Source organism: Thalassospira indica (genome assembly GCF_003403095.1).
Lineage (GTDB): Bacteria > Pseudomonadota > Alphaproteobacteria > Rhodospirillales > Thalassospiraceae > Thalassospira > Thalassospira indica.
This window is the reverse complement of record NZ_CP031555.1, coordinates 1,090,673-1,148,343: the sequence shown is the minus strand read 5'-3', so window position 1 is coordinate 1,148,343 and position 57,671 is coordinate 1,090,673. Positions and strand designations below refer to the sequence as shown.

At 54.5% G+C, this 57,671-nt stretch carries 54 protein-coding genes (2 of these 54 running past the window's edge); 24 read left to right on the top strand and 30 right to left on the bottom strand.

Going from position 1 to position 57,671, the window contains the following annotated elements; all coding sequences use genetic code 11:
• Positions 1–1,602, top strand: partial view of a M48 family metallopeptidase gene (locus DY252_RS05470; protein WP_082923321.1) — the 3' portion only. It extends 168 nt beyond the left edge of the window; only the last 1,602 of its 1,770 coding nucleotides appear in the window; its start codon lies off the left edge, out of view; it ends in the stop codon at positions 1,600–1,602.
• A 76-nt stretch (positions 1,603–1,678) separates the two neighbouring features.
• Here the strand turns inward: DY252_RS05470 and DY252_RS05465 are convergent, their stop codons facing one another.
• Positions 1,679–2,164 carry an Lrp/AsnC family transcriptional regulator gene (locus DY252_RS05465; protein ID WP_008889517.1) on the bottom strand — a complete coding sequence of 162 codons (486 nt, stop codon included), beginning with the start codon at positions 2,162–2,164 and terminating at the stop codon, positions 1,679–1,681.
• Positions 2,165–2,509: 345 nt separating this feature from the next.
• Between DY252_RS05465 and trxB the strand changes: the two genes are divergently transcribed.
• The 4 genes from trxB to DY252_RS05445 all read left to right on the top strand — a co-directional run bounded on the left by trxB (position 2,510) and on the right by DY252_RS05445 (position 8,374).
• Positions 2,510–3,460: a thioredoxin-disulfide reductase gene (gene trxB, locus DY252_RS05460; protein WP_064787342.1), complete on the top strand. Its 951-nt coding sequence runs from the start codon at positions 2,510–2,512 to the stop codon at positions 3,458–3,460.
• A 312-nt stretch (positions 3,461–3,772) separates the two neighbouring features.
• Positions 3,773–4,705, top strand: a complete 933-nt coding sequence (locus DY252_RS05455; protein ID WP_064787343.1) for a LysR family transcriptional regulator — start codon at positions 3,773–3,775, stop codon at positions 4,703–4,705.
• A gap of 922 nt (positions 4,706–5,627) precedes the next feature.
• The gene (locus DY252_RS05450) at positions 5,628–7,016 is read left to right on the top strand and encodes an adenylate/guanylate cyclase domain-containing protein (RefSeq protein ID WP_064787344.1); all 1,389 of its coding nucleotides are present in this window, start codon (positions 5,628–5,630) and stop codon (positions 7,014–7,016) included.
• An 887-nt stretch (positions 7,017–7,903) separates the two neighbouring features.
• A complete protein-coding gene (locus DY252_RS05445; protein ID WP_008889506.1) occupies positions 7,904–8,374 on the top strand; it encodes a Dps family protein in 471 nt (156 codons plus the stop codon).
• A gap of 148 nt (positions 8,375–8,522) precedes the next feature.
• Here DY252_RS05445 and DY252_RS05440 read toward each other — a convergent pair whose 3' ends face one another.
• Positions 8,523–9,557 carry a TRAP transporter substrate-binding protein gene (locus tag DY252_RS05440; RefSeq protein ID WP_064787345.1) on the bottom strand — a complete coding sequence of 345 codons (1,035 nt, stop codon included), beginning with the start codon at positions 9,555–9,557 and terminating at the stop codon, positions 8,523–8,525.
• A 151-nt stretch (positions 9,558–9,708) separates the two neighbouring features.
• Positions 9,709–10,689 carry an aromatic ring-hydroxylating dioxygenase subunit alpha gene (locus DY252_RS05435; RefSeq protein ID WP_231959608.1) on the bottom strand — a complete coding sequence of 327 codons (981 nt, stop codon included), beginning with the start codon at positions 10,687–10,689 and terminating at the stop codon, positions 9,709–9,711.
• A 211-nt stretch (positions 10,690–10,900) separates the two neighbouring features.
• On the opposite strand from DY252_RS05435, the gene DY252_RS05430 reads away from it, so the two are divergent.
• On the top strand, positions 10,901–11,623 hold the full coding sequence (locus DY252_RS05430; RefSeq protein ID WP_064788217.1) for a GntR family transcriptional regulator: 723 nt from the start codon (positions 10,901–10,903) through the stop codon (positions 11,621–11,623).
• Positions 11,624–11,756: 133 nt separating this feature from the next.
• Complete coding sequence (locus tag DY252_RS05425) at positions 11,757–12,722, top strand: PDR/VanB family oxidoreductase (protein ID WP_064787346.1); 966 nt, start codon at positions 11,757–11,759, stop codon at positions 12,720–12,722.
• Between the two features lie 50 nt (positions 12,723–12,772).
• Here the strand turns inward: DY252_RS05425 and DY252_RS05420 are convergent, their stop codons facing one another.
• The 7 genes from DY252_RS05420 to DY252_RS05390 all read right to left on the bottom strand — a co-directional run bounded on the left by DY252_RS05420 (position 12,773) and on the right by DY252_RS05390 (position 19,681).
• Positions 12,773–14,047 carry an amidase gene (locus DY252_RS05420; protein ID WP_064787347.1) on the bottom strand — a complete coding sequence of 425 codons (1,275 nt, stop codon included), beginning with the start codon at positions 14,045–14,047 and terminating at the stop codon, positions 12,773–12,775.
• A gap of 46 nt (positions 14,048–14,093) precedes the next feature.
• Positions 14,094–14,777: a DUF2848 domain-containing protein gene (locus DY252_RS05415; protein WP_064787348.1), complete on the bottom strand. Its 684-nt coding sequence runs from the start codon at positions 14,775–14,777 to the stop codon at positions 14,094–14,096.
• A gap of 127 nt (positions 14,778–14,904) precedes the next feature.
• Entirely contained in the window at positions 14,905–16,185 is a 1,281-nt protein-coding gene (locus DY252_RS05410; RefSeq protein WP_064787349.1) for a TRAP transporter large permease, read from the bottom strand.
• A complete protein-coding gene (locus DY252_RS05405; RefSeq protein WP_008889498.1) occupies positions 16,182–16,730 on the bottom strand; it encodes a TRAP transporter small permease subunit in 549 nt (182 codons plus the stop codon). The genes DY252_RS05410 and DY252_RS05405 overlap by 4 nt, the downstream gene beginning before the upstream one ends.
• Before the next feature lie 28 nt (positions 16,731–16,758).
• Positions 16,759–17,811, bottom strand: coding sequence for a TRAP transporter substrate-binding protein (locus DY252_RS05400; RefSeq protein ID WP_064787350.1), 1,053 nt, complete (start codon positions 17,809–17,811; stop codon positions 16,759–16,761).
• Between the two features lie 17 nt (positions 17,812–17,828).
• Positions 17,829–18,698, bottom strand: coding sequence for a putative hydro-lyase (locus DY252_RS05395; RefSeq protein WP_082923323.1), 870 nt, complete (start codon positions 18,696–18,698; stop codon positions 17,829–17,831).
• An 89-nt stretch (positions 18,699–18,787) separates the two neighbouring features.
• Positions 18,788–19,681, bottom strand: a complete 894-nt coding sequence (locus DY252_RS05390; protein WP_064788219.1) for a LysR family transcriptional regulator — start codon at positions 19,679–19,681, stop codon at positions 18,788–18,790.
• A gap of 224 nt (positions 19,682–19,905) precedes the next feature.
• Between DY252_RS05390 and msrP the strand changes: the two genes are divergently transcribed.
• Positions 19,906–20,874: a protein-methionine-sulfoxide reductase catalytic subunit MsrP gene (msrP, locus tag DY252_RS05385; protein ID WP_064787351.1), complete on the top strand. Its 969-nt coding sequence runs from the start codon at positions 19,906–19,908 to the stop codon at positions 20,872–20,874.
• A 79-nt stretch (positions 20,875–20,953) separates the two neighbouring features.
• Here the strand turns inward: msrP and uvrB are convergent, their stop codons facing one another.
• The gene (gene uvrB, locus DY252_RS05380) at positions 20,954–23,089 is read right to left on the bottom strand and encodes an excinuclease ABC subunit UvrB (protein ID WP_064787352.1); all 2,136 of its coding nucleotides are present in this window, start codon (positions 23,087–23,089) and stop codon (positions 20,954–20,956) included.
• 316 nt (positions 23,090–23,405) lie between these two features.
• Here uvrB and DY252_RS05375 point away from each other — a divergent pair, with 316 nt between their 5' ends.
• Both DY252_RS05375 and DY252_RS05370 read left to right on the top strand, forming a co-directional pair.
• On the top strand, positions 23,406–24,608 hold the full coding sequence (locus tag DY252_RS05375) for an aspartate transaminase (RefSeq protein ID WP_064787353.1): 1,203 nt from the start codon (positions 23,406–23,408) through the stop codon (positions 24,606–24,608).
• Positions 24,609–24,762: 154 nt separating this feature from the next.
• A complete protein-coding gene (locus DY252_RS05370; RefSeq protein ID WP_064787354.1) occupies positions 24,763–25,569 on the top strand; it encodes an alpha/beta fold hydrolase in 807 nt (268 codons plus the stop codon).
• A gap of 39 nt (positions 25,570–25,608) precedes the next feature.
• Here the strand turns inward: DY252_RS05370 and DY252_RS05365 are convergent, their stop codons facing one another.
• The 3 genes from DY252_RS05365 to DY252_RS05355 are packed head-to-tail and all read right to left on the bottom strand — an operon-like array spanning position 25,609 to position 28,746.
• A complete protein-coding gene (locus tag DY252_RS05365; protein ID WP_064787355.1) occupies positions 25,609–26,691 on the bottom strand; it encodes an ABC transporter substrate-binding protein in 1,083 nt (360 codons plus the stop codon).
• Positions 26,688–28,031 (bottom strand): sensor histidine kinase, encoded by a 1,344-nt coding sequence (locus DY252_RS05360; RefSeq protein ID WP_165374897.1) that lies wholly within the window; start codon positions 28,029–28,031, stop codon positions 26,688–26,690. The genes DY252_RS05365 and DY252_RS05360 overlap by 4 nt, the downstream gene beginning before the upstream one ends.
• Positions 28,032–28,074: 43 nt before the next feature.
• Positions 28,075–28,746, bottom strand: a complete 672-nt coding sequence (locus DY252_RS05355; protein WP_064787357.1) for a response regulator transcription factor — start codon at positions 28,744–28,746, stop codon at positions 28,075–28,077.
• A 184-nt stretch (positions 28,747–28,930) separates the two neighbouring features.
• On the opposite strand from DY252_RS05355, the gene DY252_RS05350 reads away from it, so the two are divergent.
• The 3 genes from DY252_RS05350 to DY252_RS05340 all read left to right on the top strand — a co-directional run bounded on the left by DY252_RS05350 (position 28,931) and on the right by DY252_RS05340 (position 31,928).
• Positions 28,931–29,896 (top strand): Bug family tripartite tricarboxylate transporter substrate binding protein, encoded by a 966-nt coding sequence (locus tag DY252_RS05350; RefSeq protein WP_064787358.1) that lies wholly within the window; start codon positions 28,931–28,933, stop codon positions 29,894–29,896.
• 78 nt (positions 29,897–29,974) lie between these two features.
• On the top strand, positions 29,975–30,415 hold the full coding sequence (locus tag DY252_RS05345) for a tripartite tricarboxylate transporter TctB family protein (RefSeq protein ID WP_064787359.1): 441 nt from the start codon (positions 29,975–29,977) through the stop codon (positions 30,413–30,415).
• 10 nt (positions 30,416–30,425) lie between these two features.
• Complete coding sequence (locus tag DY252_RS05340; protein WP_064787360.1) at positions 30,426–31,928, top strand: tripartite tricarboxylate transporter permease; 1,503 nt, start codon at positions 30,426–30,428, stop codon at positions 31,926–31,928.
• Between the two features lie 82 nt (positions 31,929–32,010).
• Here DY252_RS05340 and ahpD read toward each other — a convergent pair whose 3' ends face one another.
• Both ahpD and DY252_RS05330 read right to left on the bottom strand, forming a co-directional pair.
• A complete protein-coding gene (ahpD, locus tag DY252_RS05335) occupies positions 32,011–32,547 on the bottom strand; it encodes an alkylhydroperoxidase, AhpD family (RefSeq protein ID WP_064787361.1) in 537 nt (178 codons plus the stop codon).
• 182 nt (positions 32,548–32,729) lie between these two features.
• Complete coding sequence (locus DY252_RS05330; RefSeq protein WP_064787362.1) at positions 32,730–33,257, bottom strand: peroxiredoxin; 528 nt, start codon at positions 33,255–33,257, stop codon at positions 32,730–32,732.
• 165 nt (positions 33,258–33,422) lie between these two features.
• Between DY252_RS05330 and DY252_RS05325 the strand changes: the two genes are divergently transcribed.
• Genes DY252_RS05325 through DY252_RS05310 form a run of 4 tightly spaced genes read left to right on the top strand, consistent with a single transcriptional unit; the run spans position 33,423 to position 36,959 of the window.
• Entirely contained in the window at positions 33,423–34,346 is a 924-nt protein-coding gene (locus DY252_RS05325) for a LysR substrate-binding domain-containing protein (protein WP_064787363.1), read from the top strand.
• 54 nt (positions 34,347–34,400) lie between these two features.
• A complete protein-coding gene (locus tag DY252_RS05320) occupies positions 34,401–35,366 on the top strand; it encodes a rhomboid family intramembrane serine protease (protein ID WP_064787364.1) in 966 nt (321 codons plus the stop codon).
• Between the two features lie 36 nt (positions 35,367–35,402).
• The gene (locus DY252_RS05315; protein WP_064787365.1) at positions 35,403–36,443 is read left to right on the top strand and encodes a zinc-dependent alcohol dehydrogenase family protein; all 1,041 of its coding nucleotides are present in this window, start codon (positions 35,403–35,405) and stop codon (positions 36,441–36,443) included.
• Between the two features lie 3 nt (positions 36,444–36,446).
• Positions 36,447–36,959, top strand: coding sequence for a DUF2478 domain-containing protein (locus tag DY252_RS05310; protein ID WP_064787366.1), 513 nt, complete (start codon positions 36,447–36,449; stop codon positions 36,957–36,959).
• A 9-nt stretch (positions 36,960–36,968) separates the two neighbouring features.
• Here the strand turns inward: DY252_RS05310 and DY252_RS05305 are convergent, their stop codons facing one another.
• From DY252_RS05305 to rfaD, 10 genes are all read right to left on the bottom strand, one after another.
• On the bottom strand, positions 36,969–37,706 hold the full coding sequence (locus DY252_RS05305; protein ID WP_064788220.1) for a glutamine amidotransferase-related protein: 738 nt from the start codon (positions 37,704–37,706) through the stop codon (positions 36,969–36,971).
• Between the two features lie 143 nt (positions 37,707–37,849).
• On the bottom strand, positions 37,850–38,953 hold the full coding sequence (gene ychF, locus DY252_RS05300; RefSeq protein WP_063088725.1) for a redox-regulated ATPase YchF: 1,104 nt from the start codon (positions 38,951–38,953) through the stop codon (positions 37,850–37,852).
• 64 nt (positions 38,954–39,017) lie between these two features.
• Positions 39,018–39,821 (bottom strand): aminoacyl-tRNA hydrolase, encoded by an 804-nt coding sequence (gene pth, locus DY252_RS05295; RefSeq protein WP_064787367.1) that lies wholly within the window; start codon positions 39,819–39,821, stop codon positions 39,018–39,020.
• A 15-nt stretch (positions 39,822–39,836) separates the two neighbouring features.
• On the bottom strand, positions 39,837–40,466 hold the full coding sequence (locus DY252_RS05290) for a 50S ribosomal protein L25/general stress protein Ctc (protein ID WP_064787368.1): 630 nt from the start codon (positions 40,464–40,466) through the stop codon (positions 39,837–39,839).
• Between the two features lie 123 nt (positions 40,467–40,589).
• Positions 40,590–41,522: a ribose-phosphate pyrophosphokinase gene (locus DY252_RS05285; RefSeq protein WP_063088722.1), complete on the bottom strand. Its 933-nt coding sequence runs from the start codon at positions 41,520–41,522 to the stop codon at positions 40,590–40,592.
• Positions 41,523–41,837: 315 nt separating this feature from the next.
• Positions 41,838–42,851 (bottom strand): hypothetical protein, encoded by a 1,014-nt coding sequence (locus tag DY252_RS05280; RefSeq protein ID WP_064787369.1) that lies wholly within the window; start codon positions 42,849–42,851, stop codon positions 41,838–41,840.
• Positions 42,852–43,243: 392 nt separating this feature from the next.
• Positions 43,244–44,074, bottom strand: coding sequence for a peptidoglycan editing factor PgeF (pgeF, locus tag DY252_RS05275; protein ID WP_082923325.1), 831 nt, complete (start codon positions 44,072–44,074; stop codon positions 43,244–43,246).
• 43 nt (positions 44,075–44,117) lie between these two features.
• Entirely contained in the window at positions 44,118–45,245 is a 1,128-nt protein-coding gene (locus tag DY252_RS05270) for a class I SAM-dependent methyltransferase (RefSeq protein WP_064787370.1), read from the bottom strand.
• A gap of 2 nt (positions 45,246–45,247) precedes the next feature.
• Positions 45,248–46,081, bottom strand: a complete 834-nt coding sequence (lgt, locus tag DY252_RS05265) for a prolipoprotein diacylglyceryl transferase (protein WP_174713872.1) — start codon at positions 46,079–46,081, stop codon at positions 45,248–45,250.
• Positions 46,082–46,195: 114 nt separating this feature from the next.
• Positions 46,196–47,182, bottom strand: coding sequence for an ADP-glyceromanno-heptose 6-epimerase (rfaD, locus tag DY252_RS05260; protein ID WP_064787371.1), 987 nt, complete (start codon positions 47,180–47,182; stop codon positions 46,196–46,198).
• Between the two features lie 210 nt (positions 47,183–47,392).
• Between rfaD and DY252_RS05255 the strand changes: the two genes are divergently transcribed.
• The 6 genes from DY252_RS05255 (at position 47,393) to DY252_RS05230 (ending at position 51,597) form a co-directional block, all read left to right on the top strand.
• On the top strand, positions 47,393–47,719 hold the full coding sequence (locus tag DY252_RS05255; RefSeq protein WP_064787372.1) for an accessory factor UbiK family protein: 327 nt from the start codon (positions 47,393–47,395) through the stop codon (positions 47,717–47,719).
• A 260-nt stretch (positions 47,720–47,979) separates the two neighbouring features.
• On the top strand, positions 47,980–48,486 hold the full coding sequence (locus DY252_RS05250; RefSeq protein WP_120224348.1) for a type III secretion system chaperone family protein: 507 nt from the start codon (positions 47,980–47,982) through the stop codon (positions 48,484–48,486).
• 348 nt (positions 48,487–48,834) lie between these two features.
• Positions 48,835–49,650, top strand: coding sequence for a pyrroline-5-carboxylate reductase (gene proC, locus DY252_RS05245; protein WP_064787373.1), 816 nt, complete (start codon positions 48,835–48,837; stop codon positions 49,648–49,650).
• A 42-nt stretch (positions 49,651–49,692) separates the two neighbouring features.
• Positions 49,693–50,409: a TetR family transcriptional regulator gene (locus tag DY252_RS05240; RefSeq protein WP_064787374.1), complete on the top strand. Its 717-nt coding sequence runs from the start codon at positions 49,693–49,695 to the stop codon at positions 50,407–50,409.
• Between the two features lie 197 nt (positions 50,410–50,606).
• On the top strand, positions 50,607–51,059 hold the full coding sequence (locus DY252_RS05235; RefSeq protein ID WP_063088716.1) for a phasin family protein: 453 nt from the start codon (positions 50,607–50,609) through the stop codon (positions 51,057–51,059).
• Between the two features lie 190 nt (positions 51,060–51,249).
• Entirely contained in the window at positions 51,250–51,597 is a 348-nt protein-coding gene (locus DY252_RS05230) for a tRNA-binding protein (protein WP_063088715.1), read from the top strand.
• Positions 51,598–51,686: 89 nt separating this feature from the next.
• On the opposite strand, the gene DY252_RS05225 is transcribed toward DY252_RS05230, so the two are convergent.
• The 3 genes from DY252_RS05225 to DY252_RS05215 form a co-directional block, all read right to left on the bottom strand.
• A complete protein-coding gene (locus DY252_RS05225; RefSeq protein WP_165374896.1) occupies positions 51,687–53,039 on the bottom strand; it encodes a PAS domain S-box protein in 1,353 nt (450 codons plus the stop codon).
• A gap of 227 nt (positions 53,040–53,266) precedes the next feature.
• Positions 53,267–54,757: a methyl-accepting chemotaxis protein gene (locus DY252_RS05220; RefSeq protein WP_064788223.1), complete on the bottom strand. Its 1,491-nt coding sequence runs from the start codon at positions 54,755–54,757 to the stop codon at positions 53,267–53,269.
• A gap of 224 nt (positions 54,758–54,981) precedes the next feature.
• Positions 54,982–55,758 carry a ferredoxin--NADP reductase gene (locus tag DY252_RS05215; RefSeq protein ID WP_063088712.1) on the bottom strand — a complete coding sequence of 259 codons (777 nt, stop codon included), beginning with the start codon at positions 55,756–55,758 and terminating at the stop codon, positions 54,982–54,984.
• 432 nt (positions 55,759–56,190) lie between these two features.
• Here DY252_RS05215 and DY252_RS05210 point away from each other — a divergent pair, with 432 nt between their 5' ends.
• The gene (locus tag DY252_RS05210; RefSeq protein ID WP_064787376.1) at positions 56,191–56,886 is read left to right on the top strand and encodes a nitroreductase family protein; all 696 of its coding nucleotides are present in this window, start codon (positions 56,191–56,193) and stop codon (positions 56,884–56,886) included.
• A 70-nt stretch (positions 56,887–56,956) separates the two neighbouring features.
• Here DY252_RS05210 and DY252_RS05205 read toward each other — a convergent pair whose 3' ends face one another.
• Positions 56,957–57,671: the 3' portion of an ATP-binding protein gene (locus tag DY252_RS05205; protein WP_231959610.1), read on the bottom strand. It continues 620 nt past the right edge of the window; only the last 715 of its 1,335 coding nucleotides appear in the window; its start codon lies beyond the right edge, outside the window; the stop codon is at positions 56,957–56,959.

The window sequence follows — 57,671 nt, the reverse complement described above, 5'->3', positions numbered from 1 at the left end:
GGAAAACTGATAGAAACAGCAGAAAAACGAGTCACCAAACCCGTCGAAGTTAGCCCATTCACAACACTTCTAGACCAGTTCAACGTCGAACAAGACGGTCAGGAAATAGGCTTTAATGTCAAAAATCGGACGGAAACAGAACGCGCAGAAGCGCTGAAAGAATTGTCTGCACGTGATCTGGAACTTCGCGAACTCCAATTTAACAGCATTCAAGAATTGAGTGGTGAAGGTGCCCAGGCACTTACATCCTACGTTTATTCAATCGTTTCCCGCCTGCTTGAAGAATGGCCCTATGAAAAGCCCGAGATTTCAGTCGCAATCATCAGAAGCGACAATTACCGCGCCTCCATGAGCCCCAATGGCATTCTACGGCTGAACACATCCGTTCTACTTAATGCTGATGACGAAGATGAAGTCGCAGCGGTTGTTGCACATGAACTAGCCCATGCCCTGTTTCAACATCATAACTCCGACGACCAACAGGCGATCGAAGACAAATCATTCATTGTCGCCACTCAGTTTGCTGCCGGATGGCTCGGGGGAAACTCAGACAGCCCCGCCACCCAAAATGCGGCAAAGGCTCTGATGGTTTCCGGGTTTGGGATGTATCGCATTAACAACAGCATCCTGTATCCGGGATGGAAGCGTCATCAAGAGGATGAGGCTGATCTTCTCGCCGTCGATTTACTATATCGCGCGGGATATGACTGGGAACGAATGACGACCGTATTGGAGCGCCTTGATAGTGAGCATCAGCGTGTCCAAGCCGAGAAAATTGCTCGCGAACAAGAAATCGAAAAAAGCAAGAAGCAGCTGGGCGAATATACCAATCTTTCGGATGTTCTGAATGTCGGTTTATCAAATGTCGGCAAGGATCTTTCTAGAATGCTGGATGGAATAGGCGACGACCATGCACCAGCGGCCGAACGCCTTCTGGAGACAAAACTCTATATTCAACGTGAATATCTGGATGGCGATTTCCCACCTGCGGCTGATACTACATCCTTGCAAAAAGTTGTTTGGGAAGGTCCAGGTTTCTCGGCCATTAAAAAGTCGGTGTATGGCGAACGTGCTCGCATTCTCGCCGAACGCGGTGAGTTAGACGAAGCACAAGAACTTGCACTCAAGTCGCTCGATGGTCGCGAAGACACAGACCCGGTTGCCCGACGCATTCTATATCTTGCCCGCAAAGAGCAAGGACAAGATGCCAAGGCATTGCTAAATCTGGAGCTTGCCCGCAAAGACCCCCAAGCTGGGATAGAGATATTCAAACTTTTGCGGGATGAATATGCTGAGCAGGGCCAGTGGGATAATGCCCTTCAAACATGGCATGATGCTTTGCTCAAATTTCCTGAACAAATCACTGCGGGCATTTACTTCCCAGAACGAATTTCGCTTCTGGCCCGCGCAGGCCGCGCAACCGAAACCCTCGACAGTTTGAAACAGTGCCAAGACTTGAACATTAGTGTTTACATCTCAGCTCTGTGCGAGGAAGCCGCAAGGCCAATCACATCACCAGAGAAACCATTAGAAGCCAATTCAAAGGCCGAGGCTACCGCGCAGGAAACCTCGAATCCTACCGACATACAAAGCCAGTCCTGATGCAAAACAGGGGAGGTCAAAAGACCTCCCCTGTTTCTGTATCAAAATGACAAACACAAACTATCCCAAACGGAAATCAGTCTTCGACCTCAATATCGATCGGCACACCGGGCATGTTTTTCGCGGTGCGAATCGAAAGTGCCGATTTGACGTGATTGACGTTTTCGGCAACTGTCAGTTCGGTGGTCAGGAACTTTTGATACTCATCCCAGCTGTGCGAGACGATTTTAAGCAGGAAGTCCATTTCACCCGCCACCATGTGGCATTCGCGGACTTCTGGCCAAGCGGCCGCACGGGCTTCAAACGCACGCAGATCATGTTCTGCCTGGCTGGCAAGCCCGACCATTGCAAACACAGTCACGTTGTAGCCCAGCGCCTGCGCATCCACATCGGCATGATAGCCCTGAATGAAACCGGTTTCCTCGAGTGCGCGCACACGACGCAAACAGGGGGGCGCTGAAATACCTGCACGGCGTGCAAGTTCCACATTGGTCATGCGGCCATCTTCCTGCAGATCGCGCAAAATTCTGCGGTCGATCTTGTCGAGTTTGACCCGTTGCATTTATTCCTCGATTCTGTGCGCGAAACTTACCCCGATTGAAACAATATTACAGCGAGGCAAGTTGCTGGCAATAATATAATCCGGTCAAGAATGCAATCTTGTGCTTGGATGCCGTAACTGAAAACGCTGAAAAATCTGCTTTTTGGCTGGAATTTCGGCCGTACCACGCGACCGCCTCGCGACGCATCACGGCGACAATAAAACTACCGGTTTGAAACGTAAAATTTCACCCTTCAAAAAACGCCAACCAAGGCGGTGAAACTTTGCGTGAAGCGGTTGCGTCTTGCCCGGACTGCCCATATGTTCGATCTCTGTTTTTACTCATCTCGGACGTATACAAAGAACATGGCCCAGGAACATCAGACCAAAGTCCTCATCATCGGCTCCGGCCCTGCCGGTTACACCGCAGCAATTTATGCCGCGCGCGCAAACCTTGAACCCATGATGGTGATGGGTCTTCAGCCGGGTGGCCAGTTGACGATTACGACCGATGTCGAAAACTATCCGGGCTTTGCCGATGTCATTCAGGGTCCGTGGCTGATGGATCAGATGAAGGCCCAGGCCGAGCATGTCGGCACCAAAATGGTGCATGACCTGATCACTGAGGTCGATTTCTCCAAACGGCCGTTTGTCTGCAAAGGCGACTCTGGCGATACCTATATTGCCGAAACCGTCATCATCTCGACCGGCGCACAGGCGCGCTGGCTGGGCCTGCCGGGCGAAGAGAAATTCAATGGTCGTGGCGTTTCAGCATGCGCAACCTGTGACGGTTTCTTCTATCGCAACAAGCCGGTCACAGTTGTCGGTGGCGGCAATACGGCTGTTGAAGAAGCCCTTTATCTTGCCGGTATCTGCTCCAAGGTCACGCTGATCCACCGCCGCGACGAGCTGCGTGCGGAAAAAATGCTCCAGGACCGTTTGCTGAAGCATGAAAAGATCGAGGTCGTCTGGGACAGCGTTGTCGAAGACATTCTCGGCGGCGATGGCCCGATGGACGGCGTCGAAGGTGTGCGCGTACGCAATGTCAAAACCGGTGCGCTGCTTGATATCCCGGCCGACGGTTTCTTTGTTGCCATCGGCCATGATCCGGCAACGGCTGTGTTCAAAGGCCAGGTCAACATGGATGACGAAAACTATATCCTCGTCAAGCCGGGCAGCACGGTGACCAATATCGAAGGCGTCTTTGCCGCAGGCGACGTCACCGACAAAATCTACCGTCAGGCTGTGACTGCTGCTGGTATGGGCTGTATGGCCGCCCTTGAGGCAGAAAAGTTCATCGCAGAGCAAGAAGCCTGATCTTCTGGCGCAAACAGGCTCAAAGACCAAAGGGGACGCATCTGGCGTCCCCTTTTTTAATCGTTTCAAACGGCCGCGATCCGGCCAATTGACTGACATTGCGTCGAAAACCGCACCCCGCCATGGACTTTGCAGGAAAATGTCTTCTTGCAGAAAATGTCACAGGCCTCATATTGATTGAATAATCATGCACTTGGTCAAAGCAATGTGATGCACTTAATAGTGTGGAAACCAAATTGGCCATAAAAGAAGAGAACAATTATCAGGGGTCCTGCGCATCGACCGTGCGCTGGCACATCTAGGAGCAGGTCTATGGACTGGGACAAGCTGCGTGTTTTTCACGCTGTTGCCGAAGCCGGGAGCTTCACCCACGCAGGGGAAAACCTTAATCTGAGCCAGTCGGCCGTCAGCCGACAGATCAGCGCACTCGAAGAAAGCGTGAAAGTCCCGCTTTTCCATCGCCATGCGCGTGGCCTGATCCTGACAGAACAGGGCGAGTTGCTGTATCGCACGGCACATGATGTTTTTGCCAAGCTTTCCATGGCAGAAGCCCGCATTCGCGAATCAAAGGAACGGCCAAGCGGTCCGCTCAAGGTCACGACAACAGTTGCCTTCGGTTCGACCTGGCTAACACCGCGCATCAACGAGTTCCTTGAACGGTATCCGGAAATCGAACTGTCGCTGGTGCTCAATGACGAGGAACTCGACCTTGCCATGCGCGAGGCCGATGTTGCCATCCGCATGCAGCCACCGCGTCAGGCCGACCTTGTCCAGCGCCAGTTGATGACACTGCGCTATCATGTGTTTGCATCGCCGGAATACATCAAACAACACGGCATGCCCAAAACACCAGAAGAGCTCAAGGACCATCGCCTGATCATCTATGGCGCGGATGCCCGTCCGCCGGTTTCCAACGTCAACTGGATGATGGCAACCGCGCAGCAGTTCAAACCGGACATGCGCCCGATCCTGAAGCTCAATAATATCTATGGCATCTTCCGCGCCACCGAGTCCGGCCTCGGCATTTCGGCACTGCCCGATTACCTGTTGCCCTCCAATAGCAATCTGGTCCGCATCCTGCCGGAACTCGAAGGGCCAAGCTTCGATGCCTATTTCGTCTATCCGGAAGAACTGCGGCACTCCAAACGTATCGCGGTGTTCCGTGACTTCCTGATTGAGGAAATTTCAAAGGTCAAGGCAAAGGCGGCGGCAGCCGCCAGCGCAAGTGCCACGACCGAGAAATAGATTTCCGGACATAATCTTATATCCGATTCTGCAACAGCCCGGCCCTGCCGGGCTGTTGGCGGTTATGGGGGGTTTTGCCTATATCGGGCACATCAAATATCAGTCGTGCCATAATGTCTTAAAATTGCTGACATTTTATTGTCATGCGCCTGACGCATGGTTGACTTGTAGTCATTCTATTTTTGGTCCACCCAAGGATCACTTATATTCATATCATAAGTTGTGAGCATCCGCACAAAGCGAGCTTGCTCCGGCTTCCTGATCTTTGGACGATCCGTTCGCCGGAACGATATCCGGCATGGAATCTTCAAGAGATTCCCTACGTCTCCCAGACGTAAGCCTCCCTGTTGATCTTGCCGGTAGCTCCCCCGCTACCGGCTTTTTTTTGTGCTGCCGCACAATGAATTATCGCCGCAAACAGTGATCTAGCCAGAAAACCGGCGAAACACCTTCATGAAAATATATAAATATCAATAACTTGATGTCATTCTGAACGTCCCCATATATTTATGCAGAAAATGCATGGCTGAAAAAGCAATTTGGCAGTGGTCATTGTCGTCAAAAACGCTATCTTCTCCCTCGAACCGCAGCGGAACACTCCGCACCGCGGTACAGAGTTTTCTCCCTGACCGATTATGTCGGTCTTTAGCCGGACGCCCTGTCCGGCTTACCCAGGGCCCTGCGAAGGGTCCTACGTCTCCCAGACGTGAAGCCTCCCTGATAAACTTGCCGGGCACATTTGTTGCCCGGCTTTTTTTTGCTTTATCGGCTTCCTCGCCTTCTCCCCATTACGCCTGGCTCGCACGCAGCTGTGATCAGCCGTCACCCGATCTCGACTTGGCAAGCGCCGCCCTTGGTTTCACTATGGTCAATCAATGTGTCCAATAAGGACACCCATCTGCATGATCGGGACATCGGCTCCATGAAAAGCACGCTGAGCGCCTTCCTGTTTGGCAAGAACGCCAACAGTCATCTGCCAGAGCGCGTCCAGAGCGCGATCGAAAAACAACAATATGAAAGCGAAAAACTGATCGGCTGGGTTCAGTTGTTGCTGGTGACGATCTTTGCAATCCTCTATGCCATCTCCCCCAAGACCGCAATGTCCGATGGCATCCACCCAGTACCTTGGGCGCTTGGGCTTTATTATCTGTTTACCCTCAAACGTCTTGCCCTGACCTATCGCAACAAGCTCTCGACCTGGTTCCTGACCGTTTCAGTGATCGCCGATATCGGGCTTCTGATGGTTCTGATCTGGAGTTTTCATATCCAGTACATGCAACCGGCCAGCTTCTATCTCAAAGCACCGACCGTACTCTATGTTTTCATCTTCATTGCCCTGCGCAGCCTGCGCTTTGATCCGCGCTATATCCTGATAGCTGGCGGGACAGCGGCGGCAGGCTGGATCATCCTGACTGGTTATGTGATCTGGTCGGAGGGCGGCAAAAGCATGATCACACGTGATTATGTGACCTACCTGACCTCAAACTCGATCCTGATCGGGGCTGAAATTGACAAGATTATTGCCATTTTGCTGGTTACGGCTGTTCTGACGGTCGCCGTGATGCGCGCCAAAAGATCGTTTATTCGGGCTGTCACTGACGAAATTGCCGCCCGCGATCTGTCGCGCTTTGTGTCACCCGAAATTGCCAATCGCATCACCCATGCCGAACAACAGATCCGACCGGGCGACGGCGAGGCCGTCAACGCGACGGTAATGTTCACCGACATCGAAGGTTTTTCATCAATCGCCGAAAAACTCGCGCCAAAAGAACTGGCCACCATGCTCAATGAATATTTCACCGAGACCAATGCCTTGATTTCGCATTTTGGCGGTGTGATCACCCAGTTTGAAGGTGATGCAATGCTGATCACCTTTAATGCCGTGACCCCTGATACCGATCATGCACTCAATGCCGTGCGCACCGCCCTTGCCATTCAGGAACTCGCCAATCGACGCATTTATTCTCATGGCGGGCAGTTGAAAACCCGCTGCGGGATCAATTCAGGTGAAATTGTACTGGGTGCTGTCGGCTCCGAAAGCCGCCTGACCTTTACGGTGCATGGTGACAACGTCAATATCGCCTCCCGGCTTGAGGCACTGAACAAGGAGTTCGGTACCTATATCCTTGCAACAGAGGATACAGTGCGCGCCTGTGGCAATCACGACGATATTCCGGCATGGACGCCGCGCGGTGATGTCACTGTGCGTGGCCGGGAAAACCCAACCAAAATCTTCTCGCTCTCACCAATCAAAGTCACCAATCACACCCCGGCACAAGACACGGCCCGCCAGACGGTATCACGCGCCTGAAAATCGTGACCCAAACGGCACGTCCCGGACAAATTAAAAGCCCGGGGAGCTTTAAGCTCGCCCGGGCTTTGGGGACAGATGGTCTTGGGGAGACCTGTCAGATGCGCTGCCTTGCCCGCTGGGTGCAAAACGCCTTGGGGGATAAAGGCGTTTATTTCGGGCATCGATGCCTGTGAGGGAGGGGCACCGCATCGATTTTTCGCATCCGACAGTTAGGAATATGCCTTTGAAATGCGGCTCAAAATACGATGTCTGATGACCATTTGGGGGCAAATTGGGGCAATTGCGGCGGCGCTGATATGGTGTGATCTTGCTGCCCCGCCATCCGGACAAAAAAGTGGGGCGGGATAAAACCCGCCCCAATCTATTCGGGGTCATTCATGGTCTTGGGGAGACCAAGTCAGCCGGGGTATTTCAGGTGGGGGAACAACCTGAAACCAATCGGGCCAGTATCGTGAGGGGGGACAGAGACTGCTGACCACGTCCTCGACTGACAGTTGTGAATATGCCCGGAAATCAAGGCGGGAAAACAGGTTACATTGGGCCATTTCAGGGCGAATTGTGTTCCAATAAAGGCATCTGAAACTCAAACTGTTGATTTCATTGAATTCAACAGCCATCCACCGAGCCAACAAGCTTCATATCGGCCTTTTTCCAAATCAACGAAACAGTCAAATACCTGATTTTTGTCGGGTTTGGATGATGCCAAGCACCTGAAAAACCACGTTGCGGGCCCCATAAAAATAACCCTACTTCCAGTAATAGAATTGCCCTATCGCAAACAGTTAGACAATCAATTGGTGTAATTAACAGCTGTCATTCATACTGCCTTCAACACGAAAAAGCACAAAGCCCGCTTGGATTGAAAGCGGCGAAAGGAGATAAACATGCAGATCGATATCGGCATCAATGAATCCAACCGCACCGCTATCGCCGACGGACTTGGCCGCGTTCTGGCAGACAGCTATGCGCTATATCTGAAAACGCACAATTTCCACTGGAACGTGACGGGTCCGATGTTCCAGACCCTGCACACCATGTTTGAAGAACAGTACACCGAACTGGCCACCGCAATTGACGAGGTCGCCGAGCGTATTCGTTCGCTGGGCGCCTATGCGCCGGCCAGCTTCTCGGCTTACGGCGAACTGACCGCGATCAAGGAAGAAAAAGGTGTGCCTGCCGCCAAGGACATGATTGCGCAATTGGTCGAAGGCCATGAAACCGTGATCAAGACCGCGCGCTCGCTCTATCCGATTTGCGATAGCTCGGATGATGACGCCACCGCAGACCTTCTAACCGCCCGCATTCAGGTCCATGAAAAAACTGCCTGGATGCTGCGCTCCCTGCTTGAAGGCTAAGCACCAACTTTTCGCGTCCCCAACGCAAAACGGCCCGGAACATTCCGGGCCGTTTTTATATATGTGCGTCACAAGAACACCACACCCTTGCGACGCACGATGCCTGTGACCGGAAAAGGAGCAACCCGGTCAGCGGGCTGAAAGCTTCTTACTGGCTATGCTTGGCAATCGCCGCACGTGCAGCCGCGACAATGGCGGCACCATCAACACCCTTGTCATTCATTTCCGCGACCCAGCGATCAATCACTTCATCGGCCTTTGCGGCAAACTTTGCGGTTTCATCGGCTGAAAGCGTCACCAACTCACCCGATTTGGCAAAAATCTCTTCACCACGGGGTTCAATCGCGTCCCATGCCTCGCCGATTTCGCGCGCAATATTCTGACCAGAGTTATCATCAATAACCTTTTTCAGATCATCTGGCAGGGCTTCATAGCGATCCTTGTTCATCGCGAACATGAAAACCAGCGTTCCGAACCGAACACCCTGATCCCCCTCGATGGCATACTGGGTCATATCGGGGATCTTGAACGGAATGGCGACCTCGTGCGGGATCAGCGCACCATCCACGACACCAAGCGACAAGGCCTGCGGCAAATCAGGAACCGGCATGCTGACCGGTTGCGCACCCCAGCTTTCGAGCATCCAGGCGCCGGTGCGTGACGGCGCACGCAGTTTCATGCCTTCGACATCAGCAAGGCTTTCGATCTTTTTCTCGGTGGTGAAAATCGCCTGTCCGGTATGGACATGGATCAGCAACGGCTTGATATCGCCAAAGTCCTGCGACAGGTGCTCGTCATAGATATCCTGAATGGCCATGTTGGTGATGGCCGCACTGCCAGTATGAACAAACGGCAGCTCAAACACTTCGCTGCGCGGATAGACACCCGGCGTATAACCAAGCGCACTCCACCCCAGATCAACCGCGCCATCACGAATATGGCTGTAAAGCTCGGTCGGCTTGCCACCAAGCGCCATCGCCGGATAAATCTCGATCTTGATGCGACCATCAGATTGTTCCTCGATCCGCTTGGCCCACGGTTCAAGGAACTTGGCCTGTGCCGTTGCCTTTGGCCCCAGTACATGTTCCAAAACGAAGGTAAATTCCGGTTCGGCCTGCGCAGAAAGCGCGCTTGCCAAACAGCCAGCAGCAACTGCTGCCGATACAAACAGGCGTTTAAACATTTTCAACCTCAGACGTTTTCCCTGAAAATGCGCTCAGCACCCCCGCCCGCTTGGCACGGTTTTGGCGCGGTGTTTCTCAGCACTGAGCGTCTCTCTCTTTTGGTAGCGTTCTTTGACCGGTTCGGATCCGGCTTTGTCTTTTTTGCGTTTGTTATTCCGCCGCAGCAGCAAGTGCCCGATCAATCAGACGCCGTGCACGCACACCGCCCGCATCAATATTGAAGTTCAAAAGCTTGCGTTCCGGATGGCGCAGCATGTTGGCCTGCTGGCCCTCGACAACTTCAAGATCCTCGTAAAATACCTTGGCCTGCGCATCTTTGATGTTTTGGGTCAGGCCGTTATCATCAATGTCAAAGTTGCGCACCATGCCCCAGTAATAGCGACACGTGGTTTCTGTTTCCGGCGTCATGCAGTTCACGACAATGCCGGTTACACCCTTGGATCGGTCACCTTGCTGCGCGCCGGTCCCGGCAAGCGCAACACCAACATCAATCATCACGTTGGATGGCAGGGTAAAGGTACAGATCTGCCAACGGTCACAGACTTCCTTGGATTTCAGGTTATTGGCCCAGAATGGCGGCGGCACGATGTTTTCCATCCAGCGTTCAACCGTGACACTTTCGTCATCGGATCGTGTCTGCGGCAGGCTTTCGGTGATTTCAAGCTGACCGATGCTGGATGGATGCACATAGGTCTCGTGGCTCAGATCCATCAGGTTATCGACCAGAAGCTCATAACCGCATTTCACGTCATAGGTGCCACCATCAAACACCCAGCCTTCTTCGGATGCATGCGGGATTTCAGGCACCAGTGCCTCGTCGGCCTTTTCCTTATCTCCGATCCAGACCCAGACAAAGCGATCCTTCTCGACCACCGGATAGGCCCGAACACAGGCCTCTGGGTGAATGCTTTGCTGGTTGGGCATATGCACGCATGCGCCGTCACCATCAAATTCCAGCCCGTGATAGCCACACACCAGACGATCGCCTTCGACATAACCCTGACTTAGCGGCAGAAGGCGATGCGGGCAGCTGTCTTCAAGTGCGACCAGTGACCGGTCGGCACGGCGATACAAAACGAGATTTTCATTGCAGATCGTGCGCGCGACGGGGGGTGCGACCAATTTCGCCATCCCAGCCTGCGACGTACCAGAAGTTACGCAGGAACATGTTTCTCTCCCTTGGCGCAAGGCCAATCAAGGTTGCTTGCAGGTGGAATTTTACCACCAAGATTTCTTGTTATGCTTCTAAGCGTAATCAAATTGGATCCAATTTGGCAAGATGCTTTTTAAACAATTCGATCTGAACTATGATCGCCCGGCAGTCACAAAAACGGAAACCGGCATGAGCAAACACGGCCAGCGCGTCCTGATCACCTTGCGGAAAATGATCGCCAACGGGGAACTTCCACCGGGCGAACGGGTTGCAGAAATCCCGATTGCCGAACGGCTTGGCGTATCGCGCACACCGGTCCGAATTGCCTTTCGAACACTCGAACAGGAAGGCCTGCTGCGCAAAGGGGATCGTCGCGGATACACTGTGCGCGCCATCACGCCGACCGAAATTGCCGATGCCATCGAAGTGCGCGGCGTGCTCGAAGGACTTGCTGCCCGCCTTGCCTGTGAACGCGGCATTTCACCACAGGCACGCAATCACCTGATCGATTGCCTTTCTGTCGGTGACGCCCTGTTTTCCAAGGGATTTCTGACCGATGAAGACATGGAAACCTATCACGACTTCAACATGCGTTTTCACAACACCATCATCGAAGCCAGCCGCAACATCGCCATCGAGGATGCCCTGTCGCGCAATGACCACCTGCCCTTCGCATCGGTTTCCTCGATTGCCTTTAACCGCGATGACATGACCGGCGAATTCCGCCGATTCAATTTCAGCCACATGCAACATCACATCATTTTCGACGCCATCGATAACGGCCAGGGGGCGCGCGCCGAAGCACTGATGCGTGAACATGCGAATGCGGCATTGCGCTATACGCAAATCCTTGGTCCGACACAGGATATGCCCGACAACTTCACCGTCATCGAACGCGAAGATACCGCATAATCCACCATGCCTCGCATTTGCCGACCCCATCAGGTTTGACAAAATTGGATCCAATTGATCTAATCTGGATCCAGTCAAGCCGACAGACAAACACACCTGGAGAAAATCCGGGGGCCTGGGAAGGAAAATCGCCATGCCTGAAGTTACTGTTCAACAGGTCCATGACCTGACCGACCGCATACGCGGTTTTGATCTTGCTGCCACCAAGGGTACAAGCCTGCCGCCCGCCGAACCGGGTGCACATATCAAACTCACCGTTACCGACACATCCGGCCAACCAGTCAAACGGTCCTATTCGATCATCAATCCGGGGGAGCCTGATCTGTACCGGATCGCCGTACTGCGCGAAGAAGGCGGCGAAGGCGGGTCCATGTATATGCATCAAAAGGTCAAAACCGGTGATGTCCTTGAAATCGACCTGCCGCAAAACGACTTCCCGCTTGTTGATGTCGCGGCCAAAACTATTCTGATCGCGGGCGGCATTGGCATCACGCCAATCCTTGCCATGGCAACCGCATTACAGCAGGCTGGCAAGGATTTTGTCCTGCATTATGCCAGCCGCAACCACACCGACATGGCCCTTATGACTGAGGTCCTTGATGCCGCCGACGGGAGATGCGCGCTTTATTTTGATGGGGGCGACGCAAAACGCAGCATGCCGCTTGCCAGCATTCTTGGCACAGCAGAGGCAAGCAAGCACGTTTATGTCTGCGGCCCGGGCGGTCTGATTGATGCCGTGCTTGATATCGCACGCCGCAATCGCTGGGCGTCGGAGAATGTGCATTATGAACGCTTTACCACCCCTGCCGCACAGCTTGATGACACCAGTTTCGAAGTTCATCTGGCGCAAAGCGGCCAGACCTTCGAAGTCCCGGTTGGCAAATCTGTTCTCGATGTCCTGATCGATGCAGACATCGATCCGCTTTACGACTGCAAAAAGGGCAATTGCGGGATCTGTACATCGGTTGTGATTTCGCATGACGGTGATTTGTCGCATCGCGACGCCTATCTCAGCGACAGCCAGAAAGCCCAGAACGACCAAATGTGCATTTGCGTGTCCCGCATGCAAAGCAGCGGCCGCCTGACGCTGGATCTCTAAACAAAAACGGCCCGGAACTTCCGGGCCGCTTTCTTGTTCAGTCATCTTTTTCAACCAAACAGCGGATCAATCAACCGGGCCGCTGCCAGGATCGCCTGATCATGACCGTGTGGCGCCCCGATCATAAGGGCGGCTGGTGCAACCTGGCCTTTGATTTGAACCGGCATCGAAAGCGCGCAAGCATCGACCAGGTTCAGGTAACCGGTATTGCGCAGCATCAGCGCATTCAGGTTATCAAAGTCGGCTTCTACTTCCGCAATCTTGGGCGCCATGCGCGGCAAGGTCGGCGCGATCATGACGTCAACATCCGCCATCGCCATCCCGAACATCGATACGATATCTGTCCGCTTGGCATAGGCGTCGATCACCTCATCACTTGAAAGCGTATCGGCAAACTTCATGCGCGACAAAACGCGCGGGTCCCCGACGGTTTCAAGCTTTACGAAATCCTTGGCATAGATCCGGTGCGCCTCAAACGACACCAGCATCTTATTGAGGATCGCATTCTTGGCAATGAAAGCAAAATCAATCTCGATCAGCTCATGCCCGGCCTCTTTCAGCTTTGCACAAATCATTGCAAAGTCTGCCTTCACCCGGTCATCGAGCCCATCGACAAACGCGTTCATCGGCACGCCAATGCGAAGCGTCTTTTTCGCATCTTCCGGCGGTGTCACGGTGATGTCGGTTAGAACTTCAAACGCACGAATGGCCGTTTCAAGATCGCCCGCCAACGGCCCCGGCGTATCAAAACTTTTGGCGAGCGGATGAATGCCCGCGCCCGGCACCAAAAGGCGGCTTGGCTTGATGCCATAAAGCCCGTTGATCGCCGATGGAATACGGATCGAGCCACCGGTATCCGTGCCAAGCGCCAGATCCACAATCCCATGCGCCACAGTCAATCCACCGCCCGATGTCGAGCCCCCCGGAATACCTTCCGGGTCAAAGATATTGCCCGGCGTGCCGTAATGCGGATTAAGCCCGACACCGGAATAGGCAAATTCGCTGAGCGTCGTGCGACCAAACGGAATGGCCCCGGCGGCCTTGATCCGACGCACGCATTCGCTGTCAGCCTCGGCGGGTGCGCGCCCCTTTAAAAGTTCGGATGCCGCCGTGGTGGCAATGCCCGCCTCATCATACAAATCCTTGACCGATACCAACATCCCGGCAAGCGGCGCACCCGGATTTTGCGCGCAATATTGCTCCGCCTCGGCAGCAGCCTTTAAAATCCGCTCAGAATCAAACTCGGTAAAGATCTTGTCCTTAAGCTCGCCAAGTTGATTGACCTTGTCGATTGCTTGTCTGGCCTTGTCAACCATCACGCCCATGGCGGTGCCTCATCCTGTTATGGTGTTGTTCTGACGATGAAATTGCTTATGCGATTTCCGGCAGTTCCCTAATTTCATAGGCGTGCGTGATCGTGCGATCAAGTACTGGATCATGCAACGCCATTTTGAACCGGCGTGCCGGGCGAACCCCGCCCTTTGCGCCAAGTGTACCGCACAGCATGGCAGATGCCTTGCCGTTGGCAGCATTTCCCATCAATTGCGATCCTTCGATCAGATCACTTAACGGGCGGATCGTAGCAATCGTTCCTTCCTGATAAAGCACCCAGTCATCGCCATCCTGTTCCTGAACCCAGGACCGCATTTCGATCTGCTCGATATGGTCTTTGACCTCGTCAAAGCGCCAGATTTCAGATGCAACGGGTTTCTCGCAAATCTGCTTGGACAGCGCGACCGAGTGGGCTTCAAGCTCGCGATCCGTATGATCGGACGCAAGGCCAAGGTAAAGTTCGCCGTCACAAGCAATCAGGAACGGCTCGACTTCGCCCGATGTTCCCTGTCCAACAACCTCGATACAGGATTGCTGGGTTACCATTCCTGAGGCGGTCCGATAATAAAGCGGCACGCTTGACGGCGGTTTAACACCGATCGCGGCAAGCTCGTCGATATGATGCTGGATCGACGCCGCATTCCTGCCCGTCCATCCGGCAACAGTGCAATGGTCGATATCAAAGGTGATTTCGGTCCCTGCCAGGGTAAAATTCATCTGCATTTCTGGTTCCGATCTTTTTGGAATGATGTGTTGGACACTGGGTCTCAGACATAGAGGGGGCGCTTGGACCAGATGACACTGGTCCATTCGCCAATTGTTTTAAGGGAGGCTTCTGGCCTATTGCGCCTCAGAGATAGTCAGGCAGGAAAAGTGCGATTTCCGGCAAGAAGATCAGACCGACGATCATCGCCAACATCACAAGAACATAGGGAACAGCACCCAGCATGACCTCGGATAATTGCCCTGATTTTCGGGCACCCTGCACGACATACAGGTTCAATCCGACAGGCGGCGTGATCAAAGCCATTTCGATCAAGACGATCAAAAGGATCCCAAACCAGACCTTGTCAAAGCCCATGGCTGTCATGATCGGTACAATGATCGGAATGGTCGCCACCATCAGGGACAAGGTTTCAATAAAGAAGCCCAGCACGATGTAGAGCAAAATAACAACAAGCAACGTCCCCATCGGGCTAAGATCAAGTCCGACGAGAAGTTCCTTGAGCTCCCGCCCCATGCCCGCTGCGGTCAGGGTGAAGTTCAGGAAATAGGCCCCGATGATCACCAGCATGATCATCGCCGTGATGCGAACTGTCCCGAGCAAGCACATCTTGATCATCTCGTTCGACACACCTTTGTTAAAGGCGGCGATGATCATGGCGATGGCAACACCGACGGCTGCTGATTCTGTTGGTGTCGCCCATCCGGCATAGATTGACCCGATCACAACAAAGAACAGCAGGAAGATCGGCACAAGATGCCTTAAGCCACCAAACCGCTCCGCCCAGCTAAACGAACGGCTTTGTCCGCCAAGACTTGGCTTCACCTTGCAAATCGCCGCGGTCACAAGCATGAAGGCAACAGCCATCACCAGCCCCGGCACCAGCCCGGCAAGGAACAAACGCGGGATCGATGTTTCGGTCAGGAACCCATAGACAATCAAGTTGATCGATGGCGGGATCATGATCCCAAGCGTGCCGCCTGCGGCAATGGCGCCTGAAAACAGTTTCGGGTCATAGCCCAACTTGTCGGCCTGCGGCATTGCCACAGTCGCAACCGTCGCAGCCGTGGCAACAGACGAACCCGACGTCGCCGAAAACATTGTCGCGGTGCCGATATTGGCATGGACCAACCCACCGGGCAGCCATGAGAACCACTTATCGAGTGCTTCATAGGTCTTCGCGGCGATACCACCGCGCACAAGCACCTCACCGAGCAAAACAAAAAATGGGATGGCAATCAGGGTCGAGGAATTTGAAGAAGACCAGACCACCTGCCCCAAACCGCGCAACAGCGGAAAGGGCGTGAAAAACTGATCGACACCAATACCGAGAAGGAAAAGCACAATCCCCACCGGAATGGACAAGGCCAGAAGCCCCAACAGCGAAACCGTAACTGCTGTAATCATGATTCAAGCTCCAGCTCGGACCGGGCACCGACCAAAGAGTCGGCCGTGTCAAAGTTACGGCGCATCAGCAACACCAGGGTCAGGATCACCAACGCACAGGAACACAGCGCGAACCAAAGCCAACCGGAAAACCAGACCAACTGCGGTATCCAAAGCGGTGTTTCAAGTGGTGTGTTCGCAGTTGATCCGCGTTCAATGGTTTTTGAAAGGACGGGCCAGCACTGGATGGCAACAATCGTTGCCACCGCTGCAAGGGTGACAATTGCCAACAAATCAAGGAATGCCTTTCCGCGTTCCTGCAAGCGGAGCCGGATAAGGTCAATTCTGACATGCGCCAACTCGGTCAGCGCATAGGAAAGCCCCCAACTGGCAACACCGGCCATGACGTAGCCAGAAATTTCTTCGGCGCCGCCCAGAGAAATTCCGGCCTCACGTAGCAGAATTTCTGCGATGATCAGGATCACGCTGCCCGTCAGAACAAATCCGACGGACAACGCGATGATGCGATTGGCGCGGCGGATGGCCGCAATCAAGTTTTCGGTCACTGTTCGGGCCTCCGCCAAGCACTGTTAATCAGTTAAGCGGTACGGTAACACCGACAGTCTTGCCGACGCTATCGTTCCAGCGTGCAACCCAGTCATTACCAGCACGTTCGGCCCACTCGGGCAGAACGGTGGAGGTCAGGATTTCCTTGGCTTTTGCCAGGTCACTATCTGAAACCTCAACAAGGGTCATGCTGGCCGGATCACCTACCGGGCATGCGCCATTGCCGGTCAGGCAGGCAACATCATTGCTCAATGCATCAGCCGCCGATGCCCATGCAGGGGCCTCGAACTTGGTTTTGACTTCATCCATGATGAAGGTCTGCTGGTCAGCTGTCAGGCTGTTCCACTTGTCCATGTTCATCGCGGTCACAACCGGGTCCCATCCACCAAGCGGGATGGTCAACAGGTGATCGGAAACTTCCCACCAGCCTGCGCTATAGCCCGAACCAGCGCCGGTAACAGCACAATCAATCACACCACGTTCCAGCGCGCCGGGAACTTCCGAGAACGCAACATTCACGCCCGTCGCACCAAGTGCCTCAAGGAATTTGGTGGTCATTCGACCCGAACCACGAACCTTTTTGTCTTTCAGATCGTCCAGGGAATTGACGTCGCCTGCACAGAACACAACCTGCGGCGGATACGGCGCAATCGCCAGAACCTTGGAATTAAAACGGTCGGCAAAGATATCATCAACCATCGGGCGGGCGGCTTCGACCATTGCCTTTGCTTCGGCGGCAGTGTTTGCAACCAGCGGCACGTCAAGGCCTTCAAGTTCCGGCGCATCACCAACAGCGTAATCACCAACGGTCATGGCGATATCGAAAACACCGTCATTCAGAATACGGAAAACGTCACCGCCACCGATGCCCATCTGGTCATGGGTGGTCATTTCGACATTGAATTCGCCTTTGGAATCCGCCGGGAAAGTTTCGGTCCAGAACGGGTGTTCATATTGCTTGTAAAGCGGCAGGCTGCTCCAGCTGCCGACGACCGAAAGGTCTTCTGCAAATGCCGGGGTTGCGGCCACACCCGCCCCAAGGGCGGAAACGGCCAAAAGCGACGAAATCATCTTTTTCATAAGAAACTCCTCTGACGTCAAAGCGATGATTGGTTGGTTTGAGGTTTAGTCTGCAGGGAAAACTCAGCCGCTTCGGCAAGAACATCTGTCACAAGCATCAGGCCGGGTTCGTGCGTAATGGCAAAATCAGGCAAGGCATTGCGAATTGCCATTTGCGGCGTGACCCCACACGCCCAGAAAACCGGAATGTCCCCTTCATGAATGACAGGGTCATCTCCAAAGTCCGGTTTCATGATATCGGCAATACCGATTTGCGCCGGATCACCGATATGAACCGGTGCCCCGTGCGCCAAACGATATCGATCAGAATAAAGGATCGCCCGGATCGCATTGCCGGGTGTAAAGGCCCGCATCGAAACAACCAGCGGCCCATGAAAACGACCGGCAGGCGATGTTTCGATATTGGTCACATACATCGGCACATTGCGGTTCGCATTCATATGACGTACCGGCACACCGCCACGGGTAATTGCTGCCTCAAAGGAAAACGAACAGCCCAGAACAAACGTCACCAGATCATCACGCCAGACATCGGTCAGATCGCTTGCGCACGTAAAGTCGGTGCTGCCACGGAAAATACGATATCCCGGAAGATCGGTGCGAATATCAAGATCCACGCCCAGTTCGGGAATATGGGGCGATCCCGGTTCCGACATCCCGATCAGCGGACATGATTTGGGGTTCTTTGCACAAAATTGCAGAAACTCATCTGCATAATCAGCCGGCAGGATCGCCAGGTTACCCTGAAGGTAACCCGATGAGTAGCCGGTTGTTGTCCCTGTATGTTCGCCGCTTCTGATTGCCTGACGCAACGCCAGTGGCGTCATGGTCGAAATGGCTTCTTTCGCGGTGTCAACGGAACGGGTGGCGCTTTGTGACGCGTTCATATTCTGGTCCCATTCTCTGCCTCTTATGAAAGAGTGAGAATTTAGACCGATCTTGTCAAGAAATCATTTTATGCAAAAACTGATCGTTTTTAACGATCATTATGATCGAACAATTTTGCCGCCTCCTGAACGGCAGCGCCGATCTCGCGGTTGCGTTCCGGGTAATAGGCAATGACAAAATGAAGCGCGGTTAACGATGCTTCATCGCTTACCGGGATTTCTTTAATCTGTTCATTCCACATGGAATTTTTGACCATCAGGCTGGGCAAAACCCCGATTCCAAATCCCCCTGCGACCAGATGCTTGACGGTTGAAAGCGATGCAGAACCATGTAACGCAGGTTGCGATATATCGGGCGCAGCAAAAATACTTTCGACTTCGCGAAATGGTGGCGTCCCCTTTGGAAAGGTGACGATGGCATGACTGGCCAGATCCCTTAACGACATCGGTTTATCGGGAAGCTCCATGGTTTCAGGGCAATACCATTTGAGCTCCACCGGCTTTAACGGTGCCGCCACTGCACCTTGCGGAACGGATTCGCGCAACATAATCGCGACATCCATTTCGTCATTTTCAAGCGACTTGGCCAACTGTCCCGACGTATCCACCGACAGCTCATAACGGACTTTCGGAAAGTCATCTTTGAGTTTGTTGAGCATATCCGTCAGAAGCGTATGCACGATGGTTTCCGCAACACCAATCCTGACGGTGCCGCTCAACTCCCCCGGATGCGTCAACTCCTGCCAGATGCGATCACGTGCTCTTGACAAGCGCTGCGCTTCCTCAAGAAATCGCAAACCGCCCGCGGTCAGGCGCACCTGCCGGTTGCTGCGGTCAAACAGCAAGATGCCCAACTTCTTCTCAAGCCCGGATACCCGGGCCGAAATCGCCGATTGAGACAGGTTATATTTCTGTGCCGCCGCCCGAAAACCGCCCGCTTTGACAATATCTTGCAGAATTTCGATATCCTTGAATTCAAACACGCGATCCACCCTGTTCAATGTTGTTTGCGATCATTCTACCCATCATACGATCACTTCGCACGATCAATTGATTATGCCTTTGATCAGATCGCAGTCTTTTGCCGTATCTTTTCAAGCACAAGCAGTTGAATGCGATGGGATTCACTGACCGATCACCGAGCCGTGACTTGCCCAAAGCCGGTTTTCAAAGGACATTTAGAAAACCCGCGCAATTGGAGGACGACATGCTGATACGCCGCAAAAAGGGTTGGGAAATCCCCGAACGAGACGCAACGCCGGAATCGATCTATAAAAACCGCCGCCAATTCCTTAAGGGGATCGCCGCCGGATCGATCGGCGCAACAGCATCAAGCCTCCCGCTTGGCTCTGCATTGGCCCAAGGGTCGGGATCAACTGCCAATCTTTATCCGGTGGATCGCAACCCGGCCTACACGGTCGAACGCGAAATGACCGAAAAGTCCAAGGCGCTGACCTATAACAATTTCTATGAATTCGGATCGCACAAATCGATCTCGCAGGCCGCCCAAGCCATGCGCATCCGCCCCTGGACCGTCGTAATCGACGGATTGGTTGCAAAACCGATCGAAATTGATTTCGAAGAACTGGTGCGCAAGATGCCGCTTGAAGAGCGCGTCTATCGGTTTCGCTGTGTCGAAGCCTGGGCGATGACCGTGCCCTGGTCCGGTTTCCCGATGAAGGCGCTGGTTGACTTCGCCAAGCCCCTGTCGGGCGCAAAATATGTCGAAATGGAAACCGCCAGCCAAAAGGACACTATGCCGGGTCTGCGTCAGTTCTGGTATCCGTGGCCCTATATCGAAGGCCTCACGATGGCCGAGGCCACCAATGAACTGACCATGATCGCCACGGGCATTTACGGCGAAGAACTGCCCAAGCAGAACGGTGCACCACTGCGTCTGGTTACACCGTGGAAATACGGTTTTAAAAACATCAAATCGATCGTGCGCTTCACCTTCACCGACACGCGCCCCAAAAGCTTCTGGGAAGACATCAACGCCGATGAGTATGGCTTCTGGGCCAACGTAAATCCGGAAGTCCCGCATCCGCGCTGGTCGCAGGCCTATGAACGTCTTCTGAACAACGGCGAAAGCGTGCCGACCCGGATCTATAACGGTTATGGCGACTATGTTGCCGATATCTATAAGGGCATGGAAAACGAACGCCTGTTCATGTGATTCAGGCGACAGGAATACGCCACAAAAAAACAGCCGGGTGCATATTGCCCCGGCTGTTTTGCATTTGGCTTTACAGTGCCTATGCCCCCTTGCGGCGGCGCCCCTTGTATTTCGGTTTGTTGGCTGATTTTGATCCCGGCCCGATAGTGCCGATGGTGCGCGCCATTGGTCCGGCCTCGGCAAGGCCAAGTTCCTGATCCTCAAGACGCTTGATTTCGTCACGCAAACGCGCAGCTTCCTCGAACTCAAGGTTCCCGGCCGCATCGCGCATGCGTTTTTCAAGGTCTTCGATATGGGCGCGCAGGTTATGACCGACCATGGTATCGCCCGATACCCCGGTATCAACCGTGACGTAATCCTGCTCTGCCACACTTTCGAGAACATCATTGATCCGCGACCGCACGGTTTCAGGCGTGATGCCGTGTTCCTTGTTATAGGCCATCTGCTTTTCACGCCGACGATTGGTCTCATCAATCGCGTATTGCAGGCTGTCGGTCATCTTGTCCGCATACAGCAACACGCGCCCGTCAACGTTACGCGCCGCACGGCCAATGGTCTGAACAAGCGATGTCTTGGACCGCAGGAAGCCTTCCTTATCGGCATCCAAAATCGCCACCAGCGCACATTCCGGGATATCAAGCCCCTCTCGCAGAAGGTTAATCCCGACCAGCACATCAAACACGCCGAGCCGCAGATCACGGATGATCTCGATGCGCTCCAGCGTATCAATATCCGAATGCAGGTATCGCACGCGAATGCCGTGTTCGTGCAGGTATTCGGTCAAATCCTCGGCCATGCGTTTGGTAAGCGTTGTGACCAGAACACGCTGCCCCTTGGCGGCACATTGCTTGGCCTCGCCCAGCAAATCATCCACCTGGGTTTCGACCGGACGCACGATACAGACCGGGTCAATCAGGCCTGTGGGGCGAATGACCTGTTCGGCAAATACACCCCCGGTGCGTTCCATTTCCCAATTGCCCGGTGTTGCGGAAACAAACACGCTTTGCGGGCGCATGGCTTCCCATTCCTCGAACTTCAACGGCCGGTTATCAACGCAACTGGGCAGGCGGAAGCCATGCTCGGCGAGCGTAAATTTGCGATTATAGTCCCCTCGGAACATGCCGCCGATTTGCGGTACGGCCACATGGCTTTCATCGACAAACAGCAATGCGTTTTCGGGCAAATATTCAAACAGGGTCGGCGGCGGCTCCCCCGGATTACGACCCGAAAGCCAGCGGGAATAGTTTTCAATCCCCTTGCAGTGACCGACCGTTTCCATCATTTCCAGATCAAAGGTCGTGCGCTGCTCGATCCGTTCGGCCGCAAGCAACTTGCCCTCGGCCTGGAACTGCGCCAGACGGTCTTTAAGCTCCTGCTTGATGCCGGCCATCGCCTGCACCAGCGTCGGGCGCGGGGTGACGTGGTGGGAATTTGCATAAACCGTGACCGAGTCCATGTTGGCAAACTTGTGCCCGGTCAGCGGATCAAATTCCGCCAGTTCCTCGACCTCGTCACCAAACATCGACACGCGCCATGCCCGGTCCTCGGCGTGGGCCGGGAAGATTTCCAAAACATCGCCGCGCACCCGGAAAGTCCCGCGCGAAAAGGCCGCGTCATTGCGGGTATATTGCAATTCCACCAGACGCTTCATGATGTCGTTGCGATCAACCTCGTCTCCGACCGAAATGCGCTGGGTCATCTCAAGATAGGTTTCCACCGCTCCGATACCGTAAATGCACGACACCGATGCCACGATGATACAGTCGTTGCGCTCAAGGATCGCACGCGTTGCGGCATGGCGCATCCGGTCGATCTGTTCGTTGATCGAGCTGTCTTTTTCGATATAGGTGTCTGATCGCGGGATATAGGCTTCGGGCTGGTAATAGTCGTAATAGGACACGAAATATTCGACCGCATTATCCGGGAAGAAATACTTCATCTCGGCATAAAGCTGGGCGGCCAGCGTTTTGTTGGGCGCCAGAACCAATGCTGGCCGCTGCGTCTTGGCGATGATGTTTGCCATCGTAAACGTCTTGCCCGACCCGGTCACGCCAAGCAGAACCTGATCGCGCTCGCCCTCACCGATACCGGCCATCAGCTCGGCAATCGCTTGCGGCTGATCACCGGCGGGCTCATATTCGGTCACCAGTTTGAATTCCCGTGATCCTTCAACAGGCGGGCGACGTTTGGTCAAAAATTCCGGCAGCGCATTCATCGGGCAGATCCCTTTTCATTCCAACCCTAGTTATAGGTCAGATACGCCCAACCGCAAGCCCCCGCCCTGACAGTTCCTGTCAGGAAGTGTCAGGAGACGTCAGGATGTAAATCCGGGAACAACGGCCGTTTTGGCACGTTTGCAAAACAGTTCTTTCCGCTCGGACTTCTGAAAGGCTGCAAAATTGGATAAAATCATCCCAAAGAACCCGCAGAAGGCCCTAAACAGCCTTGAATTGGAATTAAGGCAGGCGTAGGGTCCGAACCGAAAGAACACGATTCTTTTCACTTCTCATAAATTCCAGGGAAACAGACCAATGGCGTTCATTGCCGACCGTTTGAGCCGTATCAAACCCTCCCCCACCATTGCTGTCACCACCAAGGCTGCCGAACTTAAGGCTGCTGGCGTTGATGTGATCGGACTTGGCGCAGGTGAGCCGGATTTCGATACCCCCGACAATATCAAAGAAGCTGCCAAAGCGGCGATTGACGCTGGCAAGACCAAATACACTCCGGTCGCCGGCACGCCGGAGCTTCGCAAGGCCATTGTCGAAAAGTTCAAGCGTGAAAACGATCTGGAATACACCATCGACGAAATCACCGTCGGTTGCGGTGGCAAGCAGACCCTGTTCAACGCGTTCTTCGCGACCCTGAACCCGGGCGACGAAGTCGTCATTCCCGCACCATACTGGGTATCTTACCCGGACATGGCGCTGATGGCCGAAGGCACCCCGGTCATTGTTGAATGCCAGGAAGAAAACGACTTCAAAATCACCGCAAGTGAACTTGAAGCCGCAATCACGCCGAAAACCAAATGGGTTGTTCTGAACTCGCCGTCGAACCCGACCGGTGCGGCCTATTCGCGCGCCGAACTGCGCGCGCTTGCCGACGTGCTTCTGAAACATGAAAACGTCTACATCATGTCTGACGACATGTATGAGCACCTCGTCTATGACGGTTTCGAATTCACCACCATCGCCCAGGTCGAGCCGAAGCTGAAAGACCGCACGCTGACCTGTAATGGTGTGTCGAAATCCTATGCCATGACCGGCTGGCGCCTTGGTTATGCTGCAGGCCCGGTCGAGCTGATCAAGGCCATCAACAAGGTTCAGTCGCAGTCGAGCACGCACACTTCCTCGATCAGTCAGGCAGCTTCGGTCGAGGCGCTCAACGGTACGCAGGACTTCCTGGCAGAACGTGCTGAAGTGTTCAAAAAGCGTCGTGACCTTGTGGTTGCCGCACTCAACGAATGCGAAGGCCTGTCGTGCAAGACGCCTGAAGGCGCGTTTTATGTCTATCCGTCCTGCGCGGGCGCGATTGGCAAAACCACCCCGGATGGCAAGAAAATCGAAACCGACACCGACTTCGTCACCTACCTGCTTGAGGCAGAAGGCGTTGCGGCGGTTCAGGGTTCGGCATTCGGTCTGGCACCGTATTTCCGCATTTCCTATGCGACTTCGGACGATGCCCTGATCGAAGCCTGCAAGCGCATCAAACGTGCGTGCGCAGCCCTGAAATAAGGTCTGCTTTCCCGGTCTTCGGGATTAAATCGTATCAAACAGGGTCCGGCACTTGCCGGGCCCTGTTTTTTTGTTCATGATCACAATTAAATAATTACGCACCGAATTACCGATAAATCATCCGATCCACGCCCCAACAAAGATTGCCCCTCAAATGAAGATCGAAAATTTCTATGCCACCGTGAACGGTATCAGCTTGTCATGTCAGCAGATCATCCCCGAGGATGTCCAACCTGATGCGCCAACCATTCTGATGCTGCACGAGGCCCTTGGCACGATCCGCATGTGGCGCGACTTCCCGGCCAAACTGGCGACCACGACCCGTCATCCGGTGGTTGTCTATGAACGGCGCGGCCATGGCAAATCCGATCCGCACGCGGTTGGTGATATCCCGCGCGCGATTGATTTCCACAACACCGAAAGCGATGTCTATCTGCATGGCCTGATCACCGAACTGGGCCTCGCCAAACCGATCCTCTTTGGCCATAGCGACGGGGCGACCATCGCGCTTAAATACGCCGCACGCTTCCCGGATAATGTGACGGCGGTGATTTCCGAAGCCGCCCACGTTTTTGTCGAGGATGTCACGGTTACCGGCATCACAGAGGCGGCAAAAATCTATGCCCAGACCGACTGGAAAACCAAACTGCAACGCCACCACTTCGCCCAGACCGACGATGTCTTCCGCGCCTGGGTCGATACCTGGCGCCAGCCGGATTTCCGTGACTGGAACATGGTGGATGAGCTTGCCAATATCACCTGCCCGCTTCTGGTCATTCAGGGCGATGACGACCAGTTCGGCAGCGACGAACAGGTCTACACGATCTGCGCACATACTGGCGGCCCGGTGACCAAAATGCTGATCAAGGACTGCGGCCATATCCCGCATTTCGATCAACCCGATCAGGTGATCAAAGCCAGCCTCAAACATCTTGGCCTTGCCGAATGTGTCGATGGCTAAGGCATCAAACGCCTTACCGCATATTACGGCGTTTGGGATCTAATCGACCTGATATGACGGGCTTGCTGTCCCGCCGCTCCACAAGATTGAAGACTCCCAATCTTCAAGGAAGCTCTTCTTCTTGAGCTCGTCCTGAAAGCCCAGCAAGCCAATCCCCAACTTCACCCGGAATACCGGGATGTCTTCCAGATGCGGGGTAAGCACCGTTTCGACATTCTGATTGATCGGAATAAGTGCCGAATTGTTTGCCAGAACCTGCTGCCCTTCGCGCGACAGCAAAAAGTCGATGAACAGTTGCGCCTGATATTTGGCCTTGGACGTCTTGGGTACAAAGGCCGTGCGGCTCATTGTGATAGTGTAATCGCGCAGGAAATATACCCCGATATCCGGGTTTTCCCGTGCCGCGGCCATGGCATAGGACCCAATCACGTTATAGCCCAGCACCAGCTCCCCAGTCGCAACGCGGTCGAGAATTTCCGACGAACAACAAAACAACTTTGCGCCTGCGCGACCGAATGTTTCGGTCAGACGTGATGTCTGGTTGTTCTGAATGGCATCCTGAGTGGCAAAGAAATATCCGATCCCCGATTGGCGAATGTCATAGGTGCCAATCTTTCCACTGAACAATTCCGGATTGTCACGCACCATATTGGACAGATCCGTATGTGAAACCGGGCTCTCCAATCCTTCAAACGCCTGTTTGTTATAAACAAGTGCCGCCGGCTCAAAGGAAAACCCGTAAAGCTCGTTGCGCCACTGGGCCCAACTAGGTATCGCATCGACGTTTTCCGGCTCAAACCGATAGGCCAGCCCCTCATTGACCAGTTTGACCTGCAAATCCATTGCCGGGCTGATGATCACATCGGCTTCCATTTTCGGGTTATCAATATTGTACATGACAACCTGATAAAGTTCGCTGGTATTGAACTCGCGATAGACGACGTCAATGTCGGGATATTTCGTCTCAAACACCTTGATAAAGGGCTCGACCGCCGAGGTATCGGTCGCCGACCAGACATGCACCTGAACACGCGCAAGGGCCTGCGTGCCCCAAAGCATCGCCAAAACCAGAACCGCGACCTGCGCGCAAAAGCGCGAAAAGCGTCGGGAAAATACCGTCATTCCTGCCCCCCTTCGACCACGGGAAACACCATTTCGACACGCAACCCGCCCGTGGGCGACTGCCCCAATATCAGTTCCGCATGATGGCGTTCGGCAACTGCGTTGACGATGGCAAGTCCAAGACCGGTACCGGTACTCAGACTTGAAAACCGTTCCAGCACGGATGCGTGTTTCCCGACATCAATCCCCGGCCCGTTGTCATCAACGATCAGGTGACATTTTTCACCCGATTTGCGCACCAGGATATCGATCTTATGCGGAGCCGTTCCGTGTTTGATGGCGTTATCCACCAGATTGCGCAACGCCTCGCGAATGCCGATTTCGTCAAGCATCACAAACACCTGTTCATCCGGGGCAAGGTCACTTTCGATGGAAAATTCCGTATCATATTTAAGATAATCGCGAATGATGTCGCCAAAGGCAGTGCGCACCACATCAATCAGAACCTTTCGCGCCAGTGGTGTATTGTCTGCCCGATGAATGATCATCGCGTGCGATAACAGCTGGTTGGTCAGACGAATTGTTCTTTGCGCCTGTTCTTCGGCCTGCTTGATACGCGCCTGCTGCTGATCTGCGTCCGACTGGCGACTTGCACTTTCAAGCAACCCTTGTAACGCGCCAAGCGATGTACGGGTTTGATGCGCGACATCGGCAATAAAGGCCTGCGCGTTATCAAGACTTTTCTTGTGGCGCAGGATCAAACCATTGATCGAGCGGGTCAGACTGGCGACTTCGCGCGGCGGCGTGATCTCGATTGGTGAAAAGTCGGTCGGTTCGCGATGCCGCAACTGGCGTTCAATCCCGATCAGGGGCGAAAGCGCACGGTTAATCCCAAACCAGACAAATCCCAGTCCAATCGCCGTTACCAACAACAGTAACGCAATCGCATTGATCATCATTTCGCGCGCAAAGGCGTCTCTGGCAATTCGGGTTTGTCCGATCTGAACAACCACCCAATCGCCATAGCCCGCACCGGCAAGAAACCGCCCCTGAAGCAGGAAACGCACGTCTTCACCGCTGTAATGGGTATCAAAAAATACCGGCTGGTCGGATGGTTTATATTGATCGGGCAGAGGCAAATTCCCCGACCCGGTCAGGGTTTTGCCATTGGCAGTAAAAATACGATAGAAAACCCGATCACTTTCGGCCAGGCCGATCAATTCCAGCGCCGAATAGGGAATTTCGACACTGGGCCCGGTTGGCGTCACCAGTGTACGTTCCAGAATGGCAAACGCCGCACCACTCAAAAGCCTGTCATAGGAATGGTTCGCGGCATCGCGTGCGTAACTCCAGATCCCCACCGCGATACTGACAAGAATGATCGCAAATCCAACCGCCATGCTGGTCAATAGCCGCTGGCGCAAAGAATGATGTCTGGCCGTCTTATTCATCCGCAATATGGGCAATATACCCAAGCCCCCGAATGGTCTTGAGAATAATCGGCCCACCCGACAATTTCTTGCGCAATCGGGTGACCATCTGCTCGACCGCATTCATGCTCGGCGCTTCATCAAACGAATACACCTTGTCTGCCAGATCTTCCTTGGTCAGAACCCGTTGCAGATTGCCGATAAAGATTTCAAGCAGCTGTACTTCGCGGTTACGCAATTCAATATCGCGACCGTCAATCGTTGCGACTTTTGATGCCCGATCAAACACAAGGTTTCCGGCGCGAAATTCATTGGATGCCGCCCCGCTTCGACGGCGGATAAGGGCGCGGCAGCGTGCCGCAAGTTCACGCAGATCGACCGGCTTGACGATGTAATCATCTGCACCGCCATCAAGCCCGATCAAGCGGTCATCGATTTCCGACCGCGCTGTCAGGATCAGGACCGGGGTGGCATCCCCGCGGGCGCGCATTGACCGTAAAATTTCAAACCCGCTACGGCCCGGCAGATTGACATCCATCAGAACAAGATCGAACTGCTTGTGACGCAGCAAATCATTTGCAAGCTCGCCATCATGCTCGCAATCGATGGCATGACCATCCGCGTGCAAACGATCCATGATCGTTTCCGCCAATGTTTCATTATCTTCAATCAAAAGAATACGCATGGCCGGATATTAGGCGTGCTTTGGGTTTCTTACAATTTGTTACACTCGATGTCAGCTTCAAGTCAGGAAGGAGTCAGCCTCCCGTCAGCATACCGTCAAGGCAATGTCAGTCTCGTGGCGTATAGCAGATATGCGGATCGAACATTGATGCGCGTAAAGAATAATCCAATGGGAGGATACAACTATGAAAAAGCTGTTCGCAGCTTCCGTTGTCATGGCCGGTTGCCTTTTTGGCACCGCGCATGCCGCAGACATTGAAAAACCCGAATGCATTGCCCCGGCTAAACCGGGTGGCGGTTTTGACCTGACTTGCCGTGTTGCCCAGGCTGGCGTCGGTGACAAGTTGGGTGACCCGATGCAGGTGACCTTTATGCCGGGCGGCATTGGTGCGGTTGCCATCACCCTTTTCAACACCACCCGTACTGATGATCCCAATGCCATCGTTGCATTCTCGTCGGGTTCACTTCTGAATATTGCGACCGGCAAATACGGTGAGTGGACTGAAAACGACGTTCGTTTTCTTGCTACTGTTGGTGCTGATTTCGGTGCGGTCATTGTCCGTGCAGACAGCGAATACAAAACCCTTGATGATCTGATGAACAAGATCAAGGAAGACGAAGGCAGCCTGGCAATTGGCGCCGGTGGTTCCGTTGGTTCGCAAGACTGGATGAAAGCAGCCCTGCTTCTTAAATCTGTCGATCGTGATCCGCGCAAAATGATCTATGTCGCCTATGATGGCGGCGGCGATGCCCTGACCGGTCTTCTGGGCGGCAGCATCGATGTCTATACCGGTGATATCGGTGAAATGACCGCACATCTTGGCACCGGCGAGCTGCGTGTTCTCGCTGTCATGTCTCCGGAACGCCTCGACGAGCCGTTCGCAGACATTCCGACCACCAAGGAACTTGGCTACGACGCGGAATGGACCATCATGCGTGGTTTCTACATGGGTAAAAACGTCGATGACGAAGCCTATGACAAATGGGTAGCAGCTTTCAAAGAGGCCTATGGCACCGAAGAGTTCGCTAAAATCCAGAAAGACAAAGGCTTGCTGCCGCTCAACATTGCGGGCAAGGACCTTGATGACAACGTCAAGGAACGCATCAAGAAGCTTCGCGAAATCGCAAAAGAAGCTGGCCTGATCCAGTAATCACCAAACATGTCGGTCCCCCGTTTCCGAACGGGGGACCTTCAGTTTTTCTAGCGTTCCCTAGGCCGGAGATCTCCGATGGCTGATCGCCTCTTTGCCCTGTTCGCCCTGATCGCTGGCGGCATTTATACCTATGTCGCCTTTTTCGTGATCAAGGCCCCTTTCCAGTATGACCCGCTTGGACCTGAAACATGGCCGCAAGTGCTGGCTGTTGTCTTCCTACTGTGCAGCCTTTACGTCCTTGTGCGCCCGGATCACATCCAGTTTGCGCTGGGTCGCAGTGTTTGGTTTCGCTTGCTGATGCTGGTTGTGATGCTCGCAGGCTACGCAGAACTGTACCAACCACTCGGTTTTGTGATTTCGACCGCGCTGTTTTGCTGCCTGCTGTCGGTCATGCTGGGTGCAAACCGTCTGCATGCCGTCGCCTTTGGATGTGCAACCGGCATCTTCGGATATGGCATTTGTGACTATTTGCTGGGCCTGAACCTGCCAGAAGGTCTGCTGGCACCGCTTTTGTGAGTTTATCCCAATGAATGAAGTTCTAAGTGGCCTAAGCGGCGGCTTTGGCGTCGCATTGATGCCTTTGAACCTGTTGCTCGTCCTGATCGGCTGTTTTGCCGGAACGCTGATTGGTGCGCTGCCCGGTATTGGTCCGATCAACGGTGTCGCCATTCTGCTGCCCATCGCCTATAGCCTGGGCCTTCCACCTGAATCGGCCCTGATCCTGCTTGCAGGCATCTATTATGGCGCGGAATATGGCGGGCGCATTTCGTCGATTCTTTTGAATGTGCCCGGCGATGCGGGTGCTGTCATGACAACGCTTGATGGCAACCCGATGGCCAAACGTGGTGAAGCCGGACGTGCGCTGTCTATTTCGGCTATTGCGTCGTTTGTCGGTGGCACCGTTGCCGTGATCTTGATGTCGTTGTTTGGCCCGTTCCTCGCCAAATTCGCACTGACCTTTACGCCGGCCGACTATGTCGCGTTGATGGTCTTTGCCTTCGCAAGCCTGTCCTCGCTGGTTGGCAAGAACCAGGTCAAAACCCTGATGGGGGCGGCAATCGGTTTGATGCTGGCGACCGTCGGCATTGATGCCAATACCGGTGTCGCGCGCTATACCGGCGGCATTCCCGATATCCTTGCCGGCTTTGACTTCCTTGTTGTCGTGATCGGTTTCTTTGGCATGGCGGAGTTGATCCACCTTGTTGAACAACAGGTTTCCGGCAAATTGAAGCTGCTTCCGATCGGCAAAAGCTTTGTCAGCTGGAAAGACCTGATGCAGATCCGCTGGACCATGTTGCGTTCCTCGATCATCGGATTTGTCATCGGCGTTTTGCCCGGTGTTGGCGCATCTGTTGCGTCGGCTGTGACCTATGGCACCGAAATGCGTATGGCCGGTGAAGACCGCAAGAAATTCGGTACCGGTGATCCGCGGGGTCTGGCCGCACCTGAATCTGGCAACAATGCCGCGGCCGGTGGCGCGATGGTCCCGATGCTGACGCTTGGTATTCCGGGGTCGGGCACGACGGCTATTCTGCTCGGTGCGTTGATGTTGTTTAACGTCACCCCCGGCCCGCTGATGTTTGAACAGCGCCCTGAAATCGCCTGGGGCCTGATTGCATCAATGTATATCGGCAACCTGGCGCTTTTGGTGATCAACCTGCCGCTGGTTGGTCTGTTTGCCAGAATGCTGACCATTCCGCAGAAATATCTCAGCCCGCTGATTGCGGTTCTGGCCTTCATCGGCGTCTATTCTGTGGTTGGTAACCCGTTTGATCTGTTCCTGATCATCGCATTCGGGATTTTCGGCTGGGTCTTGCGCAAACTGGAATTCTCGCTGGCTCCGATCATTCTGGGCTTCGTGCTGGGTCACCTGTTTGAAGACAACCTGCGCCGTGCACTTTCGATCTCGCGCGGGGACTGGTCGATCCTGGTCTCAAGCTGGGAAAGCATTGGTCTGTATGTGATGGCTGTGTTGATTGTCGCACTGCCTGTCATCGTCGGCCTGCGCAACAGACGCAAAGCCAAATAAACTGTCCTTGCCGGACACAAACTGAAAGAGGGCGTCGTAATGACACCCTCTTTTTTTTGTCTTCATGGCAAATGTTTGGCGGTTAGTCAGCCAACGCATCCTCGGCATCAATCACGACAGCAACCGCATGGATAACCGATGCGATGCGGATGGCGTTCTGGATAGTTTCCTTTTTAACGCCAGCGTTCTTCAGCACCTTGTCATGGCTGTCGATGCACATGCCGCATCCATTGATCGCCGAAACCGCGATCGAAAACAATTCGAAGTCGGCCTTATCAATGCCCGGCTTGCCGATGATGTTCATGCGCAGGCGGGCTGGCATGGTGCTGTATTCTTCATCCGATACCAGGTGGTTGAACCGGTAATAGATGTTGTTCATGCCCATGATGGCCGCCGCACCCTTGGCCGCTTCAATCGCTTCTGGCGTCAGTTTTTCTTTTGCTTCTGCGGCAACGGCCTTGGTCAGTTTGGCATTGCGCGATGCAAAGGCACACGCAAGGGCGGTGCCATAAACCTGCTGGTCGGTCATGCCCGGATTGTTGGCCATGCTCGAAAGGTTCAGCTTAAGGTCCTTGGCATAGGCCGGCATGGAGTCCTTGATTTCAACGATCGACGTCATGGAAAAAATCCTCTGAAGCTGTCTGAAACGATAAACGCGTAATTCAATAACGAATGGGGGGATTATCAGCCGTGGCAGTGCCGCACTTGGTCGGGCGCACGATGCGCAAGTCGGCGAAAGTCACAGGCTGAAAGGCGGGACCGGGCCAGGGCCCGATCCCATAGACTAGGTCCGGACTGGACTTACAGGGTTTCGTCGCCCTGGTTCCAGTTGCACGGGCAAAGTTCGTCGGTCTGCAGGGCGTCGAGAATACGAAGCGCTTCCTGCGGGTTACGACCAACGTTCAGGTCGTTGACCTGTACGTGACGGATGATGTTGTCCGGGTCGATGATGAAGGTTGCGCGGAGTGCAACACCGGCGTCTTTCGCCAGAACACCAAGGGCGGTCGAGAATTCTTTTTTCTCGTCAGCCAGCCATACGAACGGGCTGTCGCCCAGGTCTTCGTGGTGGGTACGCCATGCAGCGTGCACGAAGTCGGTGTCGGTCGAGCAACCCAGAAGAACCGCGTCACGGTCTTCGAAGTCACCATTCAGTTCGCCGTAACCAACGATCTCGGTCGGGCAAACAAAGGTGAAGTCTTTCGGCCAGAAGAACAGGATCTTCCATTTGCCTTCATAGGACTTGTCGGTAACCGGTGCGAAGCTGTCCGGGGTTTTGCCCGAAACGCCGGTAAGATTGAATTCTGGAAGCGTATCACCAACGGTAAGCATTATGGTTACTCCTAACCCAGTTTGTAAAAACAACAAGCGGCCCCCGACAGGCCGCAAAAACTTTTGTGTGCAGTTGCAAAAAATGCACTGCTTGCTAGCGATTTGTAGAGAAATGCATTACCTAAGACAAATAGATAAAACTTGGATTCTTGATAGGAAAAATTTATGGCTGCCCAACCAAGCATCAAGCAGCTCAAATACCTTGTTGCGCTGTCCGAAACCGGACATTTTGGCCGCGCTGCAGAGACTTGCTTCATTACGCAGCCAAGTTTGTCGGCTGCGATCAGCGAGCTTGAGAACCTTCTGGGTGCCCAACTGGTCGAACGCAACAAGCGTCAGGTCCTGATGACTCCACTCGGTGAAGAGGTCGTCTCGCGGGCGCGAAATATCCTTCAGGAAGTTGATGAATTAACCACCATGGCGCAGGCCGCCTCCGACCCGCTTTCGGGCCCGATCCATATCGGTGTCATCCCCACCATCGGCCCCTATCTGTTGCCCGATGTGATGGCCGCACTCAAGGCGGGCTTCCCGAAATTGCAGCCGCTTCTGCGCGAAGACCAAACCGCCAAGCTGGTGGAACTTCTGATGGCTGGCAAACTCGATCTTGCGCTGATTGCGCTTCCGATTGATGAAAACTGGCTTGAAGAGTTTGAGTTGTTCGAGGATCGCTTTGTCTTTGCCTGTGCGCCAAACAATCCGCTGACCCATAAAAAGCATCTCGAAATCAGCGACATCAAGGATGAAAAGCTCCTGCTGCTTGAAGACGGGCATTGCCTGCGCGATCAGGCGCTTGAAGTCTGTCAGAAGGCGGGCTGGAACAAGTCGGCTGATTTCCAGGCCAACAGTCTGTCCACCCTGGTTCAGATGGTCGGGGCTGGCATCGGCGCCACACTGTTGCCGGAAATGTCGCTTGAAGTCGAAGCCCGTCGGCCGGATCTGCTTAAAATCGTTCCGTTCGAAAATCCGGTGCCGATCCGGCGCATCGGCATGGTCTGGCGCCGCAGTTCGGCCCGCAAGCTGGAATATCGCCAGCTGGCGGCCTACCTGCGTGATCGCCTTGCCCCGCGCGATCAGGCCGTCGTCGCCTGATCGGCAGCCCGTTGCCCGCCGTACCACTTAGGACACAGACAACAGATATAGCCAATGCTGCCGATCAAGGACAACAACCCGACCACCATCACGCCATGGGTCACCTATGCGATCATTGCGATCAATGTCGTGGTGTTTCTGGGGACCGTCACCCTTGATCCGCGCGCAGCCACGCTTGTGAACCTGCAATATGGTGCCATCCCGGCCGTGCTGTTTGGTCATGCCGAACTGCCACCGGGCTTTTCACCCTTCCCGGCCGGTTTCGGGTTCCTGTCGATCTTTTCGGCCATGTTCATGCATGGCGGCTGGATGCATCTGGGCGGTAATATGCTGTATCTCTGGATCTTCGGGAACAATGTCGAAGACTCGATGGGCCATTTCCGCTTTCTGATCTTTTATCTTGCCTGTGGCATTGCTGCAGCGCTTGGCCATGGCCTGCTTGATACCCAATCGGAAATCCCCATGATCGGCGCATCCGGTGCGCTGGCAGGCGTCTTGGGGGCGTATTTCCTGCTCTATCCCAAGGCCCGCGTGCTGGTGTGGTTCTTCTGGGTATTTATCTTCTATGTCCCGGCCGTGGTCGTGCTGGGCTTCTGGTTTATCACTCAGGTGATTAATTTCGGCAGTGGTGCGGGCGGCGGCATCGCATGGGTTGCCCATATTGCGGGTTTCCTTGCCGGGGTCGCCCTGATACCGCTGTTCAAGCATCGCAATGTGCCGCTGTGGCATGATGGTTCTCCCGCACCGGCCTTTGGCATCTATCGCCCGGGTCGTAAAACGCGTGGCAGCACATCGAACATCCCGCCCTGGGCGGCGGCCTATGAGGCAGAGCGTGCCGCCAAACGTGCCAATATGCGCCGTGATCAGCGTGGGCCTTGGGGAAAAGAGGGCGAGGAGCGCGATGCATCCCCATGGGGCCGCTATCAACCGAAATCGTCACCAAAACCAAAATCCAAACCATCGGTCGGCGTCCCGAAAGTTGTCCGCTTGCATCCGGACCGCAACAAGGACGATACTTAGGCCAAAGAAAAAATATCGTCCTAGGAGGATACCGTCATGCGCGCAGCCTACTTCACCGACTATCAGGGCCCGATCGAGGTTCAGAATGTCGCCGATCCGACCCCGCAAAATGGCGGTGTGGTCATCAAGGTCGAGGCCACCGGCCTGTGTCGCAGTGACTGGCATGGCTGGATGGGCCATGATTCCGATGTGCAAGTCCCCCATGTGCCGGGCCACGAATTTGCCGGTACCATCGTTGCGGTCGGCAAGGACATCAAACGCTGGCAGGAAGGTGATCGTGTCACCGTCCCGTTCGTGTCGGGCTGCGGTCATTGCCCGGAATGCCATAGTGGCAATCATCAGGTCTGCGATCATCAATTCCAGCCGGGCTTTACCGGCTGGGGCAGCTTTGCCGAATATGTCGCGATTGATTACGCCGATACCAACCTTGTCCGCCTGCCCGATGAAATGGATTTCGCAACCGCGGCCAGCCTCGGCTGTCGCTTTGCCACCAGCTTCCGCGGCGTGATTGATCAGGGCAAGGTATCCGCCGGTCAAATCGTCGCCGTCCATGGTGCGGGTGGTGTTGGTCTGTCGGCGATCATGATTGCCGCGGCCGCCGGTGCCTATGTCATCGCGGTCGATATTGATGATACCAAGCTCGACTTCGCCAAGGAAATCGGTGCCAATGCAGCACTCAATGCACGCGCAATTGACGACATTCCGGCCGCGATCAAGGACATCACCCGGGGTGGTGCGCATGTGTCGGTTGATGCACTTGGAAGTGCCGTGACCTGCTTTAACTCGGTCGCATCCCTACGCAAACGCGGCAAACATATTCAGATCGGGCTGATGACCGGTGATCATGCCCATGCCAAGGTCCCGATGGATCGCGTTGTTGCCCATGAACTTGAAATTCTTGGCAGCCACGGTATGCAGGCATTTCGCTATGACGCGATGCTCGACATGATCCTGTCTGGCAAGCTTGCCCCGCAAAAGCTGATTGCAGATCGCGTCACCCTTGCCGAAGGCGCAACCGCACTTATGAATATGGACAGCTTCTCCTCGACCGGTGTCACCGTGATTGATCGGTTCTGATCCATGCTGGCCGGTATTGCCTTTCAGCCCAAAGACCCGATTGATGATCTTCTGGCCCGGATTGCCGACACCATGTTGGCAAACGGCAAGTCGGTTGCAGGTTACGTTCAAAAGCGCCGCAAGGATGCCGATTGTGGCACACTGGTGCATGTCCGCAATCTGCGCAGTGGCGATGAAATGCCGATCACGAAAAACCGCGGCAAAATGGCCAAGGGCTGCAAGCTTGATGGCGATGCGCTGTCAACCTTGGCCGCGCAGCTTGCCCGCGATGTCGAAGCCGGTTCTGACATCCTCATCATTGCCCGCTTTGGCCGAAGCGAGGCCGAGGGCCGCGGACTTCGTGATGTGATTTCACGCGCGCTGGATCTGGAAATTCCGGTTCTGGTCGGGGTACGCGATGAATATCGCGCTGCGTGGGATGCCTTCCATGGCGGTTATGCCGATGCGCTCGCCCTTAGCACCCAAGCCATCGAAAACTGGCTGTCGCAAACGCGCGCAGATACGCTGGCCGTCTGAGGATAGCCGTTAACGGCTCTGCCCGACATCACATGACATGCGGTTCTTGACCAGAACCTTCTCGGCAAAGCGCTCAAACCACGCCCCGAAGGCCGCATCATATTTCGCCCGCCCTGCCCGCTGGGTATCGGGGCATTGGGCGTTCGGACGGTCGGTCTTGTCGGCCGCATTCGAAAGCCAGCGTTCATGGGCTTCGTCATCCACCTCGGGGTGGAACTGAATGCCCCAGATGCGCTCGTCAATGTGATAGGCCTGATGGGGGAATGTCGGGCCGGTCGCAACCAGTTCCGCCCCGTCGGGAATGCCAAACCCTTCACTGTGCCAGTGATAAACCATCAGTTCATCAGGAAACAGGTGCTCGCCGGCTTCTGTCGCCTGCACCGGGTAATAGCCGATTTCGGTCATGCCTTCGGGATGGGGCACAACATCCGCGCCAAGATGGCGCGCCATCATCTGCGCGCCAAGGCAAATGCCCAGATACATCGCATCACTGGCCACCACATGCGGCAGCCAGTTCATGATTGCACGCACATTATCCAGATGATCGTCATTGGCACTCATCGGGCCGCCAAACACGACAACCAGATGATATTTGCCAAGATCAGTCGGAAGCTGATCGCCTTCACCGGGACGGCGAATATCGAACTCAAACCCGTAGCGGCGCATCACCGTTCCCAACCGCCCCGGTTGTCCGGTGGCAGAGTTGAAAACAAGTAGAATGCGGTTTTTCGGGCTCAGATCGTTCATGCGGTCCTCATTGCTGCAATAGCGAAGGTAGACCGCACCACGCCGTTTTGACAAGCCCCGCGTCACCAAAACAGCCCGACCAAAACAAAAGGCCACCGCGCAATTTACGGTGGCCTTTGGAATAATTCCGAAAAAGCGGGTGCTTAGACGTTGAATTTGAAGTGGAAGATATCGCCGTCCTTGACGATATAGGTCTTGCCTTCCTGACGCAGCTTGCCGGCATCGCGCGCCCCCGCCTCACCGTTAAATTCGATGAAATCGTCATAGGCGATGGTTTCGGCCTTAATAAAGCCGCGCTCGAAATCGGTGTGAATGACACCGGCTGCATTCGGGGCGGTCGCGCCCTTGAACACCGTCCATGCGCGCGCCTCTTTCGGACCGACCGTAAAGAAGGTCAGAAGATTAAGCAGCTTGTAGCCTTCGCGGATGATGCGCGCGAGGCCGGTTTCCGAAAGACCAAGGCCTTCAAGGAACTCTTTCTTGTCTTCAGCACTGTCAAGCAGGGCAACTTCGGCCTCAATCGCAGCAGAAATCACCACCGAACGTGCACCCTGTGCCTCGGCCATGGCGGCAACCTTGGCCGAAAGTTCGTTGCCTTCCGCCGCACTGTCTTCATCGACGTTGCAAACATAAAGGATCGGCTTGCTGGTCAGAAGCTGCAGCATACGAAACGCCTTGGCTTCGTCTTCGCCGTCAATTTCTACCACGCGGGCCGGCTTGCCTTCACGCAGCACTTCAAGCGCGCGCTCGATCAGATCCATCGCCAGCTTGGCGTCCTTGTCGTTCGAACGCGCCTTTTTCTGAAGACCCGGAATACGTTTTTCCAGGCTTTCCATGTCGGCCAGCATCAGCTCGGTTTCGATGGTTTCCGCATCACGGACCGGATCGACCGAGTTGTCGACATGGGTGATGTCGTCATCTTCGAAACAGCGCAGCACGTGAACGATGGCATCGGTTTCACGAATGTTCGCAAGGAACTGGTTGCCAAGGCCCTCGCCCTTCGATGCACCACGGACCAGACCAGCAATATCGACAAATTCCAACTGGGTCGGAATGATGTTGGCCGAATTTGCGATCGCCGCAATCTTGTCAAGGCGCTCGTCCGGGACGCTGACACGACCGGTATTGGGCTCAATCGTGCAGAACGGGAAGTTTGCTGCCTCGGCTGCTGCCGTCTGGGTCAGGGCGTTAAAAAGGGTCGATTTACCAACGTTGGGCAGACCGACAATACCGCATTTGAATCCCATCTTTCCGGGCTCCGTCACTTGAATTTCTGTTTATCAGGATCGGTTTGCACATGCGCAAACCAGACTATTTCTTTTTGCCAAATGCCTTGGCAAGCGCTTCGGCCATGGCCGAGGCTGCATTACTTACCGGGGTATCGGCGCGTTCAAGCCGCACCTTTGCCGCCCCTGAAAGATCATTGATGCCTTCACCTGCCTGCGGCTCGGTTGATGCATCTTTGTCTTTCTCGCCCTTTTCGCCCTTATCGCCCCCGGGCTTGTCGGCGGCCGGTTTGTCTTTTTTCGGCGCCTTTGTCTTGGGCGGTGAAACAATGGCGGAAACCTTGCTCATAAAGCCGCCATCATCGCCCTTGGTCAGGCGCCCGAATTCCGCTGCCACCGCATCCAGAAGCGTCATCAGCCAGCCATCCTGTTCGGCCTTGGAGAAATCCCCAAGAACATGACCATGCACGCGGGATTTTTCCCCCGGATGACCAATGCCCAAACGAACGCGGCGATATTCCTTGCCACAATGGGCGTCAATTGATCGCAAACCGTTATGGCCACCATGGCCGCCGCCGCGTTTGACGCGCAGCTTGCCCGGTGGCAGGTCCAGCTCATCATGCAGGACAATAACGTCTTCGACCGGAATCTTGTAAAAGCGCAGCACTTCGCCAACGCTTTGCCCCGAAAGGTTCATGAAGGTTTCCGGTTTCAAAACCAGAACCTTTTGGCCGTTCAATTCACCTTCGGAAATCTGGCCCTGGAATTTCTTACGCCAGGGACCAAAAGAATAGCGGCGGACGAGTTCGTCCGCCGCCATGAAGCCAATGTTGTGACGATTGGCGGCATATCCCGATCCCGGGTTTCCCAATCCAACCACCAGAAACATCGTAAGACCTCGATCTTATTCTTCGGTCGCTGCTTCTTCTTCGCCTTCTTCGTCAGAAGATTCGTTCTCTTCCGAACGCAGAGCAGACGGCGCAGCAACGGTTGCGACCGTGAAGTCACGATCGGTAATCGTAAGCTCGACACCTTTCGGCAGTTTGATCGCCGAAATGTGGATCGAGTCACCAACTTCAACACCGGTCAGGTCAAAGACCAGTTCTTCCGGAATTGCAGACGGTGCGCAAAGAACTTCGACGTCGTGACGAACGATGTTCAGAACACCGCCTTTTTTGAGGCCCGGGGATTTCTCTTCGTTTACGAAGCGAACCGGAACTTCAACGTTGATCGTCTGGCCTTTGGAGAAGCGCAGGAAGTCAACGTGCAGAATTTCGTCAGATACTTTGTCGAACTGAACGTCGCGCGGCAGAACTTCGTATTTCTCTTTGCCAACCTGAACGGTCAGAACGTGGGAATAGAAGCCCGGCGCATGCAGAAGTTTCCAAAGCGGACGCGGGTCAACCTGGAACAGAACAGCTTCCTGTTTTGCACCATAGATAACACCAGGGACCATACCGGCACGACGCACGGCACGGGCGGCCCCCTTTCCGGCCCGTTCACGGATTTCCGCAGTGATAACAGAATTTGCCATCGGAAAATCTCCTTGAACTAAAAGTAGTTTGTCCCCGCAGGTTGGTGAGAATCACCGCTGAAAGCCTGCGAAAACAAGTGCGGTGGCCTCCAGGGGTGCCACCGCAGCGAGGGCCTTATACCCTCAATCGAAAAGAACGGAAACAGATTTTTCTTCCGAAATGCGGCGGATGGCTTCTGCCATCAGCGGTGCAATCGGAAGCTGTCTGATTTTTCCACAATCACGCACCGCATCGGATGCCTTGATCGAGTCACTGGTCACAACTTCGGTCATCGGGGAGTTGGCAATACGCTCAACCGCCGGACCCGACAGAACACCATGCGAAACATAGGCCGCAACCGACGATGCACCACGTTCTTTAAGCGCACCGGCCGCATTGCAAAGCGTACCCGCAGAATCAACGATGTCATCGACCAGGATGCATGCCGCGTCCTTGACGTCACCAATAACGTTCATGACTTCGGAAACACCGGCCTGCGGACGACGTTTGTCGATGATGGCCAGTTCCGCATCCAGACGTTTTGCAACCGAACGCGCACGGGCCACACCACCAACGTCCGGGCTGACGATGACCAGTTTCTGGCCGTCAAACTTGTTGCGGATGTCGCTGGTCAGAACCGGCGATGCAAACAGGTTATCAAGCGGAATATCAAAGAAGCCCTGAATCTGACCGGCATGGAGATCCATGGTCAGAACGCGGTCTGCACCGGCAACCGTGATCAGGTTGGCAACCAGTTTCGCCGAAATCGGGGTACGGGGGCCCGATTTACGGTCCTGACGGGCATAGCCGAAATACGGCATCACAGCCGTGATACGACGTGCCGAACCGCGGCGCAGCGCATCAAGCATCACCAGCAGTTCCATCAGGTTGTCGTTTGCGGGATAAGAGGTGCTCTGAATGACAAAAACGTCCTCACCGCGGACGTTTTCTTGTATTTCGCACCAGATTTCCTCATCAGAGAAACGCTTAACATCTGCACGGGTAAGCGGCAGATTAAGATGGTCAGCAATTGCCTCAGCCAACGGGCGGTTACTGTTACCAGCGAGGATCTTCATATCGGGGCCTCGGTTAATGGGTGCCGGGAAAGCGAATAACTAAATCTTTTGCGACTCCGACCCGAACAGATAGCCGTCCCTAGCCTTTTGTTGCCCTTGCCGCCCAACAGCCCGGAAACTGGGAATTTCCCGACCAATCAACGACGCCTTCACGACACTCAAAGACCAAATCCTGACACTTCTGCATGCCGGCAGATCGCGGCGGCTTTATAACCAGCCGTTAACAGTCTGTAAATGGGCCCAATGCCGAATAACGACAAGGCAGTCATGCATGTCCGCCCCATCGGCCTCTGGCATCACCGATCACAACGGCAATCAGCGCGCCAAAGCTGTCCTGTTATCGGGACGCAGTTGAAGTTTCTTGCTGGTTGCGATCTGTCCCAGAACACCTTCAAGGGTTTCAACCGCCGCCTGGGCGGCAAGGGACGCCACCGCCCCCCATCTTTCATCAAGCTGGCCGCGCGGCACGACATTGTTCTGGTTCATCTGGCCCAGTTCCGTGCCATCGACTTCCATGATGATCCATTCAATCGATACACGATCAAGCGGGGTGGTGGTTTCTTCCGTAACCGGGCTGACATCAATGGTGGCAGACAGGATGACACTGTTTTCATCCATCTCGCGGTTATCGACCGTGATCCCGCGCGCCTTCAACAATGCCCCGGCCGACCGTGCAAGGGCTGTATTGCCATCGCCCGGCGCACCGGCAAAATCAATCAGGGCGACCTTCATAAGCGGCGCTGCCCGCAACGAAGACCGATCGCCGGTAATCATGAAGGCAATCTGATCGGCGGGTTGCGCGACCAGCCCTTCATAGGTTTTCGCCACCGGGTCCTCGGCCTTGCCTTCAAGTTCGCGGACTTTATCAACCAGCTCCTTCGGGATGGCGAGGTTGCTTTCCTCGGGCCCGGTGGGTTGATCGGCAAACCACTGATCGGCGGCCAGTTCGCCGGTCGACCGGGTGGTATCAATCGCAAGCCCGTCCGGGCGCATCAGAACCCAGGTGATATCAAGATCGGCACCGGTATCACTGAGGCTGGCCTGAACATTCGGGCGCAGGATGTAATCCCCGCCCGTATCAGATTCGCTATAGGCCGGAATATCACGCAGACGAAGGGCACGCGCCATCGCACGCGCCAGATGGGCCGATGCGCCTTCGGGCAGGTCTTCGGTATTTTCCACGCGCACGGTGCCGGTATCACGCAGTTCAAGCAATGCCGGATCCCCGGCCCGACCTGCCCCCTCGAACGGGCGCGGCAAATCGCCACAGGCCGCAAGCAATCCAGCCAGACCAATAACCAAAACAACAGAACGCAGGAAAGACTTCATAGGGGCACTTCTAAAACGGGATTTACGCCATCACATGATGACGCAACCAACCATGGTCGCGATGATCATAAAGAAAAAAAGCATTATCAGATGTGGCATGGCATATCCCCTGGGGTCTGCATAAGCACCCTAGGGTCCAAACTAATTCAAATGACCGTTCCGGTCTCCCGGATTTGTGCGGATATGCGAAGCAAAATCGCAGGAAGATATGCATCTTTCAAGGTTTTGCGACAAAGTAGCCCGTACAAATCCGGGTGATCCTAAGGACAACGGATATGAGAGAAAGCCTCTGCGTCAAATTCCTTGATTGGGGGTCACCCCAATCTGCGGGCTTTTCCTTGCTTTTTCTCTCATATCCGTTGCCGGATCGATCATTTGAATGAGTTTGGACCCTACGCCTCTGTCAACATGATCGCCGAAAGCTGCCGACCGTAATCGGGCTCCTTGCGAAGCGTCGTGCGGCGATAACTGTAAAAAAGATCTTCTTCGGCCAGTGTATCGCGCGCCACAAGCTCGACCGAGGCAACCCCGGTGGCAATCGTGCGGCGGCGGACATATTCCGGCAGATCAAACATGAAATGCCCGTCGCACGACGACGGATCAAACAGGTCTTCCTGGCCTTCCGGTCCGGCAAGGATGGTATCGCGGAAAGTACCATCAACTTCATAGGATTTGCGCGCAATGCAGGGCCCAACAGCCGCATGAATGTTTTCGCGTTTGGCCCCCAGTTTTTCCATTGCATCGACCGTGCTGGCCGATACACCGCCATGCGATCCGCGCCAGCCGGAATGACAGGCCCCGATCACACCGGCCACCGGATCATGAAACAGAACCGGCGTGCAATCAGCCGTCAGAATACCCAGCATGATGTTCGGGCGATCTGTGACCATGGCATCGGCCTTGGGCGCTTCGTCACGCGACAGCGGCTTGTCCAGAACGGCCACATCAATGCCATGCACCTGATACACCGTGGTCAGTCGATCAGGGCTGGTATCAAACGCGGATGCCGCACGGGCGCGATTTTCAGCCACGCGGTCTTTGTCATCATCTGATCCGAAACCGACATTAAGCCCGCCATGGATACCATCACTGACCCCGCCTTTGCGGCTTAAGAACCCGTGGCGCAGGCCGTCCTTGTCCGACAGGTTCCCGGCTTCAAACCAGGTCAGCCCGTTGGTGCTGCGTTCGATCCCGTTGGTAACCTGGCTGATCGGATGTGTCATGCTGGCCTGCTCCGTTCCCAAAACCGTTCCGGTCGCAATCAATTTAGCCCGCCACGCCACTGACGCAAGGCGGCGGGGTGGTATCGCGACCATACGCGATCAGAACTTTAAAAAGCGTTCCCATCTGATCGGCATCGATCAACCGCGACAACGCCTGATCAATCGCGGTTTTCTGGGTATCATCGGCACTGGTTTTCAAATGCTCGGCCCGCTGTTCGATGCCAAGCATCCGTAAAAACGTCCCTTGGGTCAGGACTGCACCGGTGCGCGCACCCGCCTCGTTCATTGCCCGCCCGATGGCGGCAAAATCAACATGCGCCGTCAAATCGGCATCGCCCGGATCGCTCAGAACCGGGTGATATTCATGGCCCTTGAGCGCCTGGAACGTATCGCCAAACGCACTGCCCGGGTGACCATAATCAATAAACAGGGCCCCGCCACCCGTTTCATTCAGGCGCCGTGCAATTTGATCGGCAATGGCAATTGCCGGGGCACAGCTTTCAAAGATATCACCCTTCTTCGCAGCCCCGCGCATGGTGACCGGAATCAGCGCATCCGTGATCGGCGTTTCAGCACCTCGGACAAAACCAAGTTCGCCGGTTTTGGCATCAAGCCCGACCAAACGTTCGGCCCAGCCTTTCTCGCCGCGCTCGAATTGCCGGATTGGCAGCGCGTCAAAGAACTCATTGCCGATCACAATCGCCGGGACGTTGGCGCGGGTCGGAATGTCATCAAACGTTTCATGCCAAGTGGCGGGAATGCCGTACGCCATGATCGATGTTTGTTGATGGGTGCGCAAAACCGGGCTGGTTTCAACAAAACGAACGGTCAATGCATCGCCAATGCCCGGCACATTGCGCACCGCACGCAGCGCGTCTGACATCAATGTTCCCCGTCCCGGCCCCAATTCGATCAGATCGATTTTCGGCGGGCTGCCCATCTGTTGCCAGGTGACCGCCGCCCAAAGGCCGATCAACTCGCCAAACATCTGGCTGACTTCTGGTGCGGTGATGAAGTCACCGGCACGCCCGAACGGGTCCTGCTTGCGGTAATAGCCGTGCTCAGGATGGGCCAGTGCCTCGGTCATGAAATCGGCAATGGTGATCGGTCCCGATACATTGATCCGGCGTTTGATATGGGCCAAAAGCGGGCTGTCGGTCGCAGAACTCATAATTACGCGTTTTCGGCTTCTTTGGGGTGAATGCGGGTTTCAATCGGTTTGGATTTCAACGCATAGACAATGCAGCCAATCCCGGCCAGCACCATCGGGATCGACAGAACCTGCCCCATGGTAATGCCCCCGGCAAGGTAACCAAGTTGCGCATCAGGCTGGCGGAAGAATTCGACGATGATCCGCGAAATGCCGTAACCCGCAACAAACGTCCCGCCAAGGATCCCCGGACGATGGCGCACGAACGCCTTGCGCGACAGGATAAACAGCACAACAAACAGGATCAGGCCTTCAAGCGCTGCTTCATAAAGCTGGCTTGGATGGCGCGGCTCCGGACCGCCATTGGGGAATACAAAGCCCCACGCAACATCGGTGGTGCGGCCATACAATTCGCCATTGATGAAGTTGGCAATCCGGCCAAAGAACAGCCCAATCGGGGTGGCCACGGCTGCGGCGTCCAGCACGGCAAGGATCGAAATATTGCGCTTTCTGGCAAACAGAATGATCGCAACAATCACCCCCATGAACCCGCCATGGAACGCCATACCGCCCTGCCAGACCTTGAGGATATTGGCCGGGTTATCCAGATAATAATCCAGATTGTAAAACAGGATATAGCCCAACCGCCCGCCAAGGATCACGCCCAGCGTTGCCCAGAACAGCAAGTCATCAACATCGCGTTTGCTCATGATGTTGGGCGTTTTGGTGCAGTAATAGACCACATATTTCCAGCCCAGCAGCAGACCGGCAATATAAGCCAGCGCATACCAGCGAATGGCAATCGGGCCGATGGAAATCGCAATCGGGTCTATCGCCGGAAAGGCAAGACTCAGCATCTGGAATACTCCGGATCAGCAGGTTGGGTGTTTATCGGCGAGGTGTTTGCTCTGAGGTCGCAAAGGAGTTGGGCAGCATCATGGCAAACCCACTCCAAACCATGCAGGCGACACTCAGCGGAACGGATCCTCGGTCGCAAGATAATCCTGCACATAGGACCGCACGCCTTCTTCAAGCGATGTCATTTCCTTGCCATAGCCCGCTTCGCGCAGCTTGGTCATATTGGCTTCGGTGAAATACTGGTACTTGTCGCGGATCGCCTCAGGCGTTGGCACGAACTTGATATCGGGCTCCTTGCCCATGGCGCTAAACACTGCCAGTGCCAGATCCTTGAAACTGCGCGCCTTGCCGGTGCCGATATTGAAAAGATCGCTGACCTGCGGGTTGTCATAAAGCCACATGATGATGTCGACCACATCACCGACCCAGACGAAATCACGCAACTGGCCGCCATCTTCGTAATCGGGATGATGCGATTTAAACAGGGTCGCGGTCTCGCCGTTTGAAAGCTTGTCAAACAGCTGCGACACCACGGATCGCATGCCGCCCTTATGGTACTCGTTCGGGCCATAGACGTTAAAGAACTTAAGCCCCGCCCACTGTTTGGGCCGGAAACCGTTCTGATCGAGGATACGGCGGAACCGGCGATCAGTTGCATGCTTGGACCAGCCATAGGCATTCAGCGGTGCCAGTTTCGCCAGATCGGCGTCATCAAAGCTGTCATCAAAGCCCTGCTTGCCATCGCCGTAGGTTGCCGCCGAGGATGCATAAATCAGGCGCGATGAGTGGCGCGAACACCATTCCCAAAGCCAGGCCGTCAGTTTCAAGTTGTTGACGACGATCTTGTCGGCATCGGTTTCCGTGGTCGCGGAAATCGCGCCCATATGGAAAATCGCCTCGACATTGCCGGCATGCTCTTCAAGGAAATGCGGCAGTTCATCGGGATGAACAATGTCACGCAGGTTCCGCTTGGCGATGTTTTTCCATTTGATGCCATCGCGCAGGCGATCAACGACAACAATGTCGGTTTCGCCACGCTCTTCAAGGGCAGCAACAATATTGGAACCGATAAATCCGGCACCACCAGTGACGATAAGCATTGCATTCTCCTGACGGGGCCGCCCTGCCCAGATGGGCCAAGGCGACTGATCACGTTTGTCGACACTTTATAAGACCGCCCCTGATCTGGAGCAAGAAAAGCCATCCAAAATAACGCTATCGTCACGTCCGCTTCATGACGTGCGGCTTGCCCTGAGCCGATGATGCGCCATATTATGCCCAACAACAGTTTAAAAAAGCCGGAGACCACTATGCAGATCAACAACCGCATTCTCGATGACCTGACCCGTGTCACCAATTCCGCATTGGGCACCATGACCGGTGTCAAAGGCGAAGTAGATGCCATGATCCGCCAGCAGTTTGAAAAGATCCTGCTCAATATGGATCTGGTCACCCGCGAGGAATATGACGTCGTGCACGATGTTGCTGTCCGTGCCGCCGAACGCATCGATGCGCTCGAAGCCAAGATTGCCGATCTTGAAAAGCGCCTTGATGCTGCCGAGCCCGCCAAGAAACCGGCCGCCAAACGCAGCACGACCAAAGCTGCCCCCAAAACGGCGGCAAAAAAAGACGCCTGATCGGGGCGACCATCCCCACATAACTCCCCATATATGCGAAATGACGCGGGCGTTTTATGCGCCTGCGCCAACATTTGCTGTCACAAGCAGGGCCGCTTGACGGTCGATCAGATAGACCGGGCAAAGAGACCGGGTAAACAGGCCGGGTGACAATGATCCGAATATTCATTGCTGTCCTGCGCGCAGCAGCGGTTGAAACAAAGCGTTCACCGGCATATAGTGCGCGCCCTTTCGCACATGCTTGAACAGGCTGGGTATTAATGAACGACCAAATGGAAGATATCGGCGACATCGGCGATGAAAACCCGCTGATCCTGGTCGAGGATATCGCCCGCACCAACCAGTGGCATCTGGAACGCCGCAGCTCGGACGAGATTGTGGTCGAAATTCCGGCCCACTGGTGCACCTATCTGGTCTATTTCACCTGGCGTGAAGATGCCGAGGCGCTTCATATCGCGTGCTGCTTTGATCTGTTCGTGCCCGAACCGCTGCGCCCGCGCATCTACGAACTGGTTGCCAAATGTAACGAACAACTCTGGATCGGGCATTTCGGTCTGTGGCTTGAAGAAAACATGCCGCTGTTTCGCCACACCCTGCTGTTTGGCGGCGATGTCCCGCCGATGGTCGAACAGTTTGAAGAACTGATCGATATCGCGCTTTCGGAATGCGAACGTTTCTTCCCGGCGTTTAACTTTGTGCTTGGCCAGGGAAAAACCCCGGACGAAGCCTTGATGCACGCGATGCTCGAACCTGCCGGTCAGGCTTAATAAGAAAACCTCTGATAAGCTTGCATTGAAAAGGACGGCCTCATCGCCGTCCTTTGTCATTTTCGGCTGATTTTTTTTGGGCCTTTGCCGCCAGACGCCAATTCAACACAAATCCTGCAAACCGGCTTCCCAAGCCGCCTTTCACAACAGAAAATTCCGCAAAGCCGCCCCTTGCCCGCCAAAGTATCCTTATCAAGGCTAATCGCCTGCAAACACAGGCTGTTAGCAAGCCCCTCTTGCCGTTGGCACTGACTTGACCCACCTTGAGAAGATCGCTACGGCATTGCATCAAGTGTGTTGATCAACGCATGATCAACCAAACCCGATGGTTAAAGCGGAGCAGGATTTATGAATACGCGTCTTTTGCTGGTTGGCTGTGGCAAGATGGGCAGTGCCATGCTCGAAGGCTGGCTGGCCCGCGGGCTTCAGGCATCGAACGTCTTTATCGTTGAACAGACCGAAACGGCTGAAAAGCTTGAAGCGCAATACGGCATTAATGGCGTTCCCGATATTGATCACATCCGCGAAGACTTCATTCCGCAGGTTGTCCTGTTTGCCGTCAAGCCACAGGTCCTGCCCGATCTGATTGACTCCTATAAACCGCTGGTGCGCGCCGAAACGGTCTTTTTGTCCGTCGCCGCAGGCAAAACAATCGACTTCTTCACAAGCCACCTTGGCGAACATGCCCGCATCGTGCGTGCCATGCCCAACACACCCGCCGCTGTGTCACGTGGCATGACCGTGATGTGCCCGACCGAAAATGTCAGCATCGCCCAGCGCGACATGTGCCAGACCCTGCTTGAAGCCGTCGGCATGGTGTCCTGGATCGAGGATGAAAGCCTGATGGATGCTGTCACCGGCCTGTCGGGCAGCGGGCCTGCCTATATCTTCCATCTGGTCGAAGCCATGGCGCAGGCGGGTGAGGCTGCCGGCCTTCCGGCCGATCAGGCGATGACCCTTGCCCGCCAGACTGTGGTTGGTGCGGGCTTCCTGCTTGATGCCAGCGAAGAAAGTGCCGCAACGCTTCGCGAAAACGTCACAAGCCCCGGCGGAACGACGGCGGCCGCACTCAATGTTCTGATGGATCCAAAAACCGGCCTGCCCGAATTGATGACGCGCGCGGTTGCCGCCGCCCGTGATCGGTCCAAGGAACTTGCAGGCTAACACCCGCCCTCGACCGAAGAAACCCAACCCAAGGAGAACATCATGCCACCCAAGAAGGATATCCCCAATCTCCTGATCGATGCGGCCCTGAAACTGGCCGCAGAAAAGGACTGGCATGATGTCACTCTGCTTGATATCGCAACCGAAGCCGGCGTTTCGGTTGCCGAATGTTACGACCATTGCAGCAGCAAGGGCGATCTTCTGCGTCGCTTTGTCAAACGCGTTGACCGCGAAGTCTTGGCCGACATCGACTCTGAGGATTTCAACGAACCCGGTCATGACCGCCTGATCGCGGTGATCATGGCGCGGTTTGATATTCTCTCTGATTACCGCCCGGCACTGCGATCGATCATCAATGCCGGGGGGGACCTTGGCCCGACCGACGGGCTGCGCGCAATCAAGACCCATTTTGGCGCCATGCGCTGGATGCTGGAGGCCGCCGGTTTTCAAACAGCGGGCCTTCATGGCAGCATGCGGGTTGCCGGCTTGACAGCCGTTTACGCCAAGACCTTCAAACACTGGCTTGATGATGACAGCACCGATTTTGGCCCGACCATGGCCTATCTTGATCGCGAACTTTCCAAGGCCGCCAATTGGGACCGTCAGGTTGAAAAGGGTCTTGGCAAAGCATCATCGATTTGTGGTAAAATCAGGAAACGGTGCCGGAATTTTTCGTTCAAAAAACCGTCGCGCGACGGGGACGCCACACCGGCCGAAACCCCGTCCGATCAGGCGACCTCATCGACCACCAACAGCTAATATCCTGATCTGAAACGCGAAATTCGAATACACACCCAAGGTTATATTTTCGACACAAAACAATAACCTATAAGTTTTTGTGCAGTGCAAAATAATCCTTGACGACAGGCGATCATTCCGGCATATTGCAGTTGAATTTGTGCGGCGCACAATAGCGCCTCATTGCATATCTGTCGCAAACTAATGGAGTGCAAACCATGACCGCCGCAAAAAAGGCAACCAATCCGTTCTTTGATCTCGACTTCACCAAATACACTGCGGATTTCAAAGTTCCGGGTGTAGACGTGAACGAAATGATGGCTTTCCAGCGTAAAAACGTGGAAGCCCTCACCAAAGCCAACAAGGTGGCCTTCGACGGTTTCCAGGCTGTCGCTCAGCGCCAGAGTGAGATCTTCAAAACGCTGCTGGATAAAGTTCAGACTCAGGGCAAAGATTTCGCTGCTACTTCTGCTGACGACCCGATGGCTTCGGCTGCAAAACAGACCGAAGCTGCAAAAACGGCTTACGAAGAAGCCCTTGCAAATGCCAAGGAACTGTCAGGTCTGGTAACCAAGTCCCAGGAAGAAGCGCTTGCTCTTCTGCAGACTCGCTTTACCGAATCCCTTGACGAATTCAAAGCTGCTATCGAAAAGACCGCAGCTTCGAAGTAACAGCTTTGGCTGTTAAATTCCCGTAATCTACTTGATGGCAGGGCCTTTTGGTCCTGCCATTTTTCTTTTGTGGCCCCTGTCCCCAATCACGTGTTTTTGCTCAAACTCCGGAATTCATATCGCGTTGATGGTTTGGGCTTATCAGTCTCGACTGATCTCACTAAGCTGACTCCAAAATAAGGAGACAGCCATGAGCACCGAAATCAGTTTTGATGATTTCCTGAAGGTCGACATTCGGGTCGGCACCGTGATCGACGCACAGGAATTTCCCGAGGCCCGCCGCCCCGCGTTAAAGCTCTGGGTCGATTTCGGGCCCGAGATCGGGACAAAGAAAACATCGGCCCAGATCACCAAACACTACACCCCCGAAAAGCTGATCGGCCGTCAGGTCGCCGGTGTGGTCAATTTCCCCAAAAAACAGGTCGGCCCCTTCATGTCGGAATTCCTCTGTCTTGGTTTTCCGGACGGGGATGACGACAAGGGTATTGTCCTGATCCGCCCGGATCAGGATGTGCCAAACGGGTCACGCCTGTTCTAGAGCACGTAGCGTTAGGCACAAAAGAAAAGGACGGATATCGTCATTGCGATACCCGCCCTTTTCCCGCTCGTGTCACGCTCCCGGCAGGGTTAGCGTGCCAAAATGCCCGATGCTTCACGCGTTCGACCAACAATCAGGGGAATGCCTTCTGATGCCTTGATCATGTCGTTGAACGAACGCTGGGATGTCTCAAGGGAAGTCTGTACGCCTTGCATCTCGCTGCTGACCTGATGGGTGATTTCAGCTTGCTGTGAAACAGCCAGCGACACCACCGCCACCCGACTGAGCATCGCCTTAAGATCCCCCCGGACAGCTGTTGAAACACGTGCCGTTTCACCGACGCATTTTTCCAAAACTTCGATCTGCTCAATAATGGCGGGATCATCACGTGCGCAGTCGCGCAATACATCAAGTGCCTTTTCAATCGATGCAATCGCCCCGTCACTTTCAATTGCATGATCGAATGCGTGATCGGCAACCGATCGCAGCTCGGTCATGCGTTGGGCTGTTTCATCCACACTGCTGACAAGCCGTCCGGCGACCATCGCGCTGACTTCCAGATGCGCATGCGCCCGACGCCATGACGCCGCAATATCCTCGTAACGCTGGTCAATCTTGCCAACGGTCTGATCAATTTCGTCGAAACCGGCTTCAAGTGTCGATTTCAAATTAGCCAGTGACGTGACCTGTTCGGTAATATCGGTGGCAAATTTGACAATCTTACACACTTTGCCATCCGCCCCGTAAACCGGGCTATAGCTTGCTTCAAACCAGACCTCGCGACCGTCCTTGCCAAAACGCTTGAACTGGCAGGCGCGGTTCTTTTCCTTTGCCAGCGATCGCCAGAATGCACGGTACTCGGCACTCGCGGCATATTCGGGATCAACAAACATGCTGTGATGTTTGCCTGCCACTTCCGACAGACTGTAACCCATGGCGACGAGGAAATTGTAGTTGGCTGTCAGGACGTTGCCCGCGACATCAAACTCAATGACCGCCTGGCTATGTTCAATCGCGTCCACTTTGCCCTGCAGGTCGGCCAAACTGTCATGACGCCAAGTGACATCAACGCCAAGCCGGACAATGCGGATGACCTTGCCATTGCGATCTTTCACCGGACCGACGGTTTCTTCAACCCACTTGCGCTCCCCGGTCTTGGTGATCCACGGCAAGATAACACTTTTGGATTTACCGGCCCGCAAATCAACCCAACACAGACCGTACTCAGCCGCCTCAACCACATCGTCCGACAAAAACATCGAATGGTGACGGCCCAGAACCTCTTTTTCGTCATATCCGGTCAATGCAAGGAAATTATCGTTTACACGGATGACATTGCCCGTCAGGTCCAGCTCCGCGACAGAAAACGACGCGTCAATCAAGCCGAAGACGTCATCGAACTCATCAGCGGCTTCAACAGTTATGGATGTCAGTGAATTCATGGACGACTCCGGCATATCGCAACTACGCTAAACGGGTTCATTTGATGTGCCGACTATCGCCTGACCATGCCTGATACGATATCCCCATTTGGGGAGGGTTAATATACCTACGTATATATTTTGGTATAAACTTCATAGCAATGCATTCACAAACAAAAAAAGAGGCAGAATGCAAAATCATCCTGCCTCTTTTGTTCAAAATCGTCAGAGCTTTGGGCCCGACGCCCTTAGCGCGAAAGCACCAGTGCTGCCTCACGGGTTCGCCCTACAGTGCCAGAAACGACAGCTGATGCATCTCGGATAAAGTTCACGCTGCTTGCGAACTGCTCAACAGAGTTCGCCATGCTCTGCATGTTGCTTGAAACCTGCTGGGTTACCGCAGTCTGCTCTTCGACGGCCGACGAAATCGTGGTGACATTGTTCAGCACGCCTTCAACTTCTGAACGGATTGAACCAAGTACACTCGTTACTTCGCCAGCGATGTTCTGGACACCTTCGATCTCGCCAGTAATCTGTTCGGTGGCCTTGGCAACCTGATTGGCCAGGTTTTTGACTTCATTGGCAACAACCGCAAAACCTTTGCCTGCTTCGCCTGCCCGGGCCGACTCAATCGTCGCATTCAACGCCAAAAGGTTAATCTGCCCTGCAATACCTTGAATGACATCAATGATACTGCTCATCGCGGTAACAACCTCATTCATCTTCTCGGTAGATGCGCCTGCGGCAATGGATTTTTCAAACACCTGATCGGTTGATACACGTGCATCTGACATACTGCGCGAAATTTCAGCGATGGATGCCGCGAGTTCTTCCGCCGCCGCCGCAACGGTTTGCACGTTCGAAGACGTTTCCTCGCAGCTCGAATGGGCAACCGTGGATCGTTGATCAAGCTCGCTCAGGCTTTGGTCAATTTCGCCAAAATTATTGTCGATCATCAGCTTAAGATCAGTCAAAAGCTGTACCTGTTCGGTGATATCCGTCGCGTATTTCACGACCTTGAAAGGCACGCCATTGGGATCGAAGATCGGGTTATAGGATGCCTCGATCCAGATTTCCTTGCCACCCTTGGCAAAGCGCTTGAACTGCTGTGATACAAAATTCCCCTTGGCAAGCTCCCGCCAAAAATCAGCGTACTCGCGGCTGTTGGCATAGGCCCGGTCCACAAACATGCTGTGATGTTTGCCAACAACCTCGGAAAGTTCGTAACCCATCACGGACAGGAAATTGTCGTTCGCATCAAGTATCTTGCCATTCAGATCAAATTCGATCGCGGCCTGGCTACGATTGATCGCATTCACCTTGCCTTCATAGTTGGCCAATGCTTCCTGACGCTTGGTGATGTCCGAGGCAAACTTCACAATCTTGATAACGTTGCCTTTGCTATCGCATACTGGGTTATAGGTTGCTTCGATCCATACGCGATTGCCGGTTTTGGTAATGCGCGGAAACGCTGCACTCTTGAATACACCCTTGCGCAAATCAGACCAGAAGGCCTCGTAATCGGGACTTTTGCGAATTTCCTCGGGCACGAAAAGTGCGTGGCGCTTGCCCACGATTTCGGAAAGCTCATAGCCCATCACATCAAGGAAGTTATTGTTCGCGTGCAGAACATTGCCTTGCAGATCAAATTCGATCACAGCAAGTGATTTATCCAGCGCATCCAGGGTCATCACAGCGACCTGGGAACCGGAACGTTTGAAAATATTGAAAAAACCCATTTTTGTCTCCATTGACACCGCACCAGGACATTGAACAAGTTTCCAAACCTGACGCTTCATGAGCTCAAATTACGCGACTGCGAAAATTCCAAACATCCCCATTTGGGGAGGTATATATACCTATGTATACAACCCGGTATAATTCCCGGATTTCGTCCAAACAAAAAAGGCAGCACCCGACGGATGCTGCCTTCTGATCTTTAGGCCAAAATGTGGCTGGATACTTATTTCTCGACAAACGCCTTTTCGATCACGAAGTGGCCCGGCTCGTTCATGTTGCCTTCCTTGCCACCCCACTCAAGAAGCATCTTGCGGGTATCGGCAATCATCTGCGGGTTGCCACACAGCATGAAACGATCATTCTCAAGTGTCGGCTTTTCCAGACCAAGGTCATCATAAAGCTTGCCCGATTCCATCAGCTCGGTGATACGGCCCTGATGCTTGAACTCTTCGCGGGTGACGGTCGGATAATACAGAAGCTTGTTCTGAACATCTTCGCCGAAGAATTCGTTGTTCGGCAGTTCGCTGTGAATGAATTCCTGATAGGCCAGTTCGCGGACTTCGCGGCAACCATGCACCAGGATCACCTTCTCATAGCGCTCATAGGTCTCGTAATCGCGGATCACGCTCATGAACGGCGCAAGGCCCGTACCGGTCGACAACAGCCACAGGTTCTTGCCCGGCAAAAGGTTGTCGTGAATCAGGGTTCCGGTCGGCTTGCGCCCGACCAGGATCTTGTCGCCAACCTTGATGTGCTGCAAACGTGATGTCAGCGGACCGTTCGGCACCTTGATCGAGAAGAATTCAAGTTCTTCATCATAATTCGCACTGACCATCGAATAGGCGCGCAAAAGCGGCTTGCCATCAACTTCGAGGCCGATCATGGCGAACTGACCATTGATGAATCGGAAGCCCGGATCACGGGTGGTCTTGAACGTGAAGAGAGTGTCAGTCCAGTGGTGGACATAGGTGACGGTTTCTTCGTTTAAATTGCTGGCCATAACGCTACATCAATCCGTTTCGTCTGTCTGAGTGTGGAACCGTGGCGGGAAACACGGAGTATATATCCCGGCACGCATTCCATGCCAAGTTGCCGCGATTTAACATCAATCAAGCGTATATCGCAAGCAAACAATCAAAATTTATTGTCATTTTGTGTGAATTACATAATTTTATGTATATTTAGTGTGAAATACCATTTTGCGAACCATCCGCCCCCGAAACGAATTGGTCCCACGCCAACCAATCTCTGTGCGGTTTGATAAGCCCGCCTGCCACTTGATGCAATGACACATCGCAATGAATGCGGGCGATGTTGGTGGGTAATTGCTCGTCTCTCACGTCTGTGTGTTGTTGGCGTTTGACCTTGTCGCACAGATCAACGCTTCATAAGATCAGGCTTTACCCATAAACAAAAACAATCAGGAAGCGCCATGTCGTCAAACAAGCCTCTGACCACAGACTTTATTCCCATTCCGCTGCCCGACTATCGCGAATATGACGTGGAAAAAATGCGCACCCGCGCGCAAGAATTTTACGACGACATCAAAACCCGCCATACCGTGCGCGATTTCTCTGACCGCCCCGTGCCACGCGACATTGTTGAAACCTGCATCCGTGCTGCGGGCACCGCACCAAACGGGGCCAACCATCAGCCGTGGCATTTCTCGGTGATTGGCGATCCGGCGATGAAACGCAAAATCCGTGTGGCGGCAGAGGAAGAAGAACGCGCTTTTTATGAAGGCCGTGCGGGCGAAGAATGGCTCGCTGCCCTCAAACCACTAGGCACAGATGACGCCAAACCGTTTCTGGAAACCGCCCCCTGGCTGATCTGCATTTTTGGTGAACGCAAAAGCACCTCGGCCGACGGCAAACTGCGCAAAAACTATTACGTACCGGAATCCGTCTCTATCGCCACGGGCTTCCTGATTGCCGCCCTGCACCGCGCTGGCCTTGCCACCCTGACCCATACACCAAACCCGATGAGCTTCCTGACCGATATCTGCGGCCGTCCGGATCATAACAAGCCCTACATCCTGCTGGTCACCGGCTACCCAGCAGCGGACGCCACCATCCCGGCCCACGCGACCGAGAAAAAGGACCTCTCGGAAATTGCGACCTTCTTTTGATAACCCGCACCCCTCAAACAAAAAGCCCCGCCGTTCAATGGCGGGGCTTTTGCAATTTAATACTCAGACCTTAATGCCCGATCGGCAGAACCAGCCGCACGCGAAGCCCACCGCCCGGCGCATCTTCAAGCAGGACCTCGCCACCGTGACCACGTGCGGAATCACGTGCGATGGTCATGCCAAGGCCAACCCCGCCGGTCGCCTGATTGCGCGACTCTTCAAGACGGTAAAACGGCTTGAACACCTCTTCACGTTTGTCAGCCGGAATGCCGGGACCATCATCGTCAAAGACAATCTCGTAATCCTGCCCCCGACGGCCGGCACGCACCGACAGGTTTGTCGCATACCGCCCGGCATTGGACATGATGTTTGCAATACAACGCTTCATCGATTGCGGACGCAGCTCCATCTCTAGACTGTCTTCGATATGAAGATCAATCTGCTGCCCGTCACGTAATGCCTCGCCAACCTGATCGGTCAAAAGCTTGCCAATATCGGTCAGAACTGCCTTTTCGCCCTCTTCGCCGCGCGCGAATGCCAGGTAGGCATCGACCATGCGTTCCATGTCGATGACATCCTGTTTCAGGGCATCAACACCGGGCGAACTTTGCTGCATGGCCAGTTCAAGCTTCATGCGGGTTAAGGGTGTGCGCAAATCATGTGACACTCCGGCAAGCAAGGCTGTTCGTTGCGACAGATGACGTCCGATGCGATCACGCATCGACATAAACGACGTCGCCGCCATACGCACCTCGGCCGCGCCTTCGGGTTTGAAGTTATCAACA

Coding starts and splice junctions, on each gene's coding strand:
- DY252_RS05465 (WP_008889517.1), bottom strand. CDS start 2,164: ATGCAACGGGTCAAACTCGACAAGATCGACCGCAGAATTTTGCGCGAT.
- trxB (WP_064787342.1), top strand. CDS start 2,510: ATGGCCCAGGAACATCAGACCAAAGTCCTCATCATCGGCTCCGGCCCT.
- DY252_RS05455 (WP_064787343.1), top strand. CDS start 3,773: ATGGACTGGGACAAGCTGCGTGTTTTTCACGCTGTTGCCGAAGCCGGG.
- DY252_RS05450 (WP_064787344.1), top strand. CDS start 5,628: ATGAAAAGCACGCTGAGCGCCTTCCTGTTTGGCAAGAACGCCAACAGT.
- DY252_RS05445 (WP_008889506.1), top strand. CDS start 7,904: ATGCAGATCGATATCGGCATCAATGAATCCAACCGCACCGCTATCGCC.
- DY252_RS05440 (WP_064787345.1), bottom strand. CDS start 9,557: ATGTTTAAACGCCTGTTTGTATCGGCAGCAGTTGCTGCTGGCTGTTTG.
- DY252_RS05435 (WP_231959608.1), bottom strand. CDS start 10,689: ATGGCGAAATTGGTCGCACCCCCCGTCGCGCGCACGATCTGCAATGAA.
- DY252_RS05430 (WP_064788217.1), top strand. CDS start 10,901: ATGAGCAAACACGGCCAGCGCGTCCTGATCACCTTGCGGAAAATGATC.
- DY252_RS05425 (WP_064787346.1), top strand. CDS start 11,757: ATGCCTGAAGTTACTGTTCAACAGGTCCATGACCTGACCGACCGCATA.
- DY252_RS05420 (WP_064787347.1), bottom strand. CDS start 14,047: ATGGGCGTGATGGTTGACAAGGCCAGACAAGCAATCGACAAGGTCAAT.
- DY252_RS05415 (WP_064787348.1), bottom strand. CDS start 14,777: ATGCAGATGAATTTTACCCTGGCAGGGACCGAAATCACCTTTGATATC.
- DY252_RS05410 (WP_064787349.1), bottom strand. CDS start 16,185: ATGATTACAGCAGTTACGGTTTCGCTGTTGGGGCTTCTGGCCTTGTCC.
- DY252_RS05400 (WP_064787350.1), bottom strand. CDS start 17,811: ATGAAAAAGATGATTTCGTCGCTTTTGGCCGTTTCCGCCCTTGGGGCG.
- DY252_RS05395 (WP_082923323.1), bottom strand. CDS start 18,698: ATGAACGCGTCACAAAGCGCCACCCGTTCCGTTGACACCGCGAAAGAA.
- msrP (WP_064787351.1), top strand. CDS start 19,906: ATGCTGATACGCCGCAAAAAGGGTTGGGAAATCCCCGAACGAGACGCA.
- uvrB (WP_064787352.1), bottom strand. CDS start 23,089: ATGAATGCGCTGCCGGAATTTTTGACCAAACGTCGCCCGCCTGTTGAA.
- DY252_RS05375 (WP_064787353.1), top strand. CDS start 23,406: ATGGCGTTCATTGCCGACCGTTTGAGCCGTATCAAACCCTCCCCCACC.
- DY252_RS05370 (WP_064787354.1), top strand. CDS start 24,763: ATGAAGATCGAAAATTTCTATGCCACCGTGAACGGTATCAGCTTGTCA.
- DY252_RS05365 (WP_064787355.1), bottom strand. CDS start 26,691: ATGACGGTATTTTCCCGACGCTTTTCGCGCTTTTGCGCGCAGGTCGCG.
- DY252_RS05360 (WP_165374897.1), bottom strand. CDS start 28,031: ATGGCGGTTGGATTTGCGATCATTCTTGTCAGTATCGCGGTGGGGATC.
- DY252_RS05355 (WP_064787357.1), bottom strand. CDS start 28,746: ATGCGTATTCTTTTGATTGAAGATAATGAAACATTGGCGGAAACGATC.
- DY252_RS05350 (WP_064787358.1), top strand. CDS start 28,931: ATGAAAAAGCTGTTCGCAGCTTCCGTTGTCATGGCCGGTTGCCTTTTT.
- DY252_RS05345 (WP_064787359.1), top strand. CDS start 29,975: ATGGCTGATCGCCTCTTTGCCCTGTTCGCCCTGATCGCTGGCGGCATT.
- DY252_RS05340 (WP_064787360.1), top strand. CDS start 30,426: ATGAATGAAGTTCTAAGTGGCCTAAGCGGCGGCTTTGGCGTCGCATTG.
- ahpD (WP_064787361.1), bottom strand. CDS start 32,547: ATGACGTCGATCGTTGAAATCAAGGACTCCATGCCGGCCTATGCCAAG.
- DY252_RS05330 (WP_064787362.1), bottom strand. CDS start 33,257: ATGCTTACCGTTGGTGATACGCTTCCAGAATTCAATCTTACCGGCGTT.
- DY252_RS05325 (WP_064787363.1), top strand. CDS start 33,423: ATGGCTGCCCAACCAAGCATCAAGCAGCTCAAATACCTTGTTGCGCTG.
- DY252_RS05320 (WP_064787364.1), top strand. CDS start 34,401: ATGCTGCCGATCAAGGACAACAACCCGACCACCATCACGCCATGGGTC.
- DY252_RS05315 (WP_064787365.1), top strand. CDS start 35,403: ATGCGCGCAGCCTACTTCACCGACTATCAGGGCCCGATCGAGGTTCAG.
- DY252_RS05310 (WP_064787366.1), top strand. CDS start 36,447: ATGCTGGCCGGTATTGCCTTTCAGCCCAAAGACCCGATTGATGATCTT.
- DY252_RS05305 (WP_064788220.1), bottom strand. CDS start 37,706: ATGAACGATCTGAGCCCGAAAAACCGCATTCTACTTGTTTTCAACTCT.
- ychF (WP_063088725.1), bottom strand. CDS start 38,953: ATGGGATTCAAATGCGGTATTGTCGGTCTGCCCAACGTTGGTAAATCG.
- pth (WP_064787367.1), bottom strand. CDS start 39,821: ATGTTTCTGGTGGTTGGATTGGGAAACCCGGGATCGGGATATGCCGCC.
- DY252_RS05290 (WP_064787368.1), bottom strand. CDS start 40,466: ATGGCAAATTCTGTTATCACTGCGGAAATCCGTGAACGGGCCGGAAAG.
- DY252_RS05285 (WP_063088722.1), bottom strand. CDS start 41,522: ATGAAGATCCTCGCTGGTAACAGTAACCGCCCGTTGGCTGAGGCAATT.
- DY252_RS05280 (WP_064787369.1), bottom strand. CDS start 42,851: ATGAAGTCTTTCCTGCGTTCTGTTGTTTTGGTTATTGGTCTGGCTGGA.
- pgeF (WP_082923325.1), bottom strand. CDS start 44,074: ATGACACATCCGATCAGCCAGGTTACCAACGGGATCGAACGCAGCACC.
- DY252_RS05270 (WP_064787370.1), bottom strand. CDS start 45,245: ATGAGTTCTGCGACCGACAGCCCGCTTTTGGCCCATATCAAACGCCGG.
- lgt (WP_174713872.1), bottom strand. CDS start 46,081: ATGCTGAGTCTTGCCTTTCCGGCGATAGACCCGATTGCGATTTCCATC.
- rfaD (WP_064787371.1), bottom strand. CDS start 47,182: ATGCTTATCGTCACTGGTGGTGCCGGATTTATCGGTTCCAATATTGTT.
- DY252_RS05255 (WP_064787372.1), top strand. CDS start 47,393: ATGCAGATCAACAACCGCATTCTCGATGACCTGACCCGTGTCACCAAT.
- DY252_RS05250 (WP_120224348.1), top strand. CDS start 47,980: ATGAACGACCAAATGGAAGATATCGGCGACATCGGCGATGAAAACCCG.
- proC (WP_064787373.1), top strand. CDS start 48,835: ATGAATACGCGTCTTTTGCTGGTTGGCTGTGGCAAGATGGGCAGTGCC.
- DY252_RS05240 (WP_064787374.1), top strand. CDS start 49,693: ATGCCACCCAAGAAGGATATCCCCAATCTCCTGATCGATGCGGCCCTG.
- DY252_RS05235 (WP_063088716.1), top strand. CDS start 50,607: ATGACCGCCGCAAAAAAGGCAACCAATCCGTTCTTTGATCTCGACTTC.
- DY252_RS05230 (WP_063088715.1), top strand. CDS start 51,250: ATGAGCACCGAAATCAGTTTTGATGATTTCCTGAAGGTCGACATTCGG.
- DY252_RS05225 (WP_165374896.1), bottom strand. CDS start 53,039: ATGAATTCACTGACATCCATAACTGTTGAAGCCGCTGATGAGTTCGAT.
- DY252_RS05220 (WP_064788223.1), bottom strand. CDS start 54,757: ATGGGTTTTTTCAATATTTTCAAACGTTCCGGTTCCCAGGTCGCTGTG.
- DY252_RS05215 (WP_063088712.1), bottom strand. CDS start 55,758: ATGGCCAGCAATTTAAACGAAGAAACCGTCACCTATGTCCACCACTGG.
- DY252_RS05210 (WP_064787376.1), top strand. CDS start 56,191: ATGTCGTCAAACAAGCCTCTGACCACAGACTTTATTCCCATTCCGCTG.